Genomic DNA, 57,671 nt, shown 5'->3' on the forward strand with positions numbered 1-57,671 from the left:
TCGACAGGCAGCACTTCGTCTACAGCCTCGTGGGTGGGAGATCCTCCGTCATGATCTGGTGCTGGTTGACGGGATGGCCTCGACTGTGTTTCCCGCGTTGCTTGTGAGACTGCCTGATACGCGGCGCATCTCTTCCGCCGTCGCGCTTCACAAGGTCCTGCCTGATCGGTGAAACGGATCTTTGGAACATCCCCGATGGCCAGCCAATGCCTCCTCGGTCGACATGGAGGCGATCACCCTGTCGATCAACAGCATCGATTCTTCGGGTGAGAGCGCGAGGTCGTGCAATGCCTGGAACGTCTGGAGATATTCGGCCGTATCGGCGTCTCTGATGAAGACCGCCTCACCGACGAAGGCCACATCCTCCAGGCACGAGGACGCGTCGAAACGGTAGACGGTGATCGGGCCCTTGAGCCCGGCGTGCATGCCTCGATCAAGCGGGATGACGCGCAGGTCGATGCCGTGCTCGATCACCTGGGCCTTCATGTAGCGCAGCTGGTCGATCATGATCGACGGCTTCGCAGGCACGCCGACCCACCGAAGTACAACAGCTTCGTCCAGCACGAAGTGGACCTTGGGCGGCCTGTCGTTCCGGAACACTTCCTGTCGGCGGCGGGCACGCAAGCTCCCGAGCCCGTCCGTCTCATTCGACTTCGGGGCGAGACATCGCAGAACTTCGCGGCTGTAGTCCTGGGTCTGGAGCAGCTCGGGGACGATCGACGTCTCGTAGCCGTTGATCACCCTGGCCTCCGACTCGAAAGAGAGCAGCTTGCCGAGTCGGCCCTCGGGCGTCCCTGCGGTGGGGGCCAAGTACGCGTGCCACCAGGGTTTCTTCCGTGCCTCGATCCCACGGGCGACGAGTTCGTCGCCCATCGGCGTACCCCACACCCCGTACAGACGCAGCGCGGCCTCAAGATCGGTTTTGCTGGCTGGTGTGTCACCTCTCTCGATCCGCGTCAACTTCGAGGCGGACCAGTCGAGCTCCGTGGCGGCCGCGGACTGGCTCATCTGTTTGAAGATCCGTGCTGTGCGCAGGCCCTTGCCCACCAGTGTGCGTTGGACCATGGGGTCCGACATGTGTGATGTCCTCTCCGGCAACAGGGTCCCGACGTCTGCAAATCGAGGCCGTCCACGTCGATGTGAATCGGGTGGTGCGCCTGAGGTGTTCGAGGTGGCAGTTCAGGCGCGCGGAACGATATCGGCTTCAAGCGCCTCCGTGCGCACCGCCTGGGGCGACACAAGTCGGCGAGACGAGGGCTGAGGACCTCGGGAGGTCGTTGCGGCCGTCTTGAACCGCGTGGAAGGGCTGGCGTGCCGCGTACGGGCAGGCTGGCGGCGGCCGGCCGGTAAGGGACCCACAAAGCGAGCGCACAAGAACGCCACGCCACCCACGACATGCCGGACGCGCGTACGGCACGCCCTCTTCGCCGGACCAGCGGCAATACCCAGTCGACAGCGGACCAACCCCGCTCGCCTACACCCACCGCATCCCGAGCTCCGTCAAAGCCGCGATACGATCCGCCTTCCACGTGGCCTTCCGTTGCCTGGCGTTGGCCAGAGCCACCCCGAGCTTGACGTCGTGCGCCTCACCGTCGACCTCTACAGTCTCGACGTATGTGCGAGGCACCGTCAGATGTCCTTCCCGCGCGCGGAACGCGGTGGCCGCGGCCACCGTGAGCCCCCATCGGTCCAGCGGTGTCGCGCGCTTCGCCGGGACGTCGGTCGCCTCCACGCCGACCTCCGCCAATGCCTCCCGCTGTGCCAGCGTCAGGCTCGACCCACCGCGCCGTTGTCGGGCCAACCACGCTCCGACGTCTTCGCCGTCGTTGGTGTGTCCCGGTACCAGCTCGTCGAGGCTTCCCCCTGCCTCGGTGTGCAGTCGTACCGCCGTGAGCATGCGTTGCCAGTCCAGCGACCACCGCTTGGCCGGGTCCGGCCGTCCGGTGGGGTTCCAGTCAGGGTCGATCGCCGCGAGCCGTTCCCACCGCTTCGCCCACCGCTTCGGGTTCTTGCGGGATGCCAGTGGTCGGCGGCAGTTGGCGAGGAATTGTCCGACGGGGTAGTTGTTTACGGCGGCGGTCTTGGGCGCAGCGAGGTGGCCGTGGACGGCGAAGTACGCTCGACACATGGCCAGCCCGTCCTCGAACGCGGCGTCGTCCAGGCTCCACTCCATCCCCAACGCCTCAAGAAGCTCGATTCGCCGCGGACTGATCGCTCCCACTGACCACCCTCGCCGCTGCTCACTGATCCACGCTCCCACGGGGTAGCTGGTGCCGGCTTCGACGTCGTAGTCGATGGCCTCCAGCGGAATCCTCAGGTTGCCGTGGGTGGCGTGCCAGCGCCTGGCGGCGAGGTAGCCGCGGCGCCAGTCTCGACGTTCGGGGTCGATGACCCTCAGTTTGACGAAGTCGGTGAGGAGGGCGGGGTCGCGTTCCGTCATGAACCTCACGAGGAACCGTTCTTCGTCATCCTCGGATTCCTCACCGGCGCCGTCGTCGGAGTCCTCTTCGGCGGGTGCGGTTCCGCCGTCGTCCGCCTCCGAGACCGCGTCGCCCTCGGTGTCGGTGAGGGCCGTGAGCCGTATGCGGCTGCCGCTGGGCGCCGGTGTGGCGAGCATGTCCAGGACGCGGCTGTCGTGCGCGGCAAGGGCGTGGAGCACGCGAACGAGGAAGCTGTACGAGTCGGAGACGAGCATGTTGTCCGGCTTCTCCCCGACGGCGAGGAACACGGGCACGATGATCGTCGCGATACGACCCTCGTGGGGTTCCTGGCGCAGGACCCTGCCGATGGCCTGGACGATTTCGATCACGCTGAGCTTGGGGTCCATGAACGCGACCGCGTCCGCTCGCAGATCGACACCTTCGGCGAGGACGCGCACGTTGGACAGCACCGCCCGCCGTATCACGCTTTTGTCCTGATCGGGGAGTTCGAAGAGCCCGACGGGTTCGCGGTCGGTGTGCGCGGCGAAGTCGCCCAACACACGCCGCCGGTGCTCGGTCTCGTGTTCGCCGCACAGCCAGTCCGCCCACACCGCAGCTGGATATCGGTCCGGTTCCGCCTCGTGGAGCCGCTTCGCGACGGCGGGCAGGGTTTCCGCGCAAGCCTCGGCCTCGGCTGTCCGCGCGTGATAAGCGATCACCGTGCCCAATCCCTGGTCGGCGGCGACACGAAGGACGGCGGCCTGCAGGGCGGACAGCCGTGCAGCCCGATACTCCTCGACCTCTTCCAAACTGCGCCGGCCCGGGCCCCGGTGGAGGTCGATGCCGCCGGCCGCGGCAAGGCCCTGGACGATGGGGTCGGCGACGTCGACTACGACGATCCGCGGCCTGGCGAGCAGGCCCAGACGCACCCCTGCCGCGAGTTCCAGCCTATGGACGGTAGGGCCGAAGATCCGTTCATCCTGCATCGACGCCACCGCGTGGACCGGCAGCGACGAGTGGACCGGGCGGCCGCCGCGCACACGCAACGCCCGGGCGTCACCGTCGCCTTCATCCTCCCAGTCGTCGGTGAACTCCTCGAGTCCGCCGGCCGGGCCAGCCGCCCCCGGCTCCTCCCACGCCTCGTCGTCGGCGAGGACCGAAAACCGCTCGGCCTCGCCTCCGCCGGCGCCCTCGCTGTAGGTACTGTTGTCGGGCGGTTCCCACACGCGTGGGGTCGCGGTCAGGTACAGCCGCCCCCCGGCCGGGAGCCGCTCGTCGTCGTGGACGGCCCCCCAGTCCCTTCCCAGCCAACCGCTGGTTCGGTGTGCCTCGTCGATGCAGACGAGCCGCCAGGGTGCCAATCGCAGCCCGTACACGCCTGCGTGGGCGTCCAGGATCGTCCCCAGCGACTGATACGTGGCGTACACGGTCAGCGGTTCGTCGGTCCCGGCGGCCCACAGGGCGAGTTGCGGGGCGCTCGTAGTCGTTCGAACCCCGGCGCTGCTCAAGGCTGCGTCGCCGGTGAGGGAGCACACGGCCAACTGCGTCCCGCCCACACGCCCGGCCTTCTGCCACGCCCGGACCGTCTGCACGAGGAGGTCCAGGGTGGGCATCAGGACCAGGACGCGGTCGCTCCCGGCCAGGGTTGCCGCTGCCCCGGCGGCGACCCACGTCTTCCCGGTGCCACAGGCCATCACCGCAGTGGCCCGGCGCCCGCTGTATCGGGCACTGCCGACCGATGCGAGGTCGGGGTTCTCCAGTTCGCGGACGATGGCGGTGAGGGCGTCGCGTTGGTGGGGGCGCAGCGCCGGTGCGGTGTTGCGCGCGGAACGACGCGTCGAGGGGATGGGGTTCCGCATCGATGTCTCCGCGGGTGCGAGTCGGGTGTTCGTGTCGGGGGTGGTGGGCGTTGTGGGAATGGTAGGTGGCGCCCATCTGCCAACACCAGCGCGCAACAAGGAACGCGGGACCGGTTCCTCAAGACGGGATCCGGATCCTCATCACCAGCATGCAGATCGATGTCTTCGTCGATGCCGCTCTTTTGGGTGGGCCGAACATGTCACACGAGTTGCCGTAGCGACACCTCTAAAGGGTGTGACGCGGAGCAGACTGCGGTCTTCACTCCGGGAGCCCGCAGCGTCCGACCATCTCGTTCGCTGTGCCCCTCGGCCCCCACGGCTGCTCGCATCGCTTGCGGATGGCGTTGTGCGCGTCGTTGTCCAAGCGCTCAAACAGGAGGATGCGACAGTGATCCAGTGCCCGCGATGCCGGCAAGCCGATCAGAGTTTCAGGGTTCAAGCCCTCTACGAGAGCGGGCTGACGGTGACGAAGACTGTTGGACGGACATCCATGCGCCTACACGGTGCCCATGGGCCGCAGAGCGCATACGGCTCCGTGCGCGGCACCAGCACGGCCCAGACCTCGCTGTCGCGTTCCCTCAAACCGCCGCCGCGCCCCTGGGCGGCACGCGGCTGGAGCTACGCGATTGCTGCGGCGTTCGCGGTGATGTTCGTGGTGAATATGGCGGTCGGCACGGTTGCAGGAGCTGCGGCTTCCTGGGCGGGCCTGGCAGCCGCCGCGTGGTTCCTGACTTCCTACAGGAGGCGGCACCGTGTGGTCTATCCGCAGTGGCGTCAACGGTGCGCGACTTGGGCCCGGATGTTCTGCTGCCGTCGGTGCGACGGCCTGTTTCTCCCGTCGGACGACTCTCCGGACCATGTGCGCGGACGACTTGTCGAACGGCACGCCCTGCGTGCCTTTCTCTCGGAGTGCGTCGAAGGGAAGTAGCCGAGCCTGCCGTACGGGCCGCGGCCGGGGCCGCATCACGAGACCGCAGGGGCGGGGACGATCAACGGACGATGCCGTAACCGGCAAAAGGCTTGCCTGTCGACGAGGCGAACCCTCGGCCCGGCGTCCGGAAGGCATCCCATCAACGAGACGGGCCGGTCTTCGTCGTGCGGCGGGTGCTCCTCTTTGATGGCTGCGCGAACTGGAGTGCGGGCTGGCCGACCTCCCCTGCCATGATCTCGACCCCACGACCCGCGACGCGTCCGAACACCGTCGTGTCCCCGTGTCCGCCGGTGCGAGCGCGGCGATCGGGAGTGGTGTTGCGCGAGGTCAGGGCGGTGGGCGTTCTTCGTCGAACTCGCGCGTCCAAGAAGGCCGTTCGGCAAGCTGTCGGAGAATGGATTGAGTGGCGAAGACATCGGCGAGCGCGCGGTGCCCGCCGCCCAGACGTAGACGGCTGGTGGTACCCAACCAGACCGAGCGGGCCCGCATCGCACAACCCCACTCGTTCGGCAGGGCAAGACGACCGGGCGACAGCCCGAGTGCGCGGCTGTGATGGGTCACCAGCAGGCGGTCAAACGGGCTGTTGTACGCGATTAGGTGCCGCTCGCCGATTGCGGCCAGGACCTCGGGCAGCACCGTGTCCCAGGTCGGTGCGTTCGCCACGTCCGCATTGCCGATCCCATGAATGCGCCGGCTGCGATCGGGGATCGGGATCCCGGGATCGACGAGCGTGTTTACCAGGACGTCTCCGGAAGCCGCGCACACGGCGGCGATCTCGACCACCCGGGCGTCCCATTCGAGCCCGGTCGACTCGCAGTCGAGCACAGCACCCTTGCCGGGCCGGAGCGCGGCTTGGGCCCAGTGCATGACCCGCCCCACCGGGCCGAGCAGCACCAGGCGTCCGGCGGTGAGCGCGCGCGCCAGGCGTTCTGGCATCGCAGCGAGCACCTCGGCGCGTTCGGGGCCGCCTCGTGCGGCCGGCCAGTCCACGGTCCAGCGGTCGGCGGAGTGGCTGTAACGGGCCCAGGCGTCGACGCCGGACGCGCGCAGGTCCGCGACCAAGGCGCGAACCATCGCGTCGCGCTCGCGGATGGGCCCCGCCAGGTCTCGCCACGGGGACGGGCCGCGGGTCGTGCGACGGGCGGCGGACCAGTCCAGTCCCGGGGACGCCGCGAGGCGGTCCAGGTCGGCAACGTCGAAACGGGTGGTGTCGCCGTCGTGATGGATCGGGAGGAGCCCGCTCTCGACCAGATGCTCCACCTCGCGCCGGCGTACATGCAATCGGCGGGCGGCCTGCTCCGGACCCAGTGTTACCTCCGGTCCTACGGGGACGTCGCGGCGGGGGATCGGGAGGGTCGGCGCGGTCGCGTTCCGCGTCGCCCGGTCGTCGTGCATGCGTTCTCCGGCGGGCCGTACGTCCGGGCGACGGGTTCGCCCGTGACGCGTGCCACGGTGCACCATAGGACCGACGTCGGGGGCCGGATTTGCCGAAACGCGCCCGCCTGCGCGGACGGACCATCCAGCACGCTCGGGCCGGACTCGGGGTCTGCGTCGAGTGTGTCGCCTGGAGCGTCGCGATCGAGGTCGTCAATCCCGGAGCGTTTGCAGGGGCGAGTTCATGTCCCGAACCGCCAACGTGACCAAGTCCTCCGCCGCCGCTGCCCGGCCACTCGGGCACGAGCGGCACCCGACAAGCTGAGCTGTCCTCGTATCTCGTACGGCGTGCACTTGAAGACGGCATTCAGCATGACCTGCCCATGCTCATCCACGACCTCGAACACCGGCCCAGATCCGCAGTACGTCTTGGTCCAGCCCAACGGCAGGTGGGCTTCCAACGTCTCAGGAATCGGCCCTGGGCGCAGTCTGATCCCCAGTCGCTTGTACATCTGCCGCGTTTCGTCAGAGCCGATGGGACCGGGCAGAAGCGGAGAGTCAAGGAGCCGGCTGATCCATCCGCTCTGGAATACATCCACCTCGTTTGCGTCCATGCGGCCATGATTGCAGGCGCGCCGTTGCGAATCACCTGCTCGAAGAAGGTCCCTGCAAGAGCCGATAGCAGCGGTGTGGATCCTCCTCACACGTCCGCCCGCGCATCTGGCCGTGGCTTGCAACAGAGGCAATTTCGCTCGTTACATGTCACACGCCGGTGGCGCGGCACACCTCTAAGGGTGCGGCGACGGGAAGTTCCCGTCGCACCACGACCGACGAGACGGGGACCGCATGAACCTTCCCCCAATGGCGGCGTTCGCGCAGCAGAAGAGCAGCGACGCTTTGTACGCATGGACGTGTGCCAGAGACGGCCTGACGTCCGAGACCGCCGACCCCGATGCCACAGACGCGACTCAACGCCTGCAGGCCCTCAGAGTGCTCCTCTATTGCGATTCCCGCGCCGATCGAATGAAGGACGCAGCGCGTCGTTGCCGTCGGGTGGCTCGCGTCGTCGAGGTCGACTGGCCCGACTGTGCTCGAGAGTACGAGTACGCGGCCCACCTATGCGAAGTCGCCGAGCGTCTGGCCCGCCACGCGGGATCGCTCCGTGACAACCCCATTGATACGCGTGATCGCGGTTCTGCTTCTTCCCCGACCCGTCCCCAATCTGCCGATAGGACCACGAAGTTCCCGATGACAACCTTGCTGGTGGTTCCCAGGTACGAGCCGGCCACGGGGACGCTTCGGGTTGTCGCCCCGCATCACGGAGACGGCATCCCATGGGTTGTCCATCCGCCGGGCGCCGGCTTGCACGGAGGACTCATTTGCGGGCCCGATGCGGCTGCCGTAGCCGATGTGTTCCGCCAAATCGTTGCCGCAGTGCTGCACGAGTCGCAAATTGTGGTGTGGATGTCCAACGGCCGTCGATCCTTTGAACGCGGACATTCCCCCGACCACTCGGTTGCCCTGCGCTCGGAGACCGTCGACATCCTCCGGGCCGCGGCTCACATTACAGCGGTGCGTACGCTCTCCGAGATGACCGGCCGACCCACGCCGGAACGTCGCGGAATCCTCGTTGCGGTGGAAGACGCCCACATTGCTTTCGCCGGGGATCCGGGTGCGGTCGCTGCGGCCGAACTCATCGCCGTCCAGGGCCCCGAGGTAAACGTCGCGCTCGTTGTCACCACGCCCGGTCACCAACTGCGGCATTTCGGGGACAACCGATTGCTTCGCACGGCACTGGCGCGCCTGAACACGCTGTACCTGGCCGAGTCCATCACGGCCGCGTTGGCGCCCGTTCACGGTAGGGATGACGAGCGGAAGCCCTTGCCTCGTCCTTACTGGGAATCGGCACAGTCGCGTCGCTGACCTTCTCAGAGGGCTTTGACGCCGTAGCGGTTCACCGATGGTGACGACGTTGGCGCCCATCTCGCGTACGGCGACGCTGTCGGCCGACGACCGAGCCAGCAGTTGGCTGCCTGGATACCCGGCGCCGTTCCGGGACCTCTCGGCCGACACGGCTGGCCGGTCGCCGTCGCCTCCACCGGAGACCGGCGAGCGCGCCTCAGCAGGCATGCACGCGCACAGTGTGACTACCGGTCAGGCTGGCGCTCGATAATGGAGTCGATGGCATTGAGGAAGAGGTCGAGTCGTGGGAAGGCGGCGGGGAGATTCTCGATGCCAGCGGCGAGCAGTCCGCGCAGATAGAGGGAGGCGGAGAAGACCTCTACGGTGAGTTCGACCCATTCGCTGCCTCGGAGGGTCGTCGTGGAATGGTGGGACCGCGGTGAAATCCCGTCGCTGGAGATCGGTCGCCAGACGATCAGGATACGCCGTGCCCGGTCGGCCTTCTCGGATGTCCAGCCAGCCGGCGGCTGCAGGGGCAGTGCGATCTTGGTTGTACTGTCCCATCTCTCCCAGTAGTCCGCAGCGGTGAGAATCTTCCACTGCTCCCAGGCGTACGTCCTCAGGCCCTCGGCCTCCGGCACGCTGCGTCGCATGTCGACGGACGAGGCCGTCCATTGTTTGCACTCCACGGCGATCAGCTCACCGGCCTGCGAGAACCAGGCGTCCAAGTCCCTCACGGAGGGTTTGGGCGCCTGCGCGGTATGGAAAGCGACGTCGTCTCGCCATGGCACCCCCTGGAGTAGCTCCACCCCACCGTCGGGCGCGAGAGCGTGCGCCAGGACATCCAGCAGCAAGTCCTCCCCGAATGTCGCGCTCAACCGACCGGTCAGCCTGCCGCCTCGCTTCGCGTCGAATTCGTCGAAGTGCCGGAGGAGTTCGCGTATGCGGTAAGAGCTCATGCACGACAGCGTGCCGCACCCAACGCCCCCTGAACCCCCGAAACATCCCTGAGCACCCGACCTTCACGGAGCTTTCTTCTGCCCCGGGCGCTGACGTTGTCGCCGTCGTATCCGAGCATGTTCGCGAGGACGGGTGCGGGACCCGGGGCCGGTGAGCAGACGAGGCGACCCTGGGGCGCGGTTCGACGGCACGGCTTCGACGGAACCGCGATGCCCGATGCGCGGCCCGATCTCCCCGAAGCCCCTGCCCAGGTAGTCGAATTCCGGAGTCGAGCGGTGCCTCGGGTGGGCAGGATGCGTGCATGACCTTCAATTGGGAGACCCCACCGTGGCAGCGGCACGAGGACTGCACCCATATGGCAGTGATGCTCACTTACGCGGGCGGAGGGGAGATCACGATGGTTTCCGAGAGTGTGCGGGGTGACAACGCCACAGAAGCCCTCGCCGACTTACTCATGGGGCCCGGTGGCGCGGGCGGCATGGCCTTGACACCCGGTCTCGTGGGCGTGGTGGTCCGGCGCGGCATCGACGTGATGTGGATGGCACAGCCGCCAATCCAGGTGGCGGCCGAGGACGAGAAAGGCGAATGGCAGATCGCGGTCGACGCGCAGGGAGTCGAGGTGACCCTGTTCTCCCCGGCCGACACGCACGGCCTCTTTACTCGCCTTCAGGCTGCCTACGGAACCAAGTAGCTCCACCGTCCGGTTACCACGAGGGTCCGCCCTGGAGATGGACACTGTTGGCGAAAGCCCCTGTATGGACCCCCGGGCCGATCGCCCGTATGAGCTGCCCGACCGCCTGGTCGAAATCGTCGCTGAACGCGCCCCGCCCGCGAGACACCCCGACGTGTTCGTTTCGACTGCTTTGAAGACGACGACGTTACGGGTCCTCACCCGCCGGATCACTGCCTCCGACGGCACCGGCGGGCGCGGCGCTCCGGGTTCATCCGGTCGTCGCGGCCTCGTAGGCCGGGTACAGGGGACTGTCGGATCCGATCCTCAGGTTCCAGCCGTCGGCGTGGTAGCGACGCAGGAGTTCCGCGATCGAAGGGTCGTCGGGTGCGACGGGCCCGACGCCGATGGGGCTGTGCAGCACCAAGACGGCGACGGTTCCTCGATCCGCGACCAAGACGCGGTCTCGCCGTCCCGGACCGGCCGCAGATAGTGGTCCACGCGACGAACCCGCAGGAAATCCAGAACACCATCCCCCTGCACCATCGGTCCCTCGCCGAGTTTCCCTGCCCGAAAGCTACTCAGCGCAAGGTGGTCACCGACTGCGGGAACCGACACCCCCTGGTACCCATCATCCCGGAAGATCTCCCCCAGAAGGCCCTCGGACTCCCCACCCAACCCCCGGGCATTGCGGCGTCGCCCACTTGGATGCACACGGTCTGCTACGTGCCGACCGCCGCATTCCCTATGCCTGCGCGCGCTGATGGTGGGACGGCCGCTCCGGCAGCGGAACGGCATGTGCCCACCACCTCAACTGAGGTGGTGGGCACATGCTGCGGCTCGGTTCGACGCGTCAGTGCGTTTTGCGGTTCGGTGAGCGGCTCAGTGCGTGACGCAGTGCGCGGGCGCCCCTGAATGGGGCAGCGATGACGACGACCACTGTGCCAGCGATGATGACGAGTGCTGCGGCGATGAGGATCTTCAGTTGGAGGCGTCGTTCGCGTCTGACGAGGAGGCGTGCTGTGACGTCATTGCGGTCCACGAGGTGCCTGCTTTCATTTGGGTGGGAGTGTCGACGGACAGCCTGTGATGTAATTCGGCAGCGTGGTCGACGGTGGCAGTGATCAAATGAGCCATTCCCGGACGTGGGGGAGGTCGTTCGCGAGGATTCGTGTGGCGGATGTCTGGATCCACTCGTAGCCAGCGCTGAATTCCAAGTCGGGAGTCGGAATTCCGTTCGCCCACTTGCGCAAGCTCTTGAGGCTGTGGCTTTCGTACCGGAGGACAGCGCGAGCCGCGTTGGCACCGATATGAAACGTCGGATTGCCCTCACAGGTCGGGAATTCATGCGGCCTGGAGATCCTGGCCAGTGCTCGGAGCTGATTCTCGGTCAGGTTGGGAGCGAGAATGAGCAGCTGTTCTCCGGACAAGCCGTCCGTGGACATGTTGTCTCCTGGTGTTGGGAGGCCGAGCAGGCTCGGTGTACCGGCCCGGTGTCGGGCGTGGAGGCTGTGTGCGGGCGAGGCGGGCGGCGGACCATTGTCCTTCGCATTCCGGTCGTGTGGAGTCGAGATTTCCGCGACCGGTCAGGCTTCCCAGGTGGGTTCGATGCGGTGGACTTTTCCGTCTCGTACGACCAGTCGCCAAGCGCCTGTGTTGTCGTGACCCTGGAGGAATCCGCTGAACGTTCGCTGCGGAAAGGTGTTGACGACGCGGGCCAGGTGGGATTCCACTTCGTGTCCGTCGTCCCCGCAGAGCGAGGCCTCGACGGCGGTCCCCATACCGTCCCGGCGAACGATGTGGACCTGGCGGTCGTCCGCATCCTCCTGCGCGCACAGTCGATCGAGCTCACGGGTCGTGAGTGGCGGTTCGATGCTCAGGAAGCCAAAGTAATCGACGTCGTAGCTCATGCCTTGTTCCTCCGATTCGTTCGCCGGATCCAGGCGTCGGCTCTTCACGGCCTGGCGGGCTTCTGGCAGTCCTCGGTTGTATGTCGAGAACTGCGGCCGAGGTCCGTCCGCGACACATTAAGCGTACATGAAAAGTAATCTTTATGCAATTCTCGCTCGATCTCACGAGTTGACTTGATACGTACCTGCGCGGTCCGGGCGCGACCACGCGGTGCGGCCAGTCCCGCCGGGTTGCCCTTCGCTGCCGGGCGTTGGTCGGAGCCGCCCCGAGGTTGGTCTCGTGCGCCTCATCGTCGAGTTCCACAGTCTCCACGTACCTCCGAGGCACCTTCGGCGGTGACCCGCAGCACGGCGGCTTGGAGCAGTTCCGCGAGTTCACCGTCGAGTGGTCGGCAACAAGCCCGGCGGGTCACGAAGCTCATCCCACGGTCGGTAGTGTTCGTTGCGGCTGGCGAGTGGCGCCCGATGTGTTGACATCCTCACCGGGGGACCGGAATCGGCCAGTGGGTGGTGCAGTTCCGTGTGGATGCGATGGTGTGGGGCGTCACCGGTTCGAACGGTTCTGTGTAGGGCTCGCGGGTTTCGGCAGCCCTCAGGGGCGGCGCCGCGCCGACGTCGGATCGGACCCCGCGAGGTCGGCAACGGGCCGTCGACAGGCGGGACATGCAGCCACGGCACTCCGGGGTTGCGAAATCTCGTCCAGCGTGGCTCCCGAACGGTTTGCCTGGCCAGCTCCGACCAACGCTCGTAACGCCGGGGCAGACGGGCACTGTTCGCAGTCGAGGCGACGCCGTAACGACGTCCCAGGCCTTGCCGCGCACAGCCGTGGAACGGGACGCCTGTACCCGGACCGTGGCCCGGGCCCCCTCGAAGCCACCGCCCACTACAGACGGCAAAACCGCGACGGTCGGTGTTCGGCCGGACGCGCGACCGCGTCCGGGGCCGAGCACCCGCGGCAGACCCGTCGACCGGCCCGCGAGGAACTCCCCGCCGTGGCAGCCACGTTCCGGACGGTACCTCGTCGAAGCGGCGATCACTCGGGTGCCGGCGTCCAGTGGCGCATACGGAGCTTGAGGCCGCTACCCGCAAGACGATGCGCAGACGCCCCGCACGAACGGCTCGGTGTCGAGGGCGATCCGCGGTGCGGGCGCGGATGGTGCCAGCGCCGGCCCGCCCTTGTGTGGGCCCGAGCGTGCCGGGCGGATGCGACGCAGCCGGCCGAGGTGCGGGTGAGTGCGGTCGTGCCTGGTCGAGGACCCGGTGCCGGACGCGTTGCGCGCGGACCTGGAGGAAACGGTCTCCGAGGAACTCGATCGACTCGTGTCGCCGATCCCACGGTTGAAGGCCGTGGACGACGCCGGTGCCCCGCATCCCGCTGGCATCACGCCGACGACGGCAGACGGACCGCCCCACTCTGCCGACCCAGTGCTGGGACTGTCCCGGTGTCGTGCCGCATGATGTGATCGTGACGTCACCTGCCGCGGCCGGCCCCGTTCAGCAGTGCTCGGGCACCACACTGCAAGGACGTCGATGTCGGGCACTGGTGCCCGCGGAGAACGTATGGTGCGCGACCCACCGCCCGGACGACGCCGGGCCCACCCCGGTGCGAGCCGACACGCGGCCGCGAATCTGCGACGAGGACGAACAGGCGGCGCATCGCGAGCGCGTCAGGGCGTCGGTCGCGTGTTCCTTCTGCGACGCCGCGATCGGCCGGCACTGTGTGGGGCGCGACGGCAAGGACCGGGTGAGCAATCACAACGAGCGTCGCCTCGCGTACGCACAGGCCTGCGGCACCGCCGGCACGACGAAGGCGATCGAGCCCTCGACGGCGGACGGCGACGACTCCACCGTCGCCGGTGTCATCGCGCGGCGATGGGGTGTTTCGCCCCCCGTCACCGCCCTGCCCGAACGCATGGTCCGGCCGGGATGGAGCTACGAGAAACAGGTCGCCTACCCGTGTCCCGCGTGCGACGGCGTACTGCACAGCCTGCGCAAGCCCTACGCCGACGCGAACGGCAAACCCGGACGGTACATCGCCCTGGTCTGCCCCGCCTGCCCCGCCGTCAGCACCCTCGCCGATCTCGGAATCAGCTCCCGCGACCTGAACAAACCACCATTACCGGGTACGCCGGGCATATTTGGCACGCCGGGCACATCGGGCACGCCGGGCGACGCGCCGGAGCGCCGATCACCCGTCCCCCTCCCGCGCGCCGGCGCGCCGGTTCCGGCAAGGGGCGAACCCCGCCCGCCCGCGATCGTCGCCCGCCGACTCGACCAGCCGGGGAAGTGGCCGACCGATCTGCCCACGTCGACCCACCGGGAGACGCGGCGCCTGTACTGGAGCAAGGTCGCCGACCCGCACTGGCGCCTGCCCACCCCCCTTCCCCGGGACGTCGACGTTCGGGTGATCCTCCCCGAAGGCGACGACTACCGGGCGCTGCGCGAGCACCTGACCGAACACGGTGTGCCCTTTCGCGCCGTGCCCTACTGGGTCGAGTCCGAACTGGTCACCACCCTCGACGACGACGGCGCACACGTCGAACCGATCGCACGACCGAGGTTGTCGCCGTTCGCCGCGAACGGCGCCGACGACCAACGCCGACTCGTCGAAGGCCCCGGCGCGCACGCGGCCCGCGACGTGTTCGAAGCCGCCTGGGACAACCTCGCCCCGGTCGATCCCACCGGCGTCCCCGACCCGGTGCCGGTGGCCGACCTCGTCCCCGCCGCATGGGCCCCGTTGCTGCCGCATCCCACGTTCAACCCCGCACAGATCCAGGCGATACCCGTCGTCCTGGACCCCGACGTGGGCCACGTACTGATCGTGGCGCCCACCGGCGCGGGCAAGACCCCCATCGGCATGGTCGCCGCCCTCGACACCTGGGACCGAGGCCGCAAGGCCGTGTGGCTGGTGCCCCAACGCTCACTCACCGACGAACTCGACCGCGACCTCGAACCCTGGCGCCGCCACGGGATCCGCGTCGCCCGCCTGTCCGGCGAATACGCCACCGACGTCCAAGCGATCCGCGACGCCGACGTGTGGATTTCCACCACCGAGAAGTTCGAGGCGATCTGCCGCAACGCCTCCCTGCGCGACATCCTGGCCAAGGTCGGCTGCCTCGTCGTCGACGAGATCCACCTGCTCGGCGACCCCGTCCGAGGCCCCGTCCTGGAGGCCCTGCTGGCCCGGGTACGCGAAGTCGCCGACCAGGTCCGCATCGTGGGACTGTCGGCCACCGTCTCCAACGCCGAGGACATCGCCGACTGGCTCGCGGCGCACACCGTCCGCGTCGCCTGGCGCCCCACCCGCCTGGTGTGGCAACTCCCGATGATCCCCCTCGCCGGAGACCGCGCAAGTCGCCAACACGCCCGCACCCGTGCCGCCGTACGCCTGACCGAGACCGTCGCCGAGCACCACGGCAGCGTCCTGGTCTTCTGCGGAAGCAAACGCAACGTCCGCACCACCGCGCTGGCCGTCGCGCACAGCAGGGGAGTACCCACCACCGGCGCCGACCCGGACGACACCGACCGCGTCCACGACCTGTGCGCACAAGCCGGCGTCGCCCTGCACTACCGCGACTGGCCCCACAAACGCGAAGCCGAACGCGACTTCCGCAACCGTCACGCCGACGTCCTGGTCGCCACCTCCACCGTGGCGGCCGGCGTCAACCTGCCCGCCCGCGCGGTGGTCGTCCGCGACACCCAGATCGGTATGGACCGCGTCGAAGTCTCCACGGTCCAACAGATGTTCGGCCGGGCGGGACGCGTCGGCGCCGGAGAGACCGAGGGCTGGGCCTACCTGGTCACCGAGGAAACGGAACGACCGATCTGGCAGGCCCGCCTGGCCGCCGGCTACACCGTCCGCTCCCAGATCCGCAACACCCTCCCGGACCAACTCCTGGCCGAAGTCGTCCAGGAACGCGTACGCACCATCCGCGAAGCCGACGCCTGGTGGCTCCAGACCCTCGCCCACCACCAGGGCGACCGCGACCTCGACCCACTCGGCGACGCACTCGACCTCCTCGTCGAAGCCGACTGCCTCCGACGCGACCCCGGCCCCCGCGGCGACGACGACCTCGTCGCCACCGACCTCGGCCGCCTCACCAGCCGCATCATGGTCACCGTCACCGTCGCCGACCAACTGCGCAAAGCCGTCGCGTCCCTCCCGATCCCCCACGGCGCCGACGACGCCGAAGACCTCCTGATCCTCCTGGCAGCCGTCCTGTTGCCCGCCCTCGAACAGGCCCCCGTCAACGAACGCGCCGAAACCGCCGTCCTGCGCGTCCTGCACGCCCGAGGCATCGACACCGACCTCGGCACGTGGGCACCCCCACGAACCGGCCTCGCGTCCAAACCCTCCCTCCAACCCGGAGACCTCGCCCGCGCCGCACTCCTGCTCGTGGCGAACAGCCCCCACCTGTTCCGCCGACCCGGCCGCACGATCGCGGGCATCCCCACCGACAACCTCACGCCCGTGCTCGAGGAGGCGCAACGCTACCTGTCCTGGCTCGGCGCCCAGGGCACGTGCGGAACCCTCCACCCCTGGGCCGTGATCACCGCCGCCGACCTCGGACGCCGCGTGCGCTGGCGCCTCCTGGGCCCCCGCCGCGGGGCGGGCCGCCTCCTGTGGATGTGCGAACAGATGGCCACCCCCCTGCACGCCACCGAGGCCATCCCGCACATGTGGCGAGCCGCCACCGCCCGCGACGTCACCGACCCCGACTGGCCCACCGGACGCCCACCCAGCGGATGCCGCCTCGAACCCGATCAGTACACCGCGCTCCTCAACGCCCGAACCACACACACCGCACTCACGGCCGCCCCTGCGCACGGCATCGTCACCGACGTGCCCCCCGGCGCGGTCGTCCACGTGTGGGACGGAACCGCCCGACACACCCACACCGGACTCGACGACACCACCACGCTGCCCTATCCCGAATCCGCCGCCGACGACACCTCCGCAGGCCACCGAGGCGTGGCCGCCTTCACCCGCCGAGGCGACCACAGCGCGAGCGGATGGCTCGCTATCTACCGCTCCACCACCACGTGAAAACCGCCACGCCACGGAACGCGATCGGCGGGTCCAGGCCTCGCCCCCCGGCGGCGGGGCGTCGGCGACCTTGCGTGCCATGGCCGTCTTCTGCGGCGGAAGGTAGTCGTCCAAGGCTTCGACGCCGTCGTAGAGTAGACACATGGCCAGCCTGCCGCCATGATGGAGCCGACTCCCTTCTACGCGTAGTTGAGGGTCCACGTCGGCGTCGTCCGGATCTCCCGCCAAGTTGATCCCGGTCGGCGCCGTCCCTATTTCGGGGGCAGTACACGTGCGTCCCTTCGTTGGCGAGCGAGGCCGCGAGTGGTTTGCCGCAGTCGACGCAGATCGGCGCGAGATCGGTCGTGATCGGGGTGTGTGCGCCTGTTCGCCGAGGACCTGGTGACCTACGCCGCCGACGGGGTGGGCGTCGTCCTCACCGCGACCGGACGCGTGGCCCTGGAGGACTACGAACGTCGCCGCGCGCAGCTCGACGCGGAACCGACCTCCCTGACCCGGAATCCGCTTCGTGGCGAACTGCACGACCCGGCGGAACCCGACCGCCACCTCTTCGACGTCACGACCGGCGCACAGATCCGCCCCGGGGACACCATCCCTGACCCACACGGTGATCCGGTGACCTACCTCGGACCGACCATGCACAGTCATGACGGTGGCGAGTCCTGGCTGCCCGGGTCGGCCGTCCGCGTGAGATACGACCGGACGTTCCACAGCACGCCCTGGCTGTTCGCACAGGACGAGCTCGGTGTCGTCTACGCGGACGACCCCCGCGAAGGATGGTCCGGTGATGCCGCAACCCGCACCTGCCACGCACGTAGCCAACGGACGACTCCGAGCTGATGGATGACGACTCCTTCGACATTGGCCCCATCGACAGCGCCGGCTAAGGCGGATGACCACAACCTCTCGCTTCGCGCCCAGCCGGTCGGGGGTACCGGCCACACTGGACCCCATGACAACCACGACACCCCGCCGCTGGTACGGCCAGGACCAGTTCGGCGACCCGCCCCCGCCCGAGGGCACCCCCGGCATCGAGCTGGTCGGCGGCCCGCTCGACGGACTGTGGATGGTCCTGATCGACAACGGCCCACAGCACTACCCGAGGGGAGTCGCGCTGTACGCCGGCAACGGCGCCTACCCGGACGGACGTTCCCACTACGTCCACGCCGACCCGCCGGACGGGCGACTGCACTGGGAGGGTGACAGCGCCTGACCCCGGGGCCGCCCGCCATCCACCCCAACCCCACCGGCGGCCTCCGGTCCGCCCGCGCCATCACCCGGCCCCGCATGCGTGTCGGCCCCCGGGGCACGGGCGGCCGCCCATCCCACGATTCCCGCTCGCGCGGGCGCCACCGCGCCACACAGGAGACGGCAATGACCCTCGAAGCCACCGCCGAACGCCGACGCCCGCACAAGGCCACCAGAGCCGGTATCCACTGGCGCGCCAACTTCGACGGCGACGGGCTGCGCCTGGAGGTCCCCGACACGAGCCACCCCGCGTGGAAGACCGTGCGCCGACTCCGGATCACGCGACCACCCGCGTACATCGGGGAGTTCCCGACGGAACACCGCGACGTCGTCGTGGCCGCGTTGCGCGACGTCTTCGGCCGGGACGGACTCACCCCCGTCTCCCACGTGGACATCGACCTGCGGCTGGACGCCGCCGACCCGCAGACCGGGACGACTCTCGACTGGGCCGGCATGTCGCTCGCCACCACCGCCCCGGACAGCGCGGGAGTGAGGCTCCTCGGCGGCACCACCGTCGTCACCGGCGCGCTGCTCGTGAAGGGCCGGGGCACCGCGAAACGCATCGAGTGGGAGCCCGGAACGGTCGTGCGCGTGCTCGACATCCCGCGCCCGTGTCTCGCAGGACAACCGGGCCACGCGTACACGGTCGTGGCCGACACCGACGACGATCCCGCCGACGCGCTGCGCCGCGAGGGCCATCGGTTGCTCGGCCTGCGCCACCGCCTGGACATCCCGCCCGCCCCGACCGACGCGTTCAAGGGCCGCCTCGCCGCTCGTGATCGGACCGCCGGGATGCGAGTCGCGCCCGCCGACTACCCGCACACGGACGCCGACGACGAACTCGTGGTGGACCCGGACAATGGCGTCGTCTACGTCACCCGGTTCGGTTACGGCGTCGGTCGGGGCAGAGTGGTCAGCGATTACGTGTTGCCGCTCACCGCCGAACGCGTGAGCGTACTCGGCGCCTACGAGGAGGAGTTCGGGCGCTCGCGCGCCGCGTACGCGACCGCGGGCGCGAACGCCGAGGCCGCCGCGCTCCTGCGCGCCGGGGGGTGGACGGCGCAGCGGCTGTGCGAGGTCCGCGACGAGCTGTTCGCGGTCGTCGACGCCGACGACGCCCGCGCGCTGCTCGGCCGCGCCCCGGCCGAGTGGACGACGGCCGGCTGGCCGATGGAGGACGGCGACAGGGTCCCGGCCGCGGGGGATCCGCGCTGGCGCGCGACGGACGCCGCCCGGTTCGCCGACGCGGGCATCGACGCCCGCCGCGCGTACGAGCCCGAACTTCGCCGCGACAGGGGCCGCTGGCTCACCGCAACCGAGGCGATCGCCCGTGACCTCATCGTCCCCAACCACGCGGGTCGACGGGCCGCCGCACTGCTCGACGGCGTGCGTGACTGCGAGGACCTGCGGGAGAAACTGGTCCACGCCCGCTCCGTGAAGAGCGTCGAGCGAGAGGGATGGACGCAGGAGCCGTCGAACGAACGGGGGATCCAGCTGGACGAGCACCGGTTCGTCCTGGCCGACGGATCCCACGTGTTGCTGTGGACCGTCCGCCACTGGTTCGAGGACCCGAAGGTGTCGGAGCACCGGACCACGTACCTTTCCGAGGAATCCGCGCGTCACGCCTGGACGGAGGACCGAGACATGGCCAGCGACTCCGACGACGACGACTGCCCGGGCCCGGACGTCGACCACTGCGACAACTGCGGAGCCACCGCGCCCGACGACGAGGACGAGTTCCTGCGGTTCGACTGGATGGTGGCCAACTTCGGTCTCGCCTGCGGCACCCACTGCTACGAGGAGATGAGCAACGACTCGGGCGAGCATGCCCGACGTCACCACCAGTCGTGAGACCGGCCGTCCCGGCCGTGAACGCGCGCTACGTGTTCCGGTCTCGCGCGATGGGTCGTAGGGCGAAGGACCACGTGTGGTGTCGTGCGCGGAGGAGGGGGAGGTGGCCGGTCCAGGCGGTATCGGGCAGCGGCGAGGGCCGTCGAACGGGAGCCCCCCGCCAACGGCATCGGATGACGCGATCGGTTCCATTGCGGCGTGGGTCCGCCCGGTCGCGGGATCGAGGTCTTTCGGCATCATCCGTAAAGCTGCTGGTCGAGGCCACGAACATGCGGCCGTGATGGGCCGGTTGCGATCGGATGACGCGAGGAGAAACCGATGACCGTGCCCGTGATCGGTCTTGAGGAGCGCCGGGCCGCGCTCTCGAAGGCCGCCGCCGTGCGCAAGGAGCGGGCCGCAGTGAAGGAGGAACTCAAGCGCGGCAGGATCTCGCTGCGCGAGGTGTTGGACACCGACACCCTGGCGGTGCGCAGGATGCCGGTCCGAGCCTTGCTCGAGTCCCTCCCGGACATCGGGAAGGCGCGCGCGGACCGATTGCTCGCCGAACTGGGTATCTCCACGAGCCGGCGAGTGCAGGGCCTGGGCGTACAGCAACGCGACCGGCTTCTGGAGCGCTGCGCTCCGCAGGCGTGACCCGCGGACGCGGGTCACCAACGGACGCCTCGAATAGCGCGGCCATGGAGTTCGATCCGCAGGACCTGGCCGACACCACCATCGCACTCGAGTTCCAGGGCCACGCGGCCCGAGGGTCGCGCAACTGGGACGAAGCGGTTCGCCTGTACTAACTGGCCGCAGTCGGGCTCGATCACCTCGGTTCCCCGGCTGAGGAGGTGACTCGCGTCCTGCAGTTGGCGGTCGAAGCCTGGCTGCGGGTCGAGAGCCCCGATGCCACCGTGGGTTACGCCCTCGGTCATCTCCTCGTCCGGGTCGCACCGGACAGGGAACGAGACATTCCCGCCATGCTGCGGCGGCTCGACGCGGTGCGCACCGAGTAGTCCACGCAGCCCCGAGGGGTTCATGTGCGTGGGGTGTCGTCGGCCGCCTCGGCTACTCGACGCTCGAGCAACCGTGCCAGGTACTTGAGTACAGCCGGATCGGTGTCGCCTTCGGGGAACAGCCCCGGATCCAGGTCGGCCATTGTCACGAGACGATTCGGGTCGTGGAGCCCGGCCGTGCGCTCGATCACGTATGCCGCGTAGTTCACGGCGGCGCGACGCAACATCTCTGGGTCCACGTCAGGTTCGGGGGCGGACGTGCCCTCGTCCATCCCACCGTCCGGCTTGGCTTCCTCGTCCCGCGAATCGTCGACCATGATGTCCACCTCAGGCTTGTCTCGTCTCCCGGTGCCCAGGCACCTCGCACCGGATCAAGGATGAACACAAGCCGATGACCATGATCGCGGGGGTGGTCATCGAAAGGATGGACACCGAATGTCCGGTCAGCGACTTCGCCTTCGATTCGGGCGTCGCGAGGACCCGGAAGCGGGCCCCGGCCCTGGCGAAACGCACCTTCGCAGCCGCGGCATCGCTCGCAGGCCTTCCGGTTGCCGAATCTCCCCCGCCGCCGACATCGAGGCGATCCGCTTCCAGCGCGGCCGCCTGCGCAACGGCGTTGCGGGCGGCCTCGGCGCGGGGCGCGGACGGACCCCACACACGCCCACACACCGTTGCCGGAAGCACCTTCCGGCGGCGGCAAGGAACGAACCCGACACCATTACGCGGTAGTTGCCGATCCACCCGCTTCCCTATCGCGGGCCGAACGATTGGGCCGGCCGGCCTGCCGCTCCGGACCGTGCCGGTGCGCGAGAAGGAAGGCGCAGCCCCTGCGACGGCACCCCCGGGAGGGGGAGCACGCGCACGTGGGCGGTCGGGGCACGGTGAGAGTCGCGCGGCCCGAGTACGACCCGGGCGTACGCACGCCGGCCGAGCGGAAGCGGTCGGTGGGGGCATGTCGCGCCGAGTATCGTGCAGCGGAGGCGGCCGGCGGGGACCGGCGGACCCCCGCTCCAGAAGCCGGCCGGCCGTGCCAGGCGCAACGACGAGAAGACGAACGCGGATGTCCACGGGCGGAAGGGAACAGCATGCCAGGCGGAATTGCGGGCGACACGAACGCCGACGCGCTGTCGGCCGGCGCGGCCGACGGCGCGGAAAGCAACCCTGCGGTGAGCGTGGTCGGCGGTTTCCCCTACGACGCCGACACCGCGCACGACCGACGGGTCCGCGCGCGCCTGCGCGAACTCGCCGCGGAGGCGGGCCTGGAACCGGACGCGCTGTTGGTGCTGTTGAACGCACACGCGGCCGCCGGCGAGGTTCCGAATTCGTGCGAGCGGTCTCCGCGCTCCCCGGGGATCGCGGCCGGGTCGTTTCCGACCGCGAGCGTGGTGGCCGTGCGTCCCGCCGACGACGTGTGGGGCGTTACCACCGTGGCCCACGCCGGTGTCCCTTCCGCTCCCGTGCGGCCGTGCGGCGGTGTCGAGCCGTGCCCGTGGCGACGCGACGCCCCGCCCGGTCAATTCCCCGCCGCGGCGTTCGAACTCAGCGCTCCCACCAGCGCACCCGGCTCGACGCGCCGGTTCGGGTGTCATTCCTCCACACCGGCACGCCCCTTGGTCTGCGCCGGCTGGTTGTTGCGCGGCGCCGACGGCAATCCGCAGATCCGCGAACCCCTGCGGACCGGTCGACTGGTGCCGCCGGAGATTCCCGACGGAGTCGAGCTGTACGACTCGTACACCGAGATGGCCATCGCCAACGGCGTCGCGCCCGACCATCCCGCCCTGCGCGCCCTGCGGCGGACGCAAACGGCGGGGGCCGCGGACGATCTCGTTCCCCTGCGCGAGATTACCGACGAGACGACGGAGTCGACGGCCCGACCAATGCACTGATCACACGGACGTGCTGCCAGTCGGTGCAGAGCCGTCGCCCAACTGCCCGGAGCCGGCTGCGAGGGACGGTCTCTCCATAGGTGACATCGAGTTGTCGGCGCAGCGGCGCCACACGGCTCGGTCGTCGTCGAAGGCGCGACGGCGCGACATCGGGATTCCGATATCGGGCTACGACTCACTATGTCGTCGACCGGCCCCACAATGGCGCGTACTGCTGCGAGTCGTCCGCGAAACGCGCAGTGGCCGAGCGGACCACCATGCACGGGTACGGCTCTCGGCACCGCTCGCAGTGGCCGTGATGGTGGAGGGTCAGGCGGGTCAATTCCTCGGCGCGCAGCGGCGACGTCATGTCTTCTCGGATCGTTCGACCGTGTGTGCGCCGCCTCGGCTCGTTCCCTCAACAGGCGGCCGTACGGCCGGTGCGGGCTCCACCACAGATCGAACGGCACCGTGGCCGCGGATTTGGCAGTGGACGTTCCACGCCTCCCCGGTCTTGGCCCTGTTGTGTCGCGGGTGCTCGGTGACGATGGCTAACGACTCGGCGGACTCGGCCTGTGGCCGGGAGTCGAACCACTCAAGGCCCGCCGTCGCGGCCCGCGGCCACCATTCCTTCGGCCCCGAGCGCCTGCGGCCGCGTCCGGCCGCGGATCGCCTCGCCCCCGTCGTCGAGTGCTCGTCGACCGCGCGTCGAGGGCATGTGGGCGACGACGACGGAGCCGGGTTCGTGGACACGGGAGCGACCGAAGCGACTCATGCGTCGAACCCTGCGTGCCGTTCGTCGATCGGGATGTCGGCAGACCGCGCGGGCGCGAACGGCGCCCGGGCATCGGGGAGACGAGGGGAACACGAACCTTCTCGTAGACCGACAGCGCGGGCGACCACCGAACACACCGCTCCGCCCCGACCGGTCTCGACGACACCCCGCTCGCCGACCTGCTGCGCCGCTACGCCCGGAACGGCCGGAACCCGAGGATCGACTCCGACAGCCGCCCCGCCCGCGCTCGTCGACCGGAGAGGATGCCCGGGACGCCCCGAGGGCACCTGCCGGGCCCCGACGATGTCCGGCGTCCCCCGAGACTGCTCCGACCCGGTGAACAATCCCCGACCGAACGACCATAAATACCCCAAATGTCCTACAAGCTGCCCGATCTCGTTCCTAACTTCCCGGACATGGCATACATGCACCCACCCGCAGGAACACCCACGCCGCCCACACCTCCCCCGCCCCACCACCACGGGGCGCCCGGGATGAGCCTGACTTCCGCCCTGGACAGCCCCCGCACCCCGCTGCGTCGATTCCTCGATTGTGAACTCTCCGCCGGGGTCCGGCCGTTGCGCGAGAGCTTCCATGCGCAGCACGCCCGGCCGTGCCAACTCCGACGCCCGCCCGGGGTGGGCACGGAAGCCGGCACCGTAGGAACCGCCGTCGACCAACGGCTGCGCCTGGCGTTCACCGCAGCACGGCCCGTCGACCTCGCGACGCTCATCGGCGTCGCGTCCTGCGCGGATGCGGCAGGCCGCACGGCGGGTCGACGGATGCGCCGGATCGGCCGGGAACTCGTCGACCGCCTGACCGACACCGTCCACGCCCTGCGCCCCGACGACCGCGACCTTCCGATGGAGCGTGCCCACGAGGAGGAGGAGCACCTGGCCCGGCTGCTCTTGGCCGCGGCCTGGTATCAGGTCGCGGCCCGCAACCTCGGGGGCTTCACGTACACACCGCTGTTCCTGGTCGCGTCCGAGGATCCGGCCTCCTTCACCCTGGAGCGCCTGCTTGCTCTGCCCCACCCCGACCTCGTCGCCGACCTCCTCGCCCAGTTCTACTACGCCGCCTCCGGCCCCCTGGCCGGCCTCCGCGCCGCCACCCCGCCCGCGCGATGCATCGGGGATCCCCCGCTGAACACCGAGAACATCACCGCCGACGCCGACCTCCTGGTCGACGGCCTGCTCCTGGACGTCAAGAGCACCGGCCGCCCCGGTACTTCTCCCAGGCCACCGCCCACCAACTCCTCGGCTATCTCCTCCTGGACACCCACGACGAGCACCGCGTGGACAGCCTTGGTCTCTACCTCACCCGCACCGCCACCCTCGTACGGTGGCCGGTCGAGGCGTATCTCGACCTCCTCGGCGTCCGCCGCCGCGAACTCCCCGAGCTACGGGCCGTATTCGCACAACTCCTCGCCGGCTGCCAAGTCGACGTCGAGCCCTGGACCCGCGGCGAGGAGACCCGCCTGCGGCGACTCCTGGAAGACCTGACGCCCGTCCTGGCACCGGGCCACTGCCCGGTGTGCGCGCAGCCGGTGCCCCCCGCGGAGCAGCGCCTGTACTGCTCGCGCCGATGCGGCACACGCGCTCCCACCCTGCGCCGGCGCGGCCGGCTTCTGGCCCCGGCCGCCCTTGCGCATGCATCCCCGCTCCCGGCGGAGGTCACCCCCGTCCTCGCGCTCGGGGTCGGGACGGCGTCCGACACGGTCGTGTCACCTCGATCACGCACTCGGGTGACCGCGTCGTGAGCTGCGACGACACCGAGCGGCCGCTCCGGTCGGGAGCCCATCACCACATGGCTGGGCCGTGATGTCCTCGGCGGTCGGCGGTGTCGCGGTGGGTACGGCCCCCACAGCGCGTGCTGTGCCGTGATGTCACGAAAGCCGGCCGCGAAGGACACGCTGCCCGCGCCTTTCGGAGAGCGTGGCGTGACGCTTTCAATGCGCCTTGGTGGCGGTGAGCAGGTCTCGGACGCCGATGGCGTTGGGGTGTCGCTCGGCGAGTTCGGTGACGATGCGGCGGATGGCGGGTCGGTCGCGGACTTCGCCGGGTGCTTCGCGGTGGGCGGCGGCAAGAGCCGTAGCGGTTTGTTCGGGTTTGCCGAGTTGCCACCAGGCGCGGGCGAGGTCGGTGTGCAGGCGTCCGCGTCGCTCGGGGGTGGGGAACTGCCCCGGGTGCAACCGGCGTCCGGTGTGCAGGGCGGCGCCGGCGTCGCCGAGGGAGTACAGCACCCCGACCTCGTACAGCCCCACCGACGCGGGCGTCACCGTGAACACCGTCCTGGCCTCCGGTCCGGCGGGTACGCGCCGGACGGCGCGTTTGGCGTCGGCCATCAACTCCAACGCGTTCGCCCGGTCCCCGGCACCGGCGCACGTGTAGGCGGCCGTGCACAACATCTGCGCGTACGCCGCCGCCTGTTCCGGTGTGCTCAACCCGGTGGCCTCCATCCGCGCGGCCGCCTCCATCGTCACGCGCTGCGCCGTGGCCTCCTGCCCCTGGTGGCGCAGCACGATGCTGAGCATCCGTGCCGAGGCGGCGGCGGCCAGCGGCGATCCGCTGTGGTGGGCGTACACCGTCGCCCGGTCGGCCGCGGTCCGCGCCCGCTCGTACCGGCCGATCTTGGAGAGCATCTCGGTCGCGAGGTCGTAGCACGCGGCCAGACGCGCGAACGCGCCCTGATCGCCGGGAACGGTGTCGGCGTGGGTGTGCCCGGCGGCGAGCAAGTCCGGCAACGCCGCGATCAGAGCCGCGTGGTCGCCCTCGTCGTACAGGCGACGGGCGCGCCCCAGCAGGGCGGCGAGCTGGGCGCCGGTGGTGGGGGAGGAGCGAGTGGGGATCGAGGCGAGCGCCTGGTCGACCCCGCCGAGCATCGTGACGGGAACGGCCGCGAGGGAGGCGGTCAGCAGGCGGCGTCGGCGCATCGAGTCGTCCTCCTCGTCCCGCCGCACGGCGGTCCGGCCCACCCTAGCCGGTAGCGGCGCGCTCACGCCCAGTGCCGCGCCCAGCACACCGACAGGCATGTCCACCGCGGCGGCCAACCTGCGCAACACCGCCACATCCCGACCCGAACGCGCACCCGACTCCAGGCGCGACACGGTCGACGCCGAGTAACCCACGATCGAACCCAGGTCGCGCTGCCGCCAGTTCCGCGCCAAACGCCCGACACGTACCAAGCCCCCGACGTCGCCACGCGCCGCCAGGACCCGCACCCGCGGCGCGTCCCACGGCGGACGGAGCTCGACCATCACGACCCCCTGGGCGCGCAGACGATGTCCGCCCCCACCGTAGCCGGCGAATCACCCAGCGTCGACGCCGTGTGCACAACACGCACACCGATTGCACGAACCGCACACACCCTTCCCGCCCCCACCGCGGCGCGGTCTGCTGGTAACGCACAGCACCACCACGCACCAGCCACCAACCGCAGGAAAGGGATCACCCATGGCCACCCCGCTGCTCCTCACTCGCCGCCTCGCGGCTCCCGCACCGACCACCCGCCCGCTCTCGTTGCCGGAGCACCGCTACGACCCGCTCGCCGGGGCGAACGTCGTCGCGGACGGCCGCCTGCTGGTGGAGGCGGCCGATCCCGCGGTCGTGGCGAACTACACCAGCACCCAGGACCAAGGCGGCGTGCGCCGCAAGGACGACCCCAAGTAATGCGCCCCCGCGAAGCCCGCGTGATCGTCGTCGCGGCCGAGGACGACCTCACCGCCGACCTCGTCGCGAGCCGCCTCGACCGTGACGCGTTCATCCGCCTGGACCCCGGCCGCCTGCGCGAAACCGTCACCGCCGGCGGCCGGTTCGCCGCCGGCACCTGGACCACCGTCCTCGACGACGGCCACCGGGCCGCGACCCTCGGACCCACAACCTCGGTGTACTGGCGCAAACCCACCCACCCCGACACCCACCCCGACGCGGACGAACGCTGGCGCGCCGACGAGAACACCACCGCACTCCTGGGCCTGCTCCGCGCCCATCCCGTCCTGTGGGTCAACGACCCGCTCGTCGTGGACGCGTCCGAGTACAAACCCACCCAACTCGCCTGCGCGGCACGCTGTGGACTGCGCGTACCGGACACCCTGTTCACGTGCGACCCGGACACGGCCCGTACCTTCGTGACCGCCCACCACAACAAGGTCGTGGTCAAGGCCCTCACCCAACGCCACACCACCCTGATCCCCACCACCCGCCTGCGCGCGTGCGACGACCTCGACGCGATCGCCGGCACCGTCCACTACCTCCAGGCCCTCGTCGAGGACCGCCTGTTCGACGCCCGCGTCACGGTGGTCGGGGATCGGGTGTTCGCCGCGTCGATCGCCACCGACGGCGCCCTCGATTGGCGTACCGTCCCGGCCGCCGACTGCCGCCACGCCGCGATTACGCCACCCGTCGACGTCGAACGCGCCTGTGTGGAACACGTGCGCGAACTCGGCCTGGTCTACGCCGCGCTGGACTTCGTCGTCACCGCCGACGGCTGGACCTACCTGGAGACCAACTGCGCGGGCGAGTTCGGCTGGATCGAAGCCCTCACCGGCCTGCCGATCTCCGCCGAGATCGCCCGGGTCCTCACCGACGACACCACCGAGCTCGCCACTACCCGGTACCCGGAGCCCAAGCGCGCGAGGATGTGACGATGGACCCGCTGCTCGCCGCCGCTCTCGCCGCCCTCGACATCACCGACGAGCCCCGCCCCCTGACCACGCACCACACCGACGCCTGGCGGGCCGGCCGCTGGAAGATCAAGACCACAGTCGAACCGAAGGCCGCGGCCCTGCTCCTGCACGAGGCCCGGGCCGTGCGGCTGCTGCACGCCCGGGGTCTGCATCCCGCCGACGGCCGACACGCACGCGTCGGCGAAGGGGTCTGGACCGCGGTGGAGTTCCTGCCCGGCGTAGACCTGTGGCAGTGGTGCGCCCGGGGCCGCGTCCCCGACCCCCCGCCCGACTTCGCACCGCGCCTGACCACGGTCGCCCACCGCGCGTTCGCCGCACTCGACGACCTCCACGCCGCCGGATGGCGCCACGGCGACCTGCAACCCTGGAACATCCTGATCGGCCCCGGCGACCAGCCCGTGTTCGTCGACCACGAATACACCCACCACCGGGACCTGTTGCCACCGACGGGTCCCTACCGGGGCGGCATGGACCACGCCACCACCCCCGACGTCGCCCGCCGACTCCTGCACACCCCACCCGAGGTCCACATCCGTCTCACCCCCGCCGACGAACGCCACGCCCTCGCCGCCGCCCTGCGCTGGGCCTGGACCGGAACCACCCCCGCCACTACCCGCGACGTCGGGCCCGATGTCACCCTCGAAGACCTCCTCGAGGACATCGCCACCGGCCGACACCATGTCCCCCTCGCCGACGCGCGCCCATGGCCCGCCCCGGAGCTCGAGGCCCTCATCGCACACGCGACAACGTAGGACCTCACTGACCGGGACACGCGGACCCGGTCCGTGGTCACACCCGCGGAACCGTCCACTCCCGCCAGGCGCGAAGCCGGCCCGGACCACCGTGACCACGGATTCTCGAATCCCTCAAGGGATCGCCGCCGCCCGCCGCGACCACGGCCCCCGGGCCGCGCTCGACCTCCTCGGCGCGCCCGCCCCACACCCCACACCCGCCCAACCCCGGCGCGTTCTGGTCCACGGCACCGGCGCCCGCCGCCACCCCTACGCCGACCTCCAACCCCCGGGCCGGCGTTCCGCGGACCTGAGCCGCTACGGGCACCGAAGTCGCGGGAGCGCTGGCTGATCCTTCGGGATACCGCGCGTGCCGAGGGTGGCGGCAAGGTGTGTTGTGGTCGTTGACACAGGCCGTGCCTCCTGTGCCGGGCGGTGCGATGGGAACGCGCGTTTCGCGGCGGGTGGGCGTTGCGGGTCGATTTGCCGCTGTGGACCGGCTACTCGGTGCCGGGGGGTACGAGGTCGGCCCCGCCCTGCACCTCCGGATCGCCCCAGCCCATGCCCTCGTCCCCATTTCCGGACAGGACTACCGCAGGCTCCCCCGGCCCTGACCGTGTCGACCTGCGGCTCGACGGAGAGCCGAATCCATGATAGGCGAGCAACCGCCGTGACGCACAAGGGTGGAACTCCCACGACGCGGCGTGGTCACGGTCCGGAGAGCGTCCCTCACGGCGAAGCTGGGACCGTGAGCATCAGCAGCGAACACCCGGTGGGCGTGGAACAGGTCTACAGAGCCATGGTTGCGCTGGGAGTCGAACCTCTCTTCGAACCGGACGTACGACCGGAGGGTCCGCGGGACGAGGACCGCCGACGACTACTCGGTGCCCTGCTGGCCAAGGTGGAACTGGAGACCACCACCGCGATGCGGCCGGCGAACGAACAGGACGAAGGCGAACTGCTGCAGGGTTGGATCGAGCAGGTGGGGCCGGACTCGAAGCTGTCCGCCAACGTGCTCATCAACCGACTGCAACGCACCGGGGTGCAACTCCTGGGGCTCGACGAGGACGAGACCCTCCCGGGGCAAGCGGCGTCATCCATGGTCATGGCGGTTGCGGGGGACGTGTTCGGCGCCCACCTGTGCTTCCGCGAGGGTGACGTGGACGGCGTCCGGCTGGCCCTCGGCCGAGCTGAGGCTTCCATGATCGAGGTCCGGCAGAGCATGCACGACCTGCGTGTCGCCATCGGCGACGCGCAGGAGGAGCCGGACCGGTGAGAGAGCACGCAGTTCCGGAAGCGATTCGGCGCGACGAACGCGTCCGCCCTTCGCGTCACAGCCGACGGACGGACGTCGCTGTGGCGAGAGGGTCGGCTTGCGCCGTCCGTTCGGCTCGGTGTCCTGCCCGCTCACGCTCGCGTTCGTGACGGTGACGGGCGGCGGGGCCGCGGTGGGAGGCGGGTGCCGCTGGGGTAGGAGCCGGGGTTGTCGAGCCATGCCTGGATCTGCCGGAGTCCGACGCGGAGTTGGTCGTCGTCGGCCTGGGCGCGGTTGTCGGTGCCCATGGCGTGGTTCACGCGGATCTGCACGAAGGGCACGGCTTCACCGGTTTTGGCGCTGAGGGGCCCGACACGGTCGGCGACCGCCCCGCGCAGTTGCGTGCCGTTGAGCGCTTCGATGTCGTCGACGGAAAGGGCGCGCAGGGAGGGGCCGGGAAAGGTGTGGTCGGTGAGCCAGCGTTCGATGTGGTCCAGGCCAATGGCCAGATGGGCGAGCGAGGCGTGGTCGCGTGTGCGGATGCCCATGGCGCGGTTGAGCGCGGTGTGCACCGCTCGAATGGGTTCCTTGTGTCGGCGGGCGAGTTCGAGGGCGAGCTCGTTGAGGAGATCGCGGGCGGCGCGGGGGGTCAGCAGGGTGGGGGGCTCGCACGTGTCGCAGGCCGCGGCGAAGACGGCGGCGGGCTGTTCGTGGCACGAGGCACAGACGAACCCCGGGCACGCCGCGCACAGCACCTCGGCGTCGCCCGCGTCCGGCCACGCCCGAGGTCCGAGGTCGCGGCGCAATTCGTCGGACACAGGGCCGCATCGGTCCACGCACCGTCGCCGCGCCAGGGTCGTGCCGGGGCGCGGGGACAGTGCTCGCCGCAGAAAGCGGTGGCCGGTCGTGTGCTCCTCGTCGCTGCCGTCGACGGCTTCGAGGTCGGCGGTGCGTGCCGCGTGGTAGGCGGCGGACAACGACGGCGCATGATCGTTGCGGGTCTTCCCGTGCTCGTGCTCGTCGTCGAGGCAGGCGCAGCGTTCGGCCCGGCCATGGGCGCCCGTGCCGAACATGCCGCATCCGGGGCACACGGTCCAGCGGTGAGGCGCGTCGTTCGCGGTGGACATCTTCGGCTCGGAAGGGCTGCCCCAGGCCTCGCACGTATCGTCGGCGACGCCGCCGCAGGGGATCGGTCCCAACGACAAAAGTGCCATGCCCTGCCACGGTTCGTCGACGTGCAGGGGAGTGGCGCGTTCGGCGGGGGGCTCGCCGGGTGCGCGTTGCTCCTCGGTTCCCGGCTCGAATCGCCTGCCGGCGGCCGCGGTGGCGAAGCACCGCCATCGGCTCATCACGGTGGGAGGGGCCTCGTCCCAGGCATCGAACCAGATGCGCTGGTTGGGGAGCCAGAACGCGGGGGTGAACTCGCAGTCGGGGGTGTCGCGGAACACGCACGGTTCGTAGAGCCACGCGACCTCGAGCCGGTCGAAGAAGATCGACCATCGCGCGTGCAGTTCCGTCTCGAACGACGCCGTGACGACTTCCCAGGCCATGCCGGAGCGCTCCCCTCAGAACAGCACGTCGTCCATGGGCACCGACAGTCCGGTGCCCGCGTCAGCCTTCTTGGTGTCCCACTGCACGTACACGGGGAAGTCGAAGGCCCCTTCGCGGCGCCGTTCCTCCTCGGTGGCCAGACGGGGCTGCCACGCCGTTCCGGGGAAGGCCGGTGCGCTGCCCGCCCGCAGCACCTCCATGTCCTGCAGCGCTCCGGTCATGACGCTGTACCGGGCGAGCAGGACTTCGGAGTCGGGCCACTCCTTGGCCTTCGCCGCCAGGTGGTGGTCGTTGAGCGGGAACCGGTCGCACCGCGCGAGGAACGCCTCGGCGTACGCGCGTGCCCGGGTGTCGATCCCTGGGAAGGCGCGATCCACGCAGCGTTCGCACCAGCCGGCGGCGACGTCGCACAGGGTCCGGTCCTTGACCAGGTTCTTCTTGCAGGTGCGGCATTTCGTCTTGGCGACGTCCGGGGAACGCGCGCCCTTGTCCAGCAGGAACAGTCGTCTGGCCGCGATGACGTCCACCCGGATCTCCCTTGTGTCGGGGCCGGGCTCGGCCGCCTGGCTCCGACCCTAGAAGCGGGCACTTCCGCCGACGCATCCGGACGGTTGGTTTTCACTCCGGAGTGGACGCGTCTCACCCGGACGGTCCAATGACGATCACGGGCCCTCGGCTCGACTCGCGTACCGACACCCCATCGACGCACGCGAGACGTCTCCGGCCGCCGGCGCCATGCGATCGATGTTTGCGCTGCCATCCGGGCGTCACTGCGGGTTCGTCTTCACTACGCTGCGCACATGGACCTCGCACCATCTCAGGACGCCGTGCCGCGCGCTGTCTGTGACGCGCCCTACACCGCAGTGAGCCTGACCCGCCTGTGGCTGGGGTTCACCGCGATACAGCTGTGGTGCAAGGCGGTTGGCCTGGGGGCGGAGGAGCCGGACGAGGAACGCGGTGACGCATCGAACCGCTCGGCCGTCGTCACCTCGGCCGTGATCCACGCCCGCACCTGCGGTGCCGACTGGCCGGACATCGGCAGCGCCCTGGGTCACAAGGAGGCGCACATGCGCCGCGTGTACGGCAGGACCGTGACGGACTGGGCCAGGTTGTCGACGGGGCGGGACGGTCTGCCGCGGCTGCCTTCGTCGGACCCGGACGAACTCGCGGAACAGCTCGACGCGTGGATCAACGACCAGGGCGGCGAGTACTGGTCCGCCTGGAGCGGGCGCGAGGCTTCGGACATGCTGGAGAGGATGACCCCGCTTCAGGAACTCGCGGCCCTGCCGCAACACGCGTGCGAACCGCTCGACGTGCCCGATCCGGCCGCGCTGCGCGAACGCGAGGCGCTCCTCCACGACTGCCTCGCCCGCCTCGAGCCCGACAAACGCTTGGCCGCGTCTCAATACCGGGCCGCACTGCACGCACGCCGCCAAGCCTGCGAACTACGCCGCCTCTTGGCCCTGGAGGACCCGCGCGGTCCTCGGATCCCGCTTTCTTCCGCCCGAGCGCACGTAGGACGCGGGAACGGCGACTACGGGTCCGATCGCCTCGCGCTGCGCGGCTGTGGCCGTGACGGCTCTTCGGAGAGGCTCGCCGACGAGGGGCCGACACCTCCCGCCCGCCGGTCGACCCCGACTCCTCGTTCCACACCCATCGCGCACGACGACCGCGCCCACGACCGCCTCGGAAGGAGCGCACGTGCCCATCACCATCGTCCGACACGCAGACGGCAGGGAAGAATTCGTCACCGTCTTCGACGGACAGATCCGGGCCGAGCACGCGGACGGCTCACCCTGCCCGCGCACGGGCAAGGGCAAGCACCGGCAACGACCGCTCGACCCGCGTTGCCCCGGAAGGGCACGCTACGTCGCCCACTGCAGGACCTGCGGATGGCAATGCGAGGACACCACGGAGAAGTCCATCAAGGACATGACGCGCACACACGCGCAACCGTGCGACGCCCGCCAACCCCGCATCATGACGGCCCGGGAAGCGTGGGCTCGTCACACGCACGGCCGCACCCGAACGACCCTCCAAGCACCGCACGTCAAGGCACCCGACAGGGATCCGGCGCCGGATCAACCCGCTCCCGCGCCCCGGGGCGAGCGACCCGCGCCCGCCGAGAACCCCCTCCCGCGCCATGATCGCCCTCCCGCCGTCGCGATGACCGCGGCCCGGTGCGACGAACTCGCGGACCTGCTGCTGCGTGCCTCGGTCACCGCCACCGGCCCCCTCGCCCGAGACCTGACCCGAGCAGCCCTGGAACTGCGCGACACCGCACTCCGACACACCTCCTCGCGCCGTCCGCCCCCACACAGCGGCCCCGAACAGGCCGACCCTCACCAAAGAATCCCCGCGACGCCGAACGCACCGCTACCACCCACCACACCCGACCGTCCCACCCCGGAGCCCACCGCCCCGGCCACGACATCGCCGGCGCACACGCCCACCCCGGTTACGCCCCGCCCGCACGAAACGCACCGGACGCACAGGACACCGACCATGGGCGACGGCCCGCCGGAACCCCCACACCAAATGCCGCCCGACACGGGGGACATCCCCGCCGAGCAGGCGATGCTCGGCGCCATGCTCCTCGACCCCACGGTGATCGACGACATCCTCGAGTACGTCGGCCTCAACGCCCACGACCTCCACCGCCCCGCCCACCAAATGCTGTTCACCACCCTCGCCACCCGCCGCGAGAACGGCCGGACCATCGACCCGGAACACATCGCCCGAGACCTCGACGACCAAGGCCTGCTGCGCACGTGCGGCGGCCGCCCATACCTGCTCACCCTGATCGCCGCCGCACCCCCGCCCGGCCACGCCGAACACCACGCACACCTCGTCCGCCAGAACGCCGCCGACCGACGCACCCACCTCCTCCGCGCCGACACCGACATCGCCGCGACCGAGCCACGCCCGGCGCTGCGCCTGGTACGAGGTCGCGAGCCCGGTGAGCCGTCCGACGACGGGCCGCGAGTGCCGCCCGCGGTCTGATCCCCTCAGCGCGGGCCCGCCCGACGCGGACGCCGTCGGCCGGCCGCGAGATAGGCCGGCGAACCCGAGCACCCCTCGCGCCGACTGCGGTCGAACGGCCCGGCTTCCCGCGTGTGCGGCACAGCACCGAAGGGACAGAGCACCGTGCGACACGGCGCCTTCCCGGTCGAGATCCCGCCGTTCGTCGAGGCACTGGCCGTGTGGGGGGCTGGGCCGTCGAACACGGCGGCGTTCCCCTGGAGTACGCGGCCGACGTGCTCGCCGACCACCCCGTGTACGTCGAGGATTCCGGAGTGCCCGACGCGACGGAGACCGAGCGTTGGACCTGGGCCGCGGAGGACCTGGCCGATTGGGAGGGGATCGTCGTCCGCATGGAGTGGCCGGGCGCGTGACCCTGGAGGACCACGAACGCCGCCGCGCGCAACTCGACGCGGAACCGACCGTCCCGACCCGGAATCCGCTTCGTGGCGAGCTGCACGACCCGGCCGAACCCGACCGCCGCCCCGTCGACGCCACGACCGGCGCACAGATCCGCCCCGGGAACAGCATCCTCGCCCCACACGGTGATCCGGACCCGGCTGCTTCGAACTCCCGCTTCGCGCCCCGCCGGTCGGGGGCGCCGGCCAAACCGAACCCCATGACGACAACGACACCCCGACGCTGGTACGGCCAGGACCAGTTCGGCGACCCGCCCCCGCCCGAGGGCACCCCCGGCATCGAGCGGTCGGCGGCCCGCTCGACGGACTGTGGATGGTCCTGATCGGCAACGGCCCGCAGCACTACCCGGACGGAGTCGCGCTGTACGCCGGCAATGGCGCTACCCGGACGGACGTTCCCACTACGTCCACGCCGACCCGCCGGGACGGGCGACTGCACTGGGAAGGCGACAGCGCCTGACCCCGGGGCCGCCCGCCGCCCACCCCAACCCCACCGACTGCCTCCGCGCCACCTGCACCATCCCCCGGTCCGGCATGCGCGCCGGCCATCCCGGGCACGGGCGGCCACCCCATTCACCATTCCCGCTCGCGCGGGCACCACCGCGCCGCACCGGAGACGGCAATGACCCTCGAAGCCACCGCGTCCGTCCCTTCACCCGCCGAACGCCGACGCCCGCACAAGGCCACCAGAGCCGGTATCCACTGGCGCGCCAACTTCGACGGCGACGGGCTGCGCCTGGAGGTCCCCGACACGAGCCACCCCGCGTGGAAGACCGTGCGCCGGCTCCGGATCACGCGACCACCCTTGTACACCGCAGAGTTCCCGGCGCGACGCCGCGACGTCGTCGTGGCCGCGCTGCGCGACGCGTTCGGCCGGGACGGGCTCGCCCCGTCTCCCACGTGGACGTCGATGTGCGGTTGGACGCCGCCGACCCGCAGATCGGGACGAGTCATGTGGTGTCGTGCGCGGAGGAGGGGGGTGGCCGGTCCAAGCGGTGTCGGGAAGCGGCGAGGGTCGTGGAATGGGAGCTTCCCGCCGACGGCATCGGATGACGCGATCGGTTCCATTGCGGCGTGGGTCCGCCCGGTCGCGGGATCGAGGTCTTTCGGCATCATCCGTAAAGCTGCTGGTCGAGGCCACGAACATGCGGCCGTGATGGGCCGGTTGCGATCGGATGACGCGAGGAGAAACCGATGACCGTGCCCGTGATCGGTCTTGAGGAGCGCCGGGCCGCGCTCTCGAAGGCCGCCGCCGTGCGCAAGGAGCGAGCCGCAATGAAGGAGGAACTCAAGCGCGGCAGGATCTCGCTGCGCGAGGTGTTGGACACCGACACCCTGGCGGTGCGCAGGATGCCGGTCCGAGCCTTGCTCGAGTCCCTCCCCGACATCGGGAAGGCGCGCGCGGACCGATTGCTCGCCGAACTGGGGATCTCTACGAGCCGGCGGGTGCCGGGGCCTGGGGGTCCAGCAACGCGAGCGGCTTCTGGAGCGCTGCGCGCCTCAGGCGTGACCGGCGGACGCGGGTCGCCAACGCCCCACTTCGACGGCTCCGACGAACTCCTGACCGTTCCCGCAGGTGGCCGGGTGCGGCTGACCCGCGACATCCGTCCCTCGTGCGGATTGCGGTTCCTCGAAGCGCGGGTCCGGTGGGCGTGCGCCGGTTACGCTCCGGACACGGTGCGCTCGCCCGAGCGTCGTGAACGAGCGGGGAGTGCGCGATGGCGGTGGGGACTTCGGTGGGCGAGGACGACCTGCGCACGATGTTGGCCCGGCGCAGCGGCCTGGACGAGGCCTCGCTCTGGTACCCCGTGCACGAGGTCCCGCGCGCGTTCGGCGTGTCGTGGCCGTTGACCGACGAACGGGCCGAGGACGTCCTGTCCGACCTGCTCGACGGCCTGCGACGCACGCTCCCGCCGCCGGACGGGCCGCCGGGTGCCCGCGGCCGCCGGTACGTGTACCTGTCCGAGATCACCGACCGGTACGCGCGGTGCGACACCCGCCGCATCCTCGAACGGATCCACCACGCCGGGATCACTCCGGCGCGCCCGGACGGGCGGGACTACGACCCGCGTTCGGAACACGGGTGGGGCGCCCGCCCCTCCACGGCAGCCGACCTCGGCGGCACGCCGTCGTGGGCGTGGTGGCGGGCCGTGCGCGAGGCGGGGGCGCGGCCGGCGTACCGGATGCCCGACCCGTATGTCGGCGAGGGCCCACCGCCCGTCGACCGCGCGCTGGACCTGCGCGAGTCCACCGGGGACGATCGGGCCTACCGCGCCGCGCTGCTCGCGGCGGTGCGCGAGGACCCCCGGCAACTCGACTGCTGGGCGCACCTCGGCGGCGACGCGTTCGAGCGCGCCGACGCCGACGAGGCCGCGCTGTCCGAGGCCCTGGGGTTCTACCAGAGCGCCGTGGCCGTCGCCGAGTTGTCCCTGCCGCCGGCGTTCGCCGGGGTCCTGGCCTGGGGCGAGTTGGACAACCGGCCGTTCCATCGGGCCCTGCACGGCCTCGGGTTGACGTGGTGGAGGCTCGGCGACACGAAGAGGGCGGCGACGGTGTTCGGGAACAGCCTCTGGACCAACCCCGCCGACAATCAGGGCATCCGCTACCTCGTCGGCCCGGCACGGGCGGGCACCGCGTGCCCTCGGTCCTTCGGGTCCTGAGCGCGCCGACATCGCCCGGCCCCTTGCGGCGTCGGGCTCACGGGCCTCAAGGTCATCCCGCCCGGAGAGACCGGGGCCATCACCATGCCGCTCGCCGACGGCGCCGACCCCCATCGCAACACCGGCCGGGGCGGCCGACCTCCCGCGGCAGGCCGACGAAGAAGCCGCACCGTTTCGCCGTCGCGCCACGTCCGGGTCCGTGGTGGGTCGTGGACGTGCTCGCCGGGGACTTCTCCTGCTGCCGAGCAACCGCCACCCCGCCTCCGCGCCCACCCCGCCGCTGCGCCGCCGCCGGCGGCTCGTCGGTGCGCATTCCCTCGACGAAGGCCGAGTCGTCGGCGGTGTCCGCGTGCACGGCGAGCGCGCCGTGTGTGTTCCCTCCGCGGCGTGACCGCAAGGATCGGACCGGTTTCAGGGCCTGCACGGCCGCGTGCGTGTGTACCGACAGCACCCCTGTGCGAGGCGCTCCACCTCGTCCCTTCTTCGGTCGCCGGCCGACAGGGGCATTGCCGCCGCGCCGCAGGTAGCGACCGCTCCCATGCTGCCGTGAGGACGCCCGCGCGGCTGCCACGCGTACAGAGCTCCGCATGTCCTCGCCTACGGTTCCGCGGCACCGTGACCGACCGTGGCTCTGCCGCGTACGCCCGAGGGACAGGGGTGGGATCGATGGATAAGACCCGGTTGTCCTCGGTGAAGTTCGTTGCCCGTACGCTTGCCCGGCCGCCTGCCACCGCCTGCGGTCACCGTCTGCGGACTCGGAGCCGGCACCAATCGTGATGGAACGTCGCAAGGTCTTGTTCACCGCCGTCGAGGCCCTCACCGGGGACGGTGAACGTGATGCGCTCGCCGCGGCCCTGCTCGCGGTCGAAGCCCGGGAGGGCGAGCGGCGGGGATGGGACCGCGAGCCGACGCTGTGGGCTCTTCACCTGCCGGCCATGGACGTCGGCGTGATCGAGTTGCGGGTGGTCCCCTCCCGGCGGTGGCGAGGCAGCGAGGATCGGAATCCGGCCGACGTCCTGGCGGGATGGGGCCTGCGGCAGCCCGCGCCCGACAGCGCCCCCGCACGGCGCGTCGCGGACGCCCCGGACGGGTTTGCCGGCATCGCCTTTATGTACGAGGCATGGTCGGTACCGGACGCGGCGCTCGACGAGGCGATGGAGCAGTCACGGGCCGCCGGAGAACGGCTGTTCCACGAGCGTGACGACCGGATCGAGGTACGCCAGATCGTGGCGGTGGACATCAACGGCAACGGCTACCTGGTCGTCCGCCGCCGTGGAGCCGGGCCCGTCCTCACAGTCACCGACGCGCTCGAACCCCACCATCGGATCGAACTCTCCGGCGACCTGATCGACCCCCTGCACCGCCTGGTCGACGCCGTCCGCGTCGGAGCCGTCCACCTGGGCTGACCCACGCCGGTCCCCAATCCCACCTGCGCCCGGCCCACGTCGACAGGGCCCGCACGTCGTGAGCTCCGCAGGCCGGGCACGGTCGCCACCATCGCTCGGAGAGGCAGGTCGGGCGTGCGTGATCGGGATCGCTGAGCCGTTAGAGCGCGCGGTGCGCGGCCCACGCGCGGGCGGCCTCCGCCAGCGCGCGGGACCAGGGCGCCGGTCTGCCTCTCGTGATGCCGGCCCAGTAGCGGGCCTCGGCTTCGGCGAAGTCGGTGAGCACCCGATCGGGCACGCCGCGCCAGCCGGGCAGTCGCGTCGCCCACGCCTGCGCGGCGGCGGGCGACTGTCCGCCCGTGGCGATCAGGCGCACGACCACAAGCGCCGGGTCCAACCAGGCCGGCCCCCGCACGGCCCACCCCCAGTCCACGAGCACCGCCCTGTCGGGCTCCACGAGGACGTTCTCGGGGTTGAAGTCCGTGTGGCACAACGTCGACCCCGCCAGCGCCTCGCCGAGACCGGCGGGAGCACACCGCGCCCACCGCTCTCCGGCCGACGGCAGCTCCACCGCGGGCAGCCGAAGACCGGCGAGTGCGGTGAGTGTGTCGGCCAACAGGTCCAGGTCCCGGGAGTGTTGGCGATAGTCGGCGTGACGGCCGGTGACGAACTCGAACCCGACCAGATCCCAACCCCCGACCAACAGCCGCCACAACACCTGCGGGCCCGCTCCCGCCACGCTCTCCCCGATCAGGGCCTCGCGCCGCTGTGCCGCCACGTGCGGGTCACACGTGCGCAGTCCTTTGACGAACACCGGCCCGGTCGCGGTGTCCACACGCACGGCCAGATCGCTGTGATGGCCTCCCTCCACGGGCGTGATCTGGTGGATCGGCCCGGTCAAGGCCTCCACCGCCGAGCGCGCACGGACCGGCAACACGTCACGAGGACGCATCCTCTCGCCCATCCAGCCCTCCCGACCGGTCGTCCGGACGCCGCCCGTGAGGGCACGTCGGCGCATATGCCACGGCGCCGTGGCGGGTCAGGACTGGTGGTGCGCGGTGCCGGTGGAGTCGACCCAGGTGACCAGGTCCTGGGCGCGGTTGCTGAACTTGGCGTCGTGGACGAGCCGGCCGCGCAGCCGGGCGTGGTCGAGATTGTCGTGGGTCCACGTGTCACCGTTGTGGATGGTGGGGATCTGGTAGGACGCGCCTTCGCGGGTGGCGGTGGTCCAACCGGCGGGGTCGGTGGCGATGGCGCTGCGGACGTAGCGGCGGGCGGTGGGACCTTTGACCGCGACCACGGCACGTGGCGCGGTCTGCGGGTCGGCGGCCCACTGTCGGGCCCAGGGGCCGAGTTGCCACCAGCGGACGGTGTTCTCGGCGAGTACTGCCGGGTCGGTTCCGCCGGCGTCGGCCCGCGGTCGGTCCAGGTCCCGGTATGGCTTGGAGCTGTGGAACACGATCAAGACTCCGTTCAGGCTCCGTCCGAGGTCGGCGACCGTCAGCGGCTCCATACCGAGGCGGTGGGCGTATTCGGGAGGTGTGCCGAGCGGGGTGAAGCGCCACCTCTCCCGGCGGACGTTGGCGAGCTTCGCCTTCACGCCGGGGGACAAGACGTCGATCAGGATGCTCTCCACTACGGCGGCGGTGGCGTGGTCGGGCATCTCGGCGACGTCGATCGTGTAGCCGGGGGTGTCCAGGATGGCGGCGAGCCTCGCGTTGTGGGTGTCGGCCGCGTGGCTCTGAGCGCGGTCCTCGCTCCGGCCGCGGCCGACGTAGACGATGCGGTTGTCACGGTCCCGGATCGTGTACACCACCGGGCGCGGGTCCGGCCTCGACGAAATAGGCATGGCGGTACTCCCGACTCCGGCCTCTGGGACCGGCTCCTGCCGGCGCTCCAGGCACCGGCGACCGCCCTCGACGCTACGTCAGTGATGCATCGCACCCCGCCGTTTCGCGCAATGACGCGCCGGTAACGTCGTTGGGCCAGCGCGGCGGCGCCACGCTCCGCAGCGAATGCCTGTGGATCAGGTCGGATCACCGCCCGGCCGCGGCCCGGAGAGTCGTGCGCTCAAGGAATTTCGACCTCGAGATGTCGTTGTGGTCTGCAGGGGTCCGGCGTTGCGTGCTGTGACCCGGACGAGGGCCCGGGTCACAGCCGACGCCCGACGCGACGTCGTTCAGCCGGGGAACCTAAACGGGCTCGGTGTCGCCGGACGGGTTGCTTCCCCGGGCCAAGGTGTGGCGCAGGAAGCTGGAGTCGACCTCGACCTCGGTCAGTCGCCATGCCCGGCGTTCGAAGGCCAGCATGCCGGTGACGGTGAACGGCACCTTGTGCCGATACGCGATGACCGCCCATTCGTGGTCCGCGCCGGACAAGGTCATGTGGACCTTGCGTGTTCTGCCGCGCACCTCGGCGACCAGAATGACCGACGCGGCGTCCTGATCGTCGGGGCCGGCCTCGTCGCGCTGCAGGCCGTGCACCACCCCCACCAGGGTCTCCTGCCGCGGTGGTTCCTCCCGGCGCACGAGCCGTTCGCGGACGCGGGGCAGTTCCACCATCACGTCGCGATCGAAGACGATGGTCGCCAGTCCCACGTCGGGGCGGGGAGCGGCGGCGGCCCACTCGAAGGACAGGTTCAGCGAGCGCAGATGGGGCGCGACGATGTCCTCCAACGACTCGATCAGACCGGCACTCACCCCCTGACCGCCCGGGTTCTCGATCACGCTCTCGTCCCATCGGCGACTCAGGCGCTCCGTGGTTTCCAGACCGCGCGCCAGGGTTTCCATCACCCGTCGGGGAAACGGTTGCACGGCATCCTGCGACGGACCGTCGTCGGCGCGATCGGGCGCGGAGGGGGATCCCAGCCGGGTCACGAGAGTGAAGACGAAGCTGCCTCTTTTGGTGTGTCCGAGCCGCACGTTGTCGTCCAGGAAGTCGGACACGCCGGCCGGCAGCCGACCGCGATGCGGATGCGCGGGGGAGGCGGTGGTCGTCGCGGCCGCGCGGATCATCTTGTAGAGCGCCTCGATGGTCTTCTCGGCCTGGTGGAACGGGATGGTCCCGTCAGTCATGGCCTGGTCGAGCCGCACGAAGAACAGATCCGCGTGCGTGCCCACGACCCGCTCGTACAGCTCCTGCGCGTCCCAGTCGTGGATGTAGGCCAGCGACTCCAAGGTCTCCTGGAACCGCTGCCTGAAGTCCGCCCAGCCGGTGGCGAGGGGAACCAGGACCCGGCCCTCGACCGCGCCGCCGGCCGACACCAGGCGCCAGATCTCGCGGACGTCGGGCTGTCGCGCCTCGAGTTCCCAGTCCCTGGAGGCAAGGAACTGGGACACGGCGGTCGGCGTGAGGGTGGAGGCCACCTCGCGGTAGCCGTCGAGCTCGGCAACGCCCATCACGACCACCTCTCGCTCTCGCCGATAGTCTCCATGATGCCGAGCAGGTGCTCGACGGTGAACAGGTTACGTCTCGGCAAATGGACGGTCTGCGTCAGCTTGGACGTCGTCCCACCGGGGAAAGCGGAAGCCGCCTGCCAGAACATCCGGCTCTCCGTGATCAGACGATTCTCGTCGACCACGACCCATTCGGATGCGTCCTCGGGAAGAACGAGCACCCCGAGATAGGCGGGAATGTGCCGTTTACCGTCGTTGCCCCGCACCAGCTTGCGGAACGGCTTGACCTTCATCGGCCACGCCATGTGCTCCTCGGTGAGCAATTTGTGCTGGATCGTCGCCTTGAGTTGAAGATCGAACTGCGGCCCGAGAATCCGCCTGTACTCGACCGACGACGCGATGGTGAGATCCACACCCTCGTAGTCGGTGTCGTGCGTCTTGACGGCGCACCCGGCCGCGTACGTGATCATCCGCGTGAACGCGAGGCTGATCTGCTCCTCGCGAGCGGTCATCGGCAGTTGCCCGTCGACCAAGTCCCTCTTGTCACTCCTGCGAGCATCCAAGCGCTCCAGACCCTCGGGAGTCGAGGTGTCGTCGGTGTCGTCGCTCATCTACCCCCCTGCTGTAGATGAGCGAATCTACGCGGCATATTCGAACCCGGAGCGCACGCTTGCGCAATCGACCACATCGAGGGCTCGGACCGGGCCTTCCCACCCCGACGGCCTTGCGCCGCGCCGTGGTTCGACCGGTGCCGGTCACCGTGTCAGGGTGTGACGTCGAACGCAGTGAACAGGTCCGCGAAGAACCGTCGGACCGTCTCGCCCGCCTGGTGGGGGCTGCGCAGGTCGTGGGTGCCGAAGCGGAAGACTTCGTATCCGGCAAGTTTGAGATCGCGGTCGGCGCGCATGGTGGCCGCGTACGTGGCCGGGTCGGCGCGGTCCCCGACGGCGTAGTGGTGCTTGCCGTCGACTTCGATCACGACCCGTCGGCCGCGGGGCAGGAGCAGCAGGAAGTCCATGCGGAACCGCAACAGCGCGTCCACCCCGCGTGCGTGGACGGTCTTGGGGTCCCAGTGCAGCCAGACCTCGGGCAGCAGCGCGGGGAAGTCCGCCGTCGTGGCCGACGATGTCGTGGTAGAGGTCGAACAGAAGCAGCTGCGGGGGCGACTTCGCGTCGTCGACGCTCTTGCGGAGCCGCGCGTACAGCTCCGCTTTCGTCGCGGCCTCGTCGCCCGACTCGGGGTGCGTGTGGGGCCACCACGCCTGCAGGTCGCTCCATCGGATGCCGTCGGCGCCGATCGGCCGGTCGTAGACCAGGACGTCCCCGGTGTCGCCGACGATCTCGATGTCGTTGTCGATGGCGTCCCGGAACCGGATGTCGGGCTTGTTCGCCGACGCGAAGATCAGGTTCTTCGGCCGGCCGCGACCCGACCGCGTCGACACCAGCGCGAACACCGGATAGCCGTCCTCGGAGCCCACCTCCCGCAGCTCCGCCCCCGCCGCGCCGAGGTGACGGTTCATGCCGGCGGCGACCGTACGCTGTCGCGCCTCGTCGGGAACGACGTCCCCCGACAGCAGGCCCTCGAGGAACTGGGTGAACCGCGCGTCCGGCGCCTCGAACGCGCCCAACCGGTCGAAAAGTTCCTCGGCCGACCAGTCTCCCGGGTTGCGCAGGACGTGCCGCTCGATCCGCGCGCCCAACCCCCGAGGGGACTCGAGGAAGACGTCCATCGGATCGCTCAACACCCACCCCGGCTGGCACTCTCGGGCGGGAACGCGGCAGCCGTGCACCGCGAGTTGATCGCCAAAGCCCATGCAGCTGCCACAGGTGGGCAGGCCGGCGATACCGATCCGGCCGGTTGCCTGGTCCGGGCCGCGCTTCGCCGATGGTCAGGTGATGGCGCAGCGTGTGGCGAGTGCGCGGAGTTCGGGTGTGGTGCGTGCGCCGATGAGGAGTCCGGTGACGAGGGCGCGGACGGCGGGTCGGGTGTGGGTTTCCTCGGGGGAGCAGCGTTCGGCGTTCAGGAGGGCGTGGAGGCTTTGGTCGCGGCGTCCCCAGTGGGCGTAGGCGGTGGCGATGTCGGTGTAGTAGCGGCAGCGGCGCTCCACCGTGGGCAGGGTGGCGGGTGTGATGGTGCGGGCGGCGGTGATGGCCGCGCCGGGGTCGCCTGCGGCGTTCTCGGCGGAGATGCGGTGGAGGGCGACGGTGGTGGGTCCGAAGCCGCCGCCGTGGTCGCGGAGCATGACCCCGCCGAGGCGGGCGGCGATGGCGGCGGCCTCGTCGGTGAGTTCGCGCATCCCGTCGCGGTCTCCGGCCCGTGCGGCGGTGTACGCGGCGGATTGGATCAGTAGTCCGCGTTCGGCGGCGTAGCGCGGTGAGGGGCCTTGGAGGGTGGGGTGGTCGGCGGCGTCGAGGGCGATGCGCATGGCTTGTTCGTGCCAGTCGGCCTTGCGGGCGAGGACGGCCAGGTTGCGGGCGGCCTCCGCGGCGACGAGGGGACTGTTCCCGGCGTGGGCGGTGGCACGGGCGCGGTCGGCGGCCATCCACCCCAACTGGACGTCGTCCAGCTTGATCAGCATGCGCGTGGTCAGCACGTAGACCTCCGCGAGCAGTGCCTGGTGTTCGGCGCTCGCGGTGTCGTCGGCGAGGGTGTGGCCGGCCGCGACCAGGCGCGGCAGGCGTTCCGCGAGCGCGCTGTAGTGGCCGGCGTGATAGTCGCCCATGGCCACGGCCAAGGCGCCGCGCACCCGCGCCGTGGTGGTCGTCGGCGGCGCTGTGTCCAGACCGAGCATCGCATCGCGCACCCGCGCGAGCAGGACATCACCCGACACCGGCGTCCGCGCACCGCCGGCCCCGACGAGGGGGAGGGATGCGGTGGCCGCCAGGTTCGCCAACAGGCGTCGTCTGCGCACGTTCTCGCCCTCTCGTGGGTTCTCGCGCACCACAGTAGGACCGGGCAGCCCCGGAAGCGATCCACGCGTGGCCGGATGCGATCCCGGTAACGCCGGCACGGGCGCGAGTCCGAAGTCCTCGACCGACAACTCCAGCGCGTGGGCGAACCGCCGGATGACCGTGACGTCGGTCAAGGGCGCGAGGCCGCGTTCGTATCGGGAGACCTGCGCGGCGGAGTACCCGGCCCGTCGGCCGAGTTCGGCGAGCGTCCACGCCCGCGCCACGCGGGCCTGGCGCACCCGCATGCCCGAACCCGCACGCTGATGCTGTTGCCTGACGGTGGCCACGAACGACCTCCTCGCCTGCCGGTGCGGGAACTCCCAGTGATAGCACCCGCACACCCCCACGACGAACCGCTTTGCACAACATGCAAAGGGTTTGCGCCATGCGTTCCCGGTCGGGACGCCGGGGTCCGGTTCGAGGCGTGATGGGACCGCGCGGCACCGCATGTCCCGAGCCGCGCCCGAGGCGGTCACAGCCGCCCGGCCCACGGCCAAGGAGCGACCATGCGCACCCCGACCTCGCCCCATCCCGACGAACGCCTCACCCCCGCCTACTACATTGACCCCGCCCGGACCCCACATCACTACATCCGCGACGTCCTGGCGCGCTGCGCCACCGTGTTCGACGTCAAGCCGACCATCGCCGCCGACCTGGACCACCTGACCGCCGCCGTCGCCGACACCGCCGATGTCCACCCCGACGCGCGCCTGAGCGGCGCGGTCCGCGTCGAGGACGGGGTCAGGATCGAGGCCGGCGCCACGATCGCGGGTCCCGTGCTGATCTGCGCCGGTGCCGTGATCGGGTCCGGCGCGGTGATCCGCGACCACAGCGTGATCGGCCCGAACTGCCGGGTCGCGGGCGGCGCGGAGATCACCCGCAGCCTCCTGGCGGGCGGGGTGCTGATGGTGCATCAGGCGTTCGTCGGGGACTCGATCCTGGGCCACGGTGTCAACGTCGGCGCGTTCTGCACCACCACCGGCATGCGCGTCACCGGCCCGGTGACCGAGCCCGCCACCACGGAGATCACGCTCGTCCTCGACGACACGCGCATCGGCACCGGTCAGACGAAGTTCGGCGCGGTGATCGGCGACGGCGTCGCCCTCCCCGCCGCAACCGTCCTCAGCCCCGCCACCCTCATCGGCCCCCACACCGTGATCCTCCCCCGCAACCACGTCGGCGGCGTCCTGCCGCGCGGCACCCGAATCAGGTGAGCCCCATGACCACCACACACCCCACCACGACCACGACAATCGGGGCCACGGACGTCCTGCGGATCACCGGCGGTACCCCGCTCACCGGCACCGCCACCATCCAGGGCGGCAAGAACATCGCCCTCCACCTCTACGCCGCTGCCCTCGCGTGCGACGGACCCACCGTCCTGCACAACGCGCCCGCCATCGTCGACACAGACGTGTGCGCCGCGATCCTGCGCCACACCGGCGCCGAAGCCGACCACACCGACGGAGAGTTCCGTGTCACCCCGACCGACCGCCCGACCCCGGAGATCCACGCCGTCCTCGGCGGCCGCGTCCGCATCAGCACCATCCTGGGCGCCGCGATCCTGGCCCGCGCCGGCCGCGTGAGCATGCCCCGGCCGGGCGGAGACGCGTTCTGCCCCCGCCTGATCGACCGCCACCTCGCCGCGATGACCGAAGCCGGCGCCACCGTCACCGACGACGGCCACACCATCCGCGCCGTCCTCGACCCACGCGGCCCGCGGCCGTTCCGGGTCGACGTGAACACGCCCTACGGCCCCAGCATGGGCGCCACCGTCACCGCCCTGCTGCTCGCCGCCCGCACACCCGGCAGCAGCCTGATCACGCACCCGAGCATCGAACCCGAAGTCGTCCACACCGCCGCGTTCCTCGCCGCAGCCGGCGCGGCCATCGACTGGGCCGACGACGGCTTGCACGTCACCGGTACCGACCGCCTCACCGGCGGCACCCATACCATCCCGGGCGACCGGATCGAGGCCGCCACCTGGGCCATGGCCTGCGCCGCCACCGGCGGCCACGTCCTCCTCGACGGCATCACCCTGGAAGACCTACCCACCGGGCTGACCACCCCCCTGCGCGCCGCCGGGGTGACCCTCACGGACCTGCACCACGCAGTCGCCGTCCTGGCCCCCAACCGACTCCTCCCGATCAGCGCGACCACGGCCCCGCACCCGGGCCTGCCCACCGACACCCAGCCCCAACTCACGGCCATGCTCACCCAAGCCCACGGCGTCTCCAGCATCACCGAGGCGATCTACCCCCGCCGTGATACACACGTCGCCGGCCTGCGCGCGTTCGGCGCCGACGTCAGCACCGACGGCCCCCACATCCGCGTTCGCGGACCCGTGCGTCTCCACGCCGCCGACGTGCGCGGCGACGACATCCGCGCCGCCACCGCCCACCTCATCGCCGCCCTGACGGCGGACGGGACGTCTACGCTCCGGGGCATGCACCACCTGCGGCGCGGCTACCAACGGCTCCTGCCGACCCTCGCCGCCCTCGGAGCCCACGCCACCCTCACCACCCCGGAGAACCCCCACCCATGAGCCCGACGCCGTTCACCCGCGCCGACATCCAGGCCCTGCGCGACGCCCTCGAGACCCTCGTCACCACGCAGGGCAGCCCCGGCGGCATCGTCGTCTGCGGAACGTCGGCCGGGCAGCGGCACACGATCACCGCCGGCGTCGTCGCACCCGAATGCGGCGACGCCCCACCCACCGAACACACCGCCTTCGACGCCGCGTCCCTCACCAAAGTCATCGCCACCTGGCCCCTGATCGGCCGAGCCCTCGACACCGGTCTCCTCGACCTCGACACCCCCGTCGGCACCTATCTGCCTCCGATCACCGGCGACGCCCCCGGAGCCGACGCCACCATTCGCCAACTCCTCACCCACACCAGCGGTCTACGCGCCGAAACCCGCCTGGACCGCTACCGAGGCAACCCCACCCCACTCGCCGAACTCCTGTGCCGCGAACCCCTCGACGAACCCCCGGGCCGCCACCGCTACCTCAACCGCGGCTTCATCCTCCTCGGCCTCGCCCTCACCCACGTCCACCGTCGACCACTCCACGAACTCGCCACCGAACTGTGGACCGACCTCGACATGGCCGACACCACCTACGGACCCGTCACGCGCGCTCCGCACGTCGCCCCCACCGAACAACGCCTCGCGGCGGCACCCCGGATCTGGGGCGGCGTCCACGACGACAACGCCGCCCTCCTCGGCGGCACCGCTGGCCACGCCGGCACCTTCACCACCGCCAACGACCTCGCCCACTACGCGCAACACCTCCTCGACCCCGAACACCCGCTCCACACCTGGCTCACCGCCTCCCGCACACCCCACGCACCGGTCGAACCCGGCCTGGACCGAGGACTCGCCTGGCTCGTCGCCCAAGACGGCGCCGTCTACCACCACGGCTGGACCGGCACCAGCCTGTACCTCACCCCCACCACCGGCCGCTACATCACGATCTGCACCAACGCCGTCTACCACGGCCCCCCGAGCCCGCGCCTGGCCCCGCTGCGCACCCTCGCCCGCAAAACCCTCACCACCACCTGACCCCCCACCACCCGGAGGCTCACCATGGGTGACCTTCTCGCCGACCACACCACCCTGCGCCTCGGCGGCCCCGCCGACCGACTCCTCGTCCACACCGACCCCACCACCTGGCCCGACCTCCTCGCCGAACTCCCTGCCCGACCATGGGTGTTGGGCGGCGGCAGCAACGTCCTGGCACCCGACGCCGGACACCGCGGAACCGCCGTGATCATGGCCACCCGAGGCATCACCACCACCCACGGCCCCCACGGCACCGTCGAGGTGACCACCCGCGCCGGCGAACCCCTGGCCGAACTCGTCGCCCACACCGTCGCCCACGGCCTCACCGGCATCGAGTACCTCACCGGCATCCCCGGCACCGCGGGCGCCGCACCCGTCCAAAACGCCGGCGCCTACGGACAGGAAATCGCCGACACCCTCACCACCCTCACCGCCCACGACCACCACACCGCCCGCACCGTGCGCCTGACCCGCGCACAATGCCGATTCGGCTACCGCACCAGCCGCTTCAAAACCGAACCGGGCCGCTTCACCATCCTCGACATCACCCTGCGCCTGACCCCACGCGCCAACGCCGCTCCGATCACCTACTCGCACCTGGCCCGAGCCCTCGACGTCCCCCTCGGGGCGACCCCACCGTTGGCCGAAGCCGCCGCCGGCGTAGTGGCCGACCGCAAAGCACGCGGACTCCTCCTTCCTGCCGACGGTCCCGATGCCCGACAGGTGGGCTCCGTCTTCCTCAACCCACCCGTCGCCGCGAGCCAAGCCGCCGCGATACGCGCGGCGGGAGGACCCGTCCACCGCACCTCGGACGGAAGCGAATGCGCCAGCGCGGGCTGGATGATCCAACAACTCGGACACCGACCCGACTCACCGCTGGGCCCCGGCATCTGGTGCTCGACCCACCGCGCACTCACCCTCGTCGCCCGCGAGCACGCCACCTCCACCGCGTTCGCCGACGCACTGGCCGGCTTGGCGAGCGACGTCGAAACGACCTTCGGCATCCGTCTGCACCCCGAACCGACCATGCCCCACTGACGACCGGCACACGGTCGTCGAGGATGGTCCGCGGCCGTCATGGGGCGCGATGCCGACGCAGGGGACGCCACGGGGCGCCGTTTGTGGCGTGCTCGACCCCGGGGGCTTGGATCCGCGCGGCCACCGGCGTGGTTCTGGTCCGGTCGGGAGTCGACGTGTCCGGACGGGTCGATACCCGGTGGCACGGCGTGGAGGAATGCGGGGCTCGGGTGTGTGGTGGTCGGTGCGGGTCGAGTTGATCGGTGGCGGCCCGGGCGGTGTGTTGTGGCCGCGTCCGGGGCGGGTGTTCGCGGTCGGTCCCGCGCACACGCTCCACGAGTTCACGGAGGCGATCGACGACGCGTTCGCACGACGGGACCGCTCCCACCGCCACGAGTTCGCCTTCGCGACCGGGCGCAGGGCGACCGAACACCGCTTCCCGGTGTCGGTTTTCGCGCACGCGGGGGCGAGCCGCGTTCTAGTGTCGGGCGTATGTGGGGTCGACGGCGGGTCGAGGGGCCGGAGTTCGGTTACGGACGGCGTGGTCGGCCGTTGTGGACCGTGCGCGATCGCGAAGCGGAGCGGGTGCGCAAGGTGTTGCGGTGGGCGCGATGCCGGGAGTTCTCCGATCGTCGCGGGGGGTTCGTCGTCGAGGGCGGCGAGGACGACGGCCCGTTCGCCCTCGCGTGCGCGTCCGAGTCCCTCGCCGGGCGCGGTGAGGTCGGCCGCTACGCGGTGGCGTTGCGCGCCGCCGGCTACCACGTCGAGCCCGACGAGGAAGACGACGCCTCGCTGCTGGTGTGGCGTCCCGGGACCGCGCCGCAACCCCCGCGAGCGGAGCCCACGCCGGCCCGTGAACTGGTCGCCCGCGTCCTGCGAACGGTGACGGTCCTGGGCGACACGAACACCCCGCCGTCCGGGCGCTGGGACATGGTCGCGCGGGTCAACGCGGTGGAACCCATCACCCTCCACGTGACGTCGCTGTCGCCCCGCGACGAGGCCGCCGCGAGATCGACGCTGCATCACCTGAGCGTCGAGCACAGCAGATCCAGCGCGGCCCACCTGCTGGTCATCGCCGAACTCCTGGCCCAACTCGGCGAGGCCACCGGGCGCCCCCGCGAAGACGTCCTCCAAGGCGTCGCCCTCGCCCTCGAACGCGCGCTGCCGCCCGAGACCCAGGACGGTACGTGACGGCACGACCGGCCCGGCACCGCGACCGGGCCCCGCATCCCCGAGGCGAAGGGCCCCCGCGTTCCGCCGCGCCCGTCGGCGAGAGCCCGCTACCGAACCCACCGCCCCCCGGATCCCGACGAGAGCGAACGGACCACCCGTGACGAACACCCCCCACCCGCCGCCCGACCGGCCCGCCGAGGGCACGACCCTCCGGGGCCGGGTACGCGACCTCGGGGCGGAGGCATTCGCCGCGGTAGCCGGGGCCTCCACACGGGGCGAGTTGCTCGGCGCCGAGCGCTTCGCCGACCTGCTTCTGCGCGCCGGCCGACTCGACGGGCCGGCACTGCTGTTCGATGCCTGGTTCGGCGAGGCGATCGACGCCGGCACCCTGGCTGCTCACGTCGGCCGGGTGTGGAGCATGGCCGAGTACCCGGACGCCACCCTCGACCGACCGGCCTGGCGTGCCCTGTTCGGCGCGGCCGGCTTCACCGCCGACGGCCGACCCGCCGAACGCCCGACCTCCCCGGTCGAACTCCGGCGCGGCAGCGTGCCCGAGCGCCGGGCCGACTGGTCGTGGACCACCCGCCGCGCCGTCGCCGAGGGATACGCCACCGGCACCGCCGCCCGCCGGCCCTCCACGGGCAGGCTGTACCGCACCATCGCCCCGCCCCGCCCCGCGCGCTGCTCGCCCACAACACGGGCCGTGGCGAGGAGGAGTACGTCCTGGACACCGAAGCACTGACCATCGTTCGGGTACCGCTTTCCGGTGGGCGTGCCGATGCGCGACCGCGGCCGGTGACCTCGTCGGGCGAAGCCCGAGACGACGACGCCGTCGATTCGAGGGAAGCCCCATCTGCCGGGCGGCGTTGATCAGCGCACCGCTCGTCCGAGTCCACGCACGCGACGGCGGGCACGGCCGGCGCGAGCGGACCGGGCGATCACCGCGTATCCACGGAGGTCCCGGTCGCCTTCGTCCCACGGACGATCCGACCGTCGCGAGCGGGAGGGCACCCGGCGATCCGCCGTGCAACCCCACATCGACATCGGGCCACGGCCGGGCGGGCGCGACCGCGCGCGGCGCAGAGCGTCGTCCAAGTCGCCCTGTGTGCGGCCCGGCCGGACCGGCTCTCCGGCTCCGGTCGCAGACACCGAGCCACAACCTCCCGACCGCAACCGCGTTCGGTCGTCGGTCGTTGCGGTGGGGGCGAGTGACGACGTCGTCGGGTCGCACCGCCACGACCTCACCGACGCCGAACGCGCAGACGCGCAACTGGCCATCGCCACCGGCTGGACGGGAATCGCCGGCGCCATGCGCGCCCTCGCCCGTGCCGTGCTCACCGAAGCCGACGCCATCACCGCCCGCCTCGACGCCCAAACCGGCGACCGCAGCGACGACCCGTTCACCGTCGGCGTCGAGGAGGCCCGCGCCGACACCATGCGGGAGTTGCGCGCGCTCCGCCTCGGTCTCCTACCCGCCGACGCCACGAACCCCTGATGCCCAACCCACCGAGAAGGCCCACCGCGCCCCCGGGCGGTGGGCCTTTCCCGTCCCGTGGGTGAGGACCTTGGCCGGCACGTCGGGCGCGGCGGGGACCCGGATAGGACGCAGGCGAGGAGTGTTTCAATGGACGGGGGCGAGGGGCCGAGCCCCACGCGTCCAACTCGGTTTCCGGGAGCCGCTTCATCCGGCAGATCGGTCCTGTGAAACGGAGGACGCGCCTACGTGCCGAGGCAGGGTTCGTTCCGAATGTTCTTCGAGGTCACTCGGTTTCGCGGAGTTGTGTGGGGTCGGTTGTGGGGGCGGGCAGGTTCAGTGCGGCGATGTCGCGATTTCCTTGTTCGGTGACGGGCATGCCCCAGGCGGAATAGAAGTCGCGGAGATCGGCGTGTGCGGTGATGCTGGAGAACAGTGCGAGGTTGTCATACGCTTTCGCCCGGTCGGGATGGTAGGCGTTGGACGCCCATTTTTCCCGGGTGGTCCTGTTCATGCGCGGCCAGAACTGGTCGCCGAACGCGAGCCTGAGCTGTTCGAGTGCGGCGAGTCGTTCGTAGAGGTCCAGGTCGGTGACGTCCAGGGATGGGGTGTGCACCTTCGCCAGCGCCCTGTCCCAGACGTCCTTGCCGTCGGGGTCCTTCTCCAGCAGCGGGGACCGCAGGCCGAAGGAACGCTGCACCGCGAGGGATGCGATGTTCGTGGTGACCTCGTCGAAGTCGTGGGGGAGATATCCCAACATCTGGTTCTGGTGGCCCAGTTCGTGGGCGATTCCCCAGGACCGGGCAAGCTCGTCGGGCACCAGCAACTGGGCACCGTAGTGGTCGGGGTAGGCGGTGTAGGAATGCGCCGCGTAGGCTTCGCCGATGCCCCGGTAGTTTCCGTGGGCGAGGTGGAACCTCAACGGCGCGCGCGTGTGGAGCGGGTTCGATCCGTCGAGCCCCAGCACTTCCTCCTCGACGGAAATGATCCTCTCGTAGGTCTCCATGAGCCGGTTCGGATCGGTATCCTGATGCTCCATCGCCGCCGCGCGCTTGACGGTGACAATGGCGCGTTCGGAGACGAGTTCGACCTGGGGCGCCCGGGTGAGGGTCCGGAGCATTTCGCGGTACTCGTCCGGCGTGGTCTTTCCGTATTCGAAGAACGGGACTTTTTCCATTCCGTCCCGGAAGGTGATGTCGGCTCTGCTGTCGATGCCATTCATCTGGAAGTAGATCATGCCGCCGCCGGGGTCGGTGACAAAATTCAGGCCCTCCCGGAGCGGGTAAAGCCGGGGCATAGCGTAGTCGGTGTCCGGATTGGTGTCGGGTGCGCCGACCTGGAGCGTCGGCCGACTGTCGTCGGCCTGAGCCGCGAGGCTGACCTGGAGCTCCATGCGGGTATTCGGCGGGAGGTGGAATCCCGTCGGCTGCCGGTCGCTGTTCACGAACCAGTTGCCCACGCGCCTGATCGCGTCGAGGGTGTCCACGGTGCCCCGGAACGTGACGTACGCGGCCCTGCGGTACCTGCTTCGGATCCCCAGGGATCCGTCGACCTGTTCGACCAGGTCGAAGCTCTGCCAGACGTTGCCGTCGTAGGGCGCCGGGTGGACCGACGTCTCCGACATCGTCAGGGCCCTGCCGTGCAGGCGGCCTCGGATCCCCATGGATCCGTCGCTCTGGCCCACCACGTCGAAACTCTGCCAGCCGTTGCCGTCGTACGGCGCGGGATGGACCGAGGTCTCCGACATCGTCAGGACACAGGCGTGGTAGCGACTGCGGATCCCCCACGATCCGTCGGCCTGTTCCACCACATCGAAGCTTTGCGCGGAGAGATTGCCGTACGGGGCGGGACCGATGTCCACCTCACTCATGGTGAGGACGATGTCCACTCCGGGGGCCCGGGCGTCCTCCGGGCGGGGAGGCGCCCCCACACGCCCCTCGAAGGGCCGGGTACACGTTCCGTCGTCTTCCACAACACATCCATTCCCACGCAATAGTGTCCGCCCGGAGATGCCTCCGGTGGTACCGGAGTCCGCGGACCCCGGGAGATCGGCCCTTCCTCCCGTCGACGTGCCGGGCATGCGCTCGCACGGCACCCTCGCGAACCCGTCCTGCTGCTGCCACCCGACCCGACATCGTCGCCGGCGCGGTAACTCGGCGACGTCTTTCGTCTCGCCCACACGCGCCGGGCGACCGTCGGCGGGAGCCCCGCCGCGCAACGGGATAGCCGACGCCGATCCCGCATGCGAACCGACAGTAACGCGGTCCTTTCGATGCGTGCGCGAAACGCCGGGGTTGGGCCGAGTTCGGCCTCCCCCTCAGTGGACCCGGAGGGAAGAGGTCCTGTACCGCTTGTCCTCCCACCGGACCGGCTCGGCGCGCACCTCGGCGCCACCTCGAGGGGCCGGTCCTCGGCCCGCCGGGCACGCTCGACGTACAGTCGCCCGATTCCTCGGCGATCGTGTCTGTCCGGCCCTCCTCCTGGTGTTGCGTTGGCGGTGGCGGTCGGTGGCTCCCGGACGCCCTCGTCGACCCTTTTGCGGTGGGGAGACGCGACGACGGACGGTCGTGGGCGGGCGCGAGGACGCAGGGCGTCAACCGACCGGGGACCGGGGACGGTGGGTCGTCATGGGGTCGGGACGGCGAGGGGCGGGACTGTCGCGGACCCGGCTCCCCGGTGCGGCACGCCGCCCGATTGCGGGCCGAGAGCGGGCCCACCGCCGTGACTCCCGGACGGTCCGGTTCCCCCGCCACCGGCCGATGCCCCTCTGGTTCGATGGTCGATCGCCGCGTCCGACGTCGTCCGCACGGGGTCGAGTCACGTTCGCCGCCCGAAGCCCGACTCCTGCGCGCCGACGTCGACACTGCGGCGGCCGAGCCCCGACCGGGGCTGTGCCCGGTGCGGGGATCGGTGACCGAGGTTCCTTCCGCCCGCCGCACTGGCGCCGAATTCGGCCAACCGGGTGGCCGAAAATCGCTTTGCGAAATCCTCCGATAGCGAAGTGTGGTCTGCTCGGGTCGCGGGTGAGTACGACGACGACAGTCGTTGCCCGGTGCCGAAAGCAGTGTTGCTCGCGTCGACGGCGAGGGAGTGTCCATGCCGGTGCCCGTGGTGGATCTGCTCGTCGATACGGAGGAGGCCTTGCCCGCGCCTCGATACGGCCGACTCCCCGAGCCGCCGCAGATGTCGGGACGGCGAGGCGTCGGCACCCGGCAGGCGGGGTCGCCGCGCGGTGAGCGGACGGCTCGCAAGTCCGTCGCGGGGCGCGACGTAGGAGAACCCCCATTCGAGCGGTCCTCGGCACTGCCTTGCACAACCGAGAGTCTGGAGTCCGCAATGGCGATCCCCGTTCCACCCGGTCCCCACGTGAGGGTGATCTTCGTCGGTGTCGGCCAGGGGGACTGCACCCTGATCATCTTTCCCGACCCGCCGAACGGGAACGGCGAGGTCGTGTTGATCGACTGCGGCTCCACCAAGGGCGCGCGCTGTCTCGTCACCACCCCCACCGAGCGGATCGTCGACGCGCTCACCAACGTCAAGCACGTCCTGGCCACGTACGTGCCGAGCAAGAAGATCGACCACCTGTTCGTCACGCACGCCGACGAGGACCACTACAACCTGCTGGTGCGGGCACTCGACGGATACACCGTCGGGGCCGGCTACTACACCGGAGTGCTGGAGGACTACCAGAACGACCGCGACGTGTCCGGCGGTATCAAGGGCGCCACCTACCGATGGCTCCGGGACCACGACGCGCAGCCGCTGGCCAACTCCCTCGTGTTCAGCGGGCCCCCGGCCGGCGGGAGCCCCACCGACCCGTGGCAGCACGGTCAGCCGATCGTCCGCCTGGGAACCGACGAAGGCCTCTACGTGTTGGCGGCCAACGCCACCGGTGCCTACGCGACACGCAAGGCGTTGTGGGAGAAGTACCTGGCCCCCGCCACGGATCCGCACGAGAAGACGCGCCTGTGGAAGCAACTGTGCCGCTACGACCCGAATCCGGACAGCGCGGTGCTGGCGCTGGCCTACAAGAAGGCGCTGCTGGTGCTCGCGGCGGACGCGACGGTGATCACGGAGGACTTCATCCTCGGCGCCTGGACACCCAACCTTCCCCTGGGCAACGTCACCCTCAAGATGGGGCATCACGGAAGCGACACCTCCTCCCGTGAACGGTGGGTCAAGCTGTTCAAACCACAACGGCTCACGGTCAGCTCCGGGACGAAGTCCTTCAACGGCTCGGGCATTCCCAACATCAGCCACCTGGAACGGGTCCAGGGGTGGTCCGGCGTGGTCCAGCCCGCCGTACCGCACGAATACACCTACTTCGACGATCGGGCCGCGCCACACCCGTTGTTCCTGGTCGACTCGACCGACAAATCCGTGTTCACCTCGCAGTTGATGGTCAACCCGGACTGGACGTCCACGATGGCGGACGACGAGCGCTTCATCTGCGGCACGTGGCACCTGACGCTCGACGCCGCCGGCAACGTCATGATCGGCTACTGAGGGACCACAAGGGGACGACATCGTGGCGCTGACAACAGAGGAACTCCGGCACCGGTTTCCGGCGGTCAGCGGCGACT

48 protein-coding genes and 3 pseudogenes (1 of these 51 running past the window's edge) are annotated in these 57,671 nt (G+C 70.5%); 30 read left to right on the forward strand and 21 right to left on the reverse strand.

Annotation, left to right across the window (positions count from 1 at the left end):
• Positions 1-147: 147 nt before the first annotated feature.
• The 3 genes from ACMXN5_RS49890 to ACMXN5_RS49900 form a co-directional block, all read right to left on the reverse strand.
• Positions 148-1,077: a helix-turn-helix domain-containing protein gene (locus ACMXN5_RS49890; RefSeq protein WP_439681670.1), complete on the reverse strand. Its 930-nt coding sequence runs from the start codon at positions 1,075-1,077 to the stop codon at positions 148-150.
• A gap of 397 nt (positions 1,078-1,474) precedes the next feature.
• Positions 1,475-4,279, reverse strand: coding sequence for a Helicase associated domain protein (locus ACMXN5_RS49895; RefSeq protein ID WP_439681671.1), 2,805 nt, complete (start codon positions 4,277-4,279; stop codon positions 1,475-1,477).
• 1,258 nt (positions 4,280-5,537) lie between these two features.
• Complete coding sequence (locus ACMXN5_RS49900; RefSeq protein ID WP_439681672.1) at positions 5,538-6,470, reverse strand: 3'-5' exonuclease; 933 nt, start codon at positions 6,468-6,470, stop codon at positions 5,538-5,540.
• A 975-nt stretch (positions 6,471-7,445) separates the two neighbouring features.
• On the opposite strand from ACMXN5_RS49900, the gene ACMXN5_RS49905 reads away from it, so the two are divergent.
• Positions 7,446-8,507: a hypothetical protein gene (locus ACMXN5_RS49905; RefSeq protein ID WP_439681673.1), complete on the forward strand. Its 1,062-nt coding sequence runs from the start codon at positions 7,446-7,448 to the stop codon at positions 8,505-8,507.
• A 224-nt stretch (positions 8,508-8,731) separates the two neighbouring features.
• On the opposite strand, the gene ACMXN5_RS49910 is transcribed toward ACMXN5_RS49905, so the two are convergent.
• Complete coding sequence (locus ACMXN5_RS49910) at positions 8,732-9,445, reverse strand: hypothetical protein (protein ID WP_439681674.1); 714 nt, start codon at positions 9,443-9,445, stop codon at positions 8,732-8,734.
• A gap of 302 nt (positions 9,446-9,747) precedes the next feature.
• Between ACMXN5_RS49910 and ACMXN5_RS49915 the strand changes: the two genes are divergently transcribed.
• On the forward strand, positions 9,748-10,137 hold the full coding sequence (locus ACMXN5_RS49915) for a hypothetical protein (RefSeq protein ID WP_439681675.1): 390 nt from the start codon (positions 9,748-9,750) through the stop codon (positions 10,135-10,137).
• A 250-nt stretch (positions 10,138-10,387) separates the two neighbouring features.
• Here the strand turns inward: ACMXN5_RS49915 and ACMXN5_RS49920 are convergent, their stop codons facing one another.
• The 3 genes from ACMXN5_RS49920 to ACMXN5_RS49930 form a co-directional block, all read right to left on the reverse strand.
• On the reverse strand, positions 10,388-10,543 hold the full coding sequence (locus ACMXN5_RS49920; RefSeq protein WP_439681676.1) for a hypothetical protein: 156 nt from the start codon (positions 10,541-10,543) through the stop codon (positions 10,388-10,390).
• Between the two features lie 697 nt (positions 10,544-11,240).
• Positions 11,241-11,561, reverse strand: a complete 321-nt coding sequence (locus ACMXN5_RS49925; protein ID WP_439681677.1) for a hypothetical protein — start codon at positions 11,559-11,561, stop codon at positions 11,241-11,243.
• A gap of 141 nt (positions 11,562-11,702) precedes the next feature.
• Complete coding sequence (locus ACMXN5_RS49930) at positions 11,703-12,026, reverse strand: DUF6205 family protein (protein ID WP_439681678.1); 324 nt, start codon at positions 12,024-12,026, stop codon at positions 11,703-11,705.
• 1,465 nt (positions 12,027-13,491) lie between these two features.
• Between ACMXN5_RS49930 and ACMXN5_RS49935 the strand changes: the two genes are divergently transcribed.
• The 6 genes from ACMXN5_RS49935 (at position 13,492) to ACMXN5_RS49960 (ending at position 21,167) form a co-directional block, all read left to right on the forward strand.
• The gene (locus ACMXN5_RS49935) at positions 13,492-17,073 is read left to right on the forward strand and encodes a DEAD/DEAH box helicase (protein WP_439681679.1); all 3,582 of its coding nucleotides are present in this window, start codon (positions 13,492-13,494) and stop codon (positions 17,071-17,073) included.
• Positions 17,074-17,430: 357 nt separating this feature from the next.
• Entirely contained in the window at positions 17,431-17,913 is a 483-nt protein-coding gene (locus ACMXN5_RS49940) for a hypothetical protein (protein WP_439681680.1), read from the forward strand.
• A gap of 112 nt (positions 17,914-18,025) precedes the next feature.
• The gene (locus ACMXN5_RS49945) at positions 18,026-18,286 is read left to right on the forward strand and encodes a hypothetical protein (RefSeq protein WP_439681681.1); all 261 of its coding nucleotides are present in this window, start codon (positions 18,026-18,028) and stop codon (positions 18,284-18,286) included.
• A gap of 161 nt (positions 18,287-18,447) precedes the next feature.
• Positions 18,448-20,172 carry a hypothetical protein gene (locus tag ACMXN5_RS49950; protein ID WP_439681682.1) on the forward strand — a complete coding sequence of 575 codons (1,725 nt, stop codon included), beginning with the start codon at positions 18,448-18,450 and terminating at the stop codon, positions 20,170-20,172.
• Between the two features lie 318 nt (positions 20,173-20,490).
• Positions 20,491-20,805 (forward strand): integration host factor, actinobacterial type, encoded by a 315-nt coding sequence (mihF, locus tag ACMXN5_RS49955; RefSeq protein WP_439681683.1) that lies wholly within the window; start codon positions 20,491-20,493, stop codon positions 20,803-20,805.
• A gap of 197 nt (positions 20,806-21,002) precedes the next feature.
• Positions 21,003-21,167 carry a hypothetical protein gene (locus ACMXN5_RS49960; RefSeq protein WP_439681684.1) on the forward strand — a complete coding sequence of 55 codons (165 nt, stop codon included), beginning with the start codon at positions 21,003-21,005 and terminating at the stop codon, positions 21,165-21,167.
• 20 nt (positions 21,168-21,187) lie between these two features.
• On the opposite strand, the gene ACMXN5_RS49965 is transcribed toward ACMXN5_RS49960, so the two are convergent.
• On the reverse strand, positions 21,188-21,484 hold the full coding sequence (locus ACMXN5_RS49965; protein ID WP_439681685.1) for a hypothetical protein: 297 nt from the start codon (positions 21,482-21,484) through the stop codon (positions 21,188-21,190).
• A 768-nt stretch (positions 21,485-22,252) separates the two neighbouring features.
• On the opposite strand from ACMXN5_RS49965, the gene ACMXN5_RS49970 reads away from it, so the two are divergent.
• The gene (locus tag ACMXN5_RS49970; RefSeq protein ID WP_439681686.1) at positions 22,253-23,053 is read left to right on the forward strand and encodes a DUF6283 family protein; all 801 of its coding nucleotides are present in this window, start codon (positions 22,253-22,255) and stop codon (positions 23,051-23,053) included.
• A 1,248-nt stretch (positions 23,054-24,301) separates the two neighbouring features.
• On the forward strand, positions 24,302-25,309 hold the full coding sequence (locus ACMXN5_RS49975) for a hypothetical protein (protein WP_439681687.1): 1,008 nt from the start codon (positions 24,302-24,304) through the stop codon (positions 25,307-25,309).
• A gap of 446 nt (positions 25,310-25,755) precedes the next feature.
• Here the strand turns inward: ACMXN5_RS49975 and ACMXN5_RS49980 are convergent, their stop codons facing one another.
• Positions 25,756-27,063: a helix-turn-helix domain-containing protein gene (locus ACMXN5_RS49980; RefSeq protein WP_439681688.1), complete on the reverse strand. Its 1,308-nt coding sequence runs from the start codon at positions 27,061-27,063 to the stop codon at positions 25,756-25,758.
• Between the two features lie 196 nt (positions 27,064-27,259).
• Between ACMXN5_RS49980 and ACMXN5_RS49985 the strand changes: the two genes are divergently transcribed.
• The 5 genes and pseudogenes from ACMXN5_RS49985 (at position 27,260) to ACMXN5_RS50005 (ending at position 30,498) form a co-directional block, all read left to right on the forward strand.
• Positions 27,260-27,475 (forward strand): hypothetical protein, encoded by a 216-nt coding sequence (locus ACMXN5_RS49985; RefSeq protein WP_439681689.1) that lies wholly within the window; start codon positions 27,260-27,262, stop codon positions 27,473-27,475.
• Positions 27,475-28,449 carry a hypothetical protein gene (locus ACMXN5_RS49990; protein WP_439681690.1) on the forward strand — a complete coding sequence of 325 codons (975 nt, stop codon included), beginning with the start codon at positions 27,475-27,477 and terminating at the stop codon, positions 28,447-28,449. The genes ACMXN5_RS49985 and ACMXN5_RS49990 overlap by 1 nt, the downstream gene beginning before the upstream one ends.
• Before the next feature lie 2 nt (positions 28,450-28,451).
• On the forward strand, positions 28,452-29,243 hold the full coding sequence (locus ACMXN5_RS49995) for a hypothetical protein (protein ID WP_439681691.1): 792 nt from the start codon (positions 28,452-28,454) through the stop codon (positions 29,241-29,243).
• 82 nt (positions 29,244-29,325) lie between these two features.
• Positions 29,326-29,574, forward strand: a pseudogene (locus tag ACMXN5_RS50000) (hypothetical protein); the annotation flags it as partial.
• Positions 29,575-29,970: 396 nt separating this feature from the next.
• Positions 29,971-30,498, forward strand: coding sequence for a hypothetical protein (locus ACMXN5_RS50005; RefSeq protein WP_439681692.1), 528 nt, complete (start codon positions 29,971-29,973; stop codon positions 30,496-30,498).
• A 131-nt stretch (positions 30,499-30,629) separates the two neighbouring features.
• Here ACMXN5_RS50005 and ACMXN5_RS50010 read toward each other — a convergent pair whose 3' ends face one another.
• From ACMXN5_RS50010 to ACMXN5_RS50020, 3 genes are all read right to left on the reverse strand, one after another.
• Positions 30,630-32,027 carry a hypothetical protein gene (locus tag ACMXN5_RS50010; RefSeq protein WP_439681693.1) on the reverse strand — a complete coding sequence of 466 codons (1,398 nt, stop codon included), beginning with the start codon at positions 32,025-32,027 and terminating at the stop codon, positions 30,630-30,632.
• Positions 32,028-32,042: 15 nt separating this feature from the next.
• Positions 32,043-32,555, reverse strand: a complete 513-nt coding sequence (locus ACMXN5_RS50015) for a hypothetical protein (protein ID WP_439681694.1) — start codon at positions 32,553-32,555, stop codon at positions 32,043-32,045.
• A gap of 524 nt (positions 32,556-33,079) precedes the next feature.
• Positions 33,080-33,274, reverse strand: coding sequence for a hypothetical protein (locus ACMXN5_RS50020; protein ID WP_439681695.1), 195 nt, complete (start codon positions 33,272-33,274; stop codon positions 33,080-33,082).
• 455 nt (positions 33,275-33,729) lie between these two features.
• On the opposite strand from ACMXN5_RS50020, the gene ACMXN5_RS50025 reads away from it, so the two are divergent.
• The 3 genes from ACMXN5_RS50025 to ACMXN5_RS50035 all read left to right on the forward strand — a co-directional run bounded on the left by ACMXN5_RS50025 (position 33,730) and on the right by ACMXN5_RS50035 (position 35,791).
• Complete coding sequence (locus ACMXN5_RS50025) at positions 33,730-35,031, forward strand: DnaB-like helicase N-terminal domain-containing protein (protein ID WP_439681696.1); 1,302 nt, start codon at positions 33,730-33,732, stop codon at positions 35,029-35,031.
• Positions 35,032-35,231: 200 nt separating this feature from the next.
• Positions 35,232-35,423 carry a hypothetical protein gene (locus ACMXN5_RS50030; protein WP_439681697.1) on the forward strand — a complete coding sequence of 64 codons (192 nt, stop codon included), beginning with the start codon at positions 35,232-35,234 and terminating at the stop codon, positions 35,421-35,423.
• Positions 35,420-35,791, forward strand: a complete 372-nt coding sequence (locus tag ACMXN5_RS50035; RefSeq protein ID WP_439681698.1) for a hypothetical protein — start codon at positions 35,420-35,422, stop codon at positions 35,789-35,791. The genes ACMXN5_RS50030 and ACMXN5_RS50035 overlap by 4 nt, the downstream gene beginning before the upstream one ends.
• 789 nt (positions 35,792-36,580) lie before the next feature.
• Here the strand turns inward: ACMXN5_RS50035 and ACMXN5_RS50040 are convergent.
• A complete protein-coding gene (locus tag ACMXN5_RS50040; protein ID WP_439681734.1) occupies positions 36,581-36,796 on the reverse strand; it encodes a hypothetical protein in 216 nt (71 codons plus the stop codon).
• Between ACMXN5_RS50040 and ACMXN5_RS50045 the strand changes: the two are divergent.
• The 3 genes and pseudogenes from ACMXN5_RS50045 to ACMXN5_RS50055 form a co-directional block, all read left to right on the forward strand.
• Positions 36,723-36,872, forward strand: a pseudogene (locus ACMXN5_RS50045) (integration host factor, actinobacterial type); the annotation flags it as partial. The gene ACMXN5_RS50040 and the pseudogene ACMXN5_RS50045 overlap by 74 nt on opposite strands.
• Before the next feature lie 314 nt (positions 36,873-37,186).
• Entirely contained in the window at positions 37,187-38,128 is a 942-nt protein-coding gene (locus tag ACMXN5_RS50050) for a hypothetical protein (RefSeq protein WP_439681699.1), read from the forward strand.
• A gap of 776 nt (positions 38,129-38,904) precedes the next feature.
• Positions 38,905-39,534, forward strand: a complete 630-nt coding sequence (locus ACMXN5_RS50055; RefSeq protein ID WP_439681700.1) for a hypothetical protein — start codon at positions 38,905-38,907, stop codon at positions 39,532-39,534.
• A gap of 139 nt (positions 39,535-39,673) precedes the next feature.
• Here the strand turns inward: ACMXN5_RS50055 and ACMXN5_RS50060 are convergent, their stop codons facing one another.
• The 7 genes and pseudogenes from ACMXN5_RS50060 to ACMXN5_RS50090 form a co-directional block, all read right to left on the reverse strand.
• Positions 39,674-40,477: a phosphotransferase gene (locus ACMXN5_RS50060; RefSeq protein ID WP_439681701.1), complete on the reverse strand. Its 804-nt coding sequence runs from the start codon at positions 40,475-40,477 to the stop codon at positions 39,674-39,676.
• Positions 40,478-40,552: 75 nt separating this feature from the next.
• On the reverse strand, positions 40,553-41,362 hold the full coding sequence (locus tag ACMXN5_RS50065; RefSeq protein WP_439681702.1) for a hypothetical protein: 810 nt from the start codon (positions 41,360-41,362) through the stop codon (positions 40,553-40,555).
• Positions 41,363-41,705: 343 nt separating this feature from the next.
• Positions 41,706-42,911: a hypothetical protein gene (locus tag ACMXN5_RS50070; RefSeq protein WP_439681703.1), complete on the reverse strand. Its 1,206-nt coding sequence runs from the start codon at positions 42,909-42,911 to the stop codon at positions 41,706-41,708.
• On the reverse strand, positions 42,911-43,519 hold the full coding sequence (locus ACMXN5_RS50075; RefSeq protein WP_439681704.1) for a DUF4365 domain-containing protein: 609 nt from the start codon (positions 43,517-43,519) through the stop codon (positions 42,911-42,913). Before ACMXN5_RS50075 ends, ACMXN5_RS50070 begins: the two co-directional genes overlap by 1 nt.
• A gap of 152 nt (positions 43,520-43,671) precedes the next feature.
• Positions 43,672-43,950 carry a hypothetical protein gene (locus ACMXN5_RS50080; RefSeq protein WP_439681735.1) on the reverse strand — a complete coding sequence of 93 codons (279 nt, stop codon included), beginning with the start codon at positions 43,948-43,950 and terminating at the stop codon, positions 43,672-43,674.
• A 370-nt stretch (positions 43,951-44,320) separates the two neighbouring features.
• Positions 44,321-44,722: pseudogene (locus ACMXN5_RS50085) on the reverse strand (hypothetical protein); the annotation flags it as partial.
• 75 nt (positions 44,723-44,797) lie between these two features.
• A complete protein-coding gene (locus tag ACMXN5_RS50090) occupies positions 44,798-46,147 on the reverse strand; it encodes a helix-turn-helix domain-containing protein (RefSeq protein WP_439681705.1) in 1,350 nt (449 codons plus the stop codon).
• Between the two features lie 219 nt (positions 46,148-46,366).
• Here ACMXN5_RS50090 and ACMXN5_RS50095 point away from each other — a divergent pair, with 219 nt between their 5' ends.
• The 7 genes from ACMXN5_RS50095 to ACMXN5_RS50125 all read left to right on the forward strand — a co-directional run bounded on the left by ACMXN5_RS50095 (position 46,367) and on the right by ACMXN5_RS50125 (position 53,109).
• Positions 46,367-47,074 carry a hypothetical protein gene (locus ACMXN5_RS50095; protein ID WP_439681706.1) on the forward strand — a complete coding sequence of 236 codons (708 nt, stop codon included), beginning with the start codon at positions 46,367-46,369 and terminating at the stop codon, positions 47,072-47,074.
• Between the two features lie 5 nt (positions 47,075-47,079).
• A complete protein-coding gene (locus ACMXN5_RS50100; RefSeq protein WP_439681707.1) occupies positions 47,080-48,405 on the forward strand; it encodes a UDP-N-acetylglucosamine 1-carboxyvinyltransferase in 1,326 nt (441 codons plus the stop codon).
• Positions 48,402-49,424 (forward strand): serine hydrolase domain-containing protein, encoded by a 1,023-nt coding sequence (locus ACMXN5_RS50105; protein WP_439681708.1) that lies wholly within the window; start codon positions 48,402-48,404, stop codon positions 49,422-49,424. The genes ACMXN5_RS50100 and ACMXN5_RS50105 overlap by 4 nt, the downstream gene beginning before the upstream one ends.
• A gap of 24 nt (positions 49,425-49,448) precedes the next feature.
• On the forward strand, positions 49,449-50,462 hold the full coding sequence (locus ACMXN5_RS50110; protein ID WP_439681709.1) for a UDP-N-acetylmuramate dehydrogenase: 1,014 nt from the start codon (positions 49,449-49,451) through the stop codon (positions 50,460-50,462).
• Between the two features lie 540 nt (positions 50,463-51,002).
• Positions 51,003-51,632, forward strand: coding sequence for a hypothetical protein (locus tag ACMXN5_RS50115; protein ID WP_439681710.1), 630 nt, complete (start codon positions 51,003-51,005; stop codon positions 51,630-51,632).
• Between the two features lie 139 nt (positions 51,633-51,771).
• On the forward strand, positions 51,772-52,356 hold the full coding sequence (locus tag ACMXN5_RS50120) for a hypothetical protein (protein WP_439681712.1): 585 nt from the start codon (positions 51,772-51,774) through the stop codon (positions 52,354-52,356).
• 456 nt (positions 52,357-52,812) lie between these two features.
• The gene (locus ACMXN5_RS50125; protein WP_439681713.1) at positions 52,813-53,109 is read left to right on the forward strand and encodes a hypothetical protein; all 297 of its coding nucleotides are present in this window, start codon (positions 52,813-52,815) and stop codon (positions 53,107-53,109) included.
• Between the two features lie 265 nt (positions 53,110-53,374).
• Here ACMXN5_RS50125 and ACMXN5_RS50130 read toward each other — a convergent pair whose 3' ends face one another.
• The gene (locus ACMXN5_RS50130) at positions 53,375-54,958 is read right to left on the reverse strand and encodes a M60 family metallopeptidase (protein WP_439681714.1); all 1,584 of its coding nucleotides are present in this window, start codon (positions 54,956-54,958) and stop codon (positions 53,375-53,377) included.
• 1,496 nt (positions 54,959-56,454) lie between these two features.
• Here ACMXN5_RS50130 and ACMXN5_RS50135 point away from each other — a divergent pair.
• Together ACMXN5_RS50135 and ACMXN5_RS50140 are read left to right on the forward strand one after the other, a co-directional pair.
• Positions 56,455-57,594 carry a ComEC/Rec2 family competence protein gene (locus tag ACMXN5_RS50135; RefSeq protein ID WP_439681715.1) on the forward strand — a complete coding sequence of 380 codons (1,140 nt, stop codon included), beginning with the start codon at positions 56,455-56,457 and terminating at the stop codon, positions 57,592-57,594.
• Positions 57,595-57,616: 22 nt separating this feature from the next.
• Positions 57,617-57,671 carry the 5' end (the start) of a DUF6603 domain-containing protein gene (locus tag ACMXN5_RS50140; RefSeq protein WP_439681717.1) on the forward strand. It continues 4,274 nt past the right edge of the window, so 55 of the gene's 4,329 nt are visible here — the first part of the coding sequence; its start codon is at positions 57,617-57,619; its stop codon lies off the right edge, out of view.

Source organism: Embleya australiensis, from assembly GCF_051903075.1.
Taxonomy (GTDB): domain Bacteria; phylum Actinomycetota; class Actinomycetes; order Streptomycetales; family Streptomycetaceae; genus Embleya.

What these genes read in the sequence shown, in the direction of transcription:
- ACMXN5_RS50100 (WP_439681707.1), top strand. Translation starts at nt 47,080, where the DNA reads ATGACCACCACACACCCCACCACGACCACGACAATCGGGGCCACGGAC.
- ACMXN5_RS50110 (WP_439681709.1), top strand. Translation starts at nt 49,449, where the DNA reads ATGGGTGACCTTCTCGCCGACCACACCACCCTGCGCCTCGGCGGCCCC.
- ACMXN5_RS49930 (WP_439681678.1), bottom strand. Translation starts at nt 12,026, where the DNA reads ATGAGCTACGACGTCGATTACTTTGGCTTCCTGAGCATCGAACCGCCA.
- ACMXN5_RS49995 (WP_439681691.1), top strand. Translation starts at nt 28,452, where the DNA reads ATGGACCCGCTGCTCGCCGCCGCTCTCGCCGCCCTCGACATCACCGAC.
- ACMXN5_RS49985 (WP_439681689.1), top strand. Translation starts at nt 27,260, where the DNA reads ATGGCCACCCCGCTGCTCCTCACTCGCCGCCTCGCGGCTCCCGCACCG.
- ACMXN5_RS50050 (WP_439681699.1), top strand. Translation starts at nt 37,187, where the DNA reads ATGGCGGTGGGGACTTCGGTGGGCGAGGACGACCTGCGCACGATGTTG.
- ACMXN5_RS50060 (WP_439681701.1), bottom strand. Translation starts at nt 40,477, where the DNA reads ATGGGCGAGAGGATGCGTCCTCGTGACGTGTTGCCGGTCCGTGCGCGC.
- ACMXN5_RS49905 (WP_439681673.1), top strand. Translation starts at nt 7,446, where the DNA reads ATGGCGGCGTTCGCGCAGCAGAAGAGCAGCGACGCTTTGTACGCATGG.
- ACMXN5_RS49950 (WP_439681682.1), top strand. Translation starts at nt 18,448, where the DNA reads ATGACCCTCGAAGCCACCGCCGAACGCCGACGCCCGCACAAGGCCACC.
- ACMXN5_RS49895 (WP_439681671.1), bottom strand. Translation starts at nt 4,279, where the DNA reads ATGCGGAACCCCATCCCCTCGACGCGTCGTTCCGCGCGCAACACCGCA.
- ACMXN5_RS50075 (WP_439681704.1), bottom strand. Translation starts at nt 43,519, where the DNA reads ATGAGCGACGACACCGACGACACCTCGACTCCCGAGGGTCTGGAGCGC.
- ACMXN5_RS49970 (WP_439681686.1), top strand. Translation starts at nt 22,253, where the DNA reads ATGCCAGGCGGAATTGCGGGCGACACGAACGCCGACGCGCTGTCGGCC.
- ACMXN5_RS49925 (WP_439681677.1), bottom strand. Translation starts at nt 11,561, where the DNA reads ATGTCCACGGACGGCTTGTCCGGAGAACAGCTGCTCATTCTCGCTCCC.
- ACMXN5_RS49975 (WP_439681687.1), top strand. Translation starts at nt 24,302, where the DNA reads ATGAGCCTGACTTCCGCCCTGGACAGCCCCCGCACCCCGCTGCGTCGA.
- ACMXN5_RS50105 (WP_439681708.1), top strand. Translation starts at nt 48,402, where the DNA reads ATGAGCCCGACGCCGTTCACCCGCGCCGACATCCAGGCCCTGCGCGAC.
- ACMXN5_RS49890 (WP_439681670.1), bottom strand. Translation starts at nt 1,077, where the DNA reads ATGTCGGACCCCATGGTCCAACGCACACTGGTGGGCAAGGGCCTGCGC.
- ACMXN5_RS49910 (WP_439681674.1), bottom strand. Translation starts at nt 9,445, where the DNA reads ATGAGCTCTTACCGCATACGCGAACTCCTCCGGCACTTCGACGAATTC.
- ACMXN5_RS50065 (WP_439681702.1), bottom strand. Translation starts at nt 41,362, where the DNA reads ATGCCTATTTCGTCGAGGCCGGACCCGCGCCCGGTGGTGTACACGATC.
- ACMXN5_RS50055 (WP_439681700.1), top strand. Translation starts at nt 38,905, where the DNA reads ATGGAACGTCGCAAGGTCTTGTTCACCGCCGTCGAGGCCCTCACCGGG.
- ACMXN5_RS49915 (WP_439681675.1), top strand. Translation starts at nt 9,748, where the DNA reads ATGACCTTCAATTGGGAGACCCCACCGTGGCAGCGGCACGAGGACTGC.
- ACMXN5_RS50070 (WP_439681703.1), bottom strand. Translation starts at nt 42,911, where the DNA reads ATGGGCGTTGCCGAGCTCGACGGCTACCGCGAGGTGGCCTCCACCCTC.
- ACMXN5_RS49965 (WP_439681685.1), bottom strand. Translation starts at nt 21,484, where the DNA reads ATGGTCGACGATTCGCGGGACGAGGAAGCCAAGCCGGACGGTGGGATG.
- ACMXN5_RS50010 (WP_439681693.1), bottom strand. Translation starts at nt 32,027, where the DNA reads ATGGCCTGGGAAGTCGTCACGGCGTCGTTCGAGACGGAACTGCACGCG.
- ACMXN5_RS49980 (WP_439681688.1), bottom strand. Translation starts at nt 27,063, where the DNA reads ATGGTCGAGCTCCGTCCGCCGTGGGACGCGCCGCGGGTGCGGGTCCTG.
- ACMXN5_RS50095 (WP_439681706.1), top strand. Translation starts at nt 46,367, where the DNA reads ATGCGCACCCCGACCTCGCCCCATCCCGACGAACGCCTCACCCCCGCC.
- ACMXN5_RS50130 (WP_439681714.1), bottom strand. Translation starts at nt 54,958, where the DNA reads ATGAGTGAGGTGGACATCGGTCCCGCCCCGTACGGCAATCTCTCCGCG.
- ACMXN5_RS49945 (WP_439681681.1), top strand. Translation starts at nt 18,026, where the DNA reads ATGACAACCACGACACCCCGCCGCTGGTACGGCCAGGACCAGTTCGGC.
- ACMXN5_RS50020 (WP_439681695.1), bottom strand. Translation starts at nt 33,274, where the DNA reads ATGTCCGAAGCCTCGCGCCCGCTCCAGGCGGACCAGTACTCGCCGCCC.
- ACMXN5_RS49990 (WP_439681690.1), top strand. Translation starts at nt 27,475, where the DNA reads ATGCGCCCCCGCGAAGCCCGCGTGATCGTCGTCGCGGCCGAGGACGAC.
- mihF (WP_439681683.1), top strand. Translation starts at nt 20,491, where the DNA reads ATGACCGTGCCCGTGATCGGTCTTGAGGAGCGCCGGGCCGCGCTCTCG.